This is a genomic window from Flavobacterium saccharophilum (assembly GCF_900142735.1).
GTDB lineage: Bacteria > Bacteroidota > Bacteroidia > Flavobacteriales > Flavobacteriaceae > Flavobacterium > Flavobacterium saccharophilum.
In genome coordinates this window covers 403,701-461,371 of the sequence record NZ_FRBY01000001.1, presented here as the reverse complement: position 1 = coordinate 461,371, position 57,671 = coordinate 403,701, and the positions used below count along the sequence as shown (strand labels likewise).

The 57,671-nt window shown below is 35.4% G+C and carries 54 protein-coding genes and 1 pseudogene (1 of these 55 only partly in view); 28 read left to right on the top strand and 27 right to left on the bottom strand.

Translation table 11 applies throughout. The features are described from left to right. Nucleotides 1–158 carry the end of a GNAT family N-acetyltransferase gene (locus BUA98_RS01995; RefSeq protein WP_072969983.1) on the top strand. Its footprint begins 292 nt before the window's first position, so 158 of the gene's 450 nt are visible here — the last part of the coding sequence; its start codon lies off the left edge, out of view; its stop codon occupies nt 156–158. 159 nt (nt 159–317) lie between these two features. On the opposite strand, the gene BUA98_RS01990 is transcribed toward BUA98_RS01995, so the two are convergent. From BUA98_RS01990 to rnpA, 4 genes are all read right to left on the bottom strand, one after another. Beyond that, on the bottom strand, nt 318–1,121 hold the full coding sequence (locus BUA98_RS01990; protein ID WP_072969982.1) for an OmpA family protein: 804 nt from the start codon (nt 1,119–1,121) through the stop codon (nt 318–320). A gap of 5 nt (nt 1,122–1,126) precedes the next feature. Then, nucleotides 1,127–2,764, bottom strand: coding sequence for a S41 family peptidase (locus BUA98_RS01985; RefSeq protein ID WP_072969981.1), 1,638 nt, complete (start codon nt 2,762–2,764; stop codon nt 1,127–1,129). A 3-nt stretch (nt 2,765–2,767) separates the two neighbouring features. Further along, a complete protein-coding gene (locus BUA98_RS01980) occupies nt 2,768–3,601 on the bottom strand; it encodes a DUF4349 domain-containing protein (protein WP_072969980.1) in 834 nt (277 codons plus the stop codon). Between the two features lie 80 nt (nt 3,602–3,681). Then, nucleotides 3,682–4,086 (bottom strand): ribonuclease P protein component, encoded by a 405-nt coding sequence (gene rnpA, locus BUA98_RS01975; RefSeq protein ID WP_072969979.1) that lies wholly within the window; start codon nt 4,084–4,086, stop codon nt 3,682–3,684. Between the two features lie 286 nt (nt 4,087–4,372). Here rnpA and BUA98_RS01970 point away from each other — a divergent pair, with 286 nt between their 5' ends. The 3 genes from BUA98_RS01970 (at nt 4,373) to BUA98_RS01960 (ending at nt 6,994) form a co-directional block, all read left to right on the top strand. After that, nucleotides 4,373–5,113: a lysophospholipid acyltransferase family protein gene (locus BUA98_RS01970; protein WP_072969978.1), complete on the top strand. Its 741-nt coding sequence runs from the start codon at nt 4,373–4,375 to the stop codon at nt 5,111–5,113. Between the two features lie 53 nt (nt 5,114–5,166). Then, entirely contained in the window at nt 5,167–6,159 is a 993-nt protein-coding gene (locus BUA98_RS01965) for an acyl-ACP desaturase (RefSeq protein WP_072969977.1), read from the top strand. A 181-nt stretch (nt 6,160–6,340) separates the two neighbouring features. Then, a complete protein-coding gene (locus tag BUA98_RS01960) occupies nt 6,341–6,994 on the top strand; it encodes an HD domain-containing protein (RefSeq protein ID WP_072969976.1) in 654 nt (217 codons plus the stop codon). Between the two features lie 155 nt (nt 6,995–7,149). Here the strand turns inward: BUA98_RS01960 and BUA98_RS01955 are convergent, their stop codons facing one another. The 5 genes from BUA98_RS01955 to BUA98_RS01935 form a co-directional block, all read right to left on the bottom strand. Continuing rightward, nucleotides 7,150–7,272, bottom strand: a complete 123-nt coding sequence (locus BUA98_RS01955; RefSeq protein WP_072969975.1) for a FeoB-associated Cys-rich membrane protein — start codon at nt 7,270–7,272, stop codon at nt 7,150–7,152. Between the two features lie 6 nt (nt 7,273–7,278). After that, nucleotides 7,279–9,378 carry a ferrous iron transport protein B gene (feoB, locus tag BUA98_RS01950; protein WP_072969974.1) on the bottom strand — a complete coding sequence of 700 codons (2,100 nt, stop codon included), beginning with the start codon at nt 9,376–9,378 and terminating at the stop codon, nt 7,279–7,281. Beyond that, nucleotides 9,378–9,617 carry a FeoA family protein gene (locus tag BUA98_RS01945; protein WP_026982352.1) on the bottom strand — a complete coding sequence of 80 codons (240 nt, stop codon included), beginning with the start codon at nt 9,615–9,617 and terminating at the stop codon, nt 9,378–9,380. The genes feoB and BUA98_RS01945 overlap by 1 nt, the downstream gene beginning before the upstream one ends. A 102-nt stretch (nt 9,618–9,719) precedes the next feature. After that, entirely contained in the window at nt 9,720–10,385 is a 666-nt protein-coding gene (locus tag BUA98_RS01940; protein WP_072969973.1) for an SCO family protein, read from the bottom strand. A 207-nt stretch (nt 10,386–10,592) separates the two neighbouring features. Then, nucleotides 10,593–11,516: a DMT family transporter gene (locus BUA98_RS01935; protein WP_072970568.1), complete on the bottom strand. Its 924-nt coding sequence runs from the start codon at nt 11,514–11,516 to the stop codon at nt 10,593–10,595. Nucleotides 11,517–11,716: 200 nt separating this feature from the next. On the opposite strand from BUA98_RS01935, the gene BUA98_RS01930 reads away from it, so the two are divergent. Further along, entirely contained in the window at nt 11,717–13,777 is a 2,061-nt protein-coding gene (locus tag BUA98_RS01930; protein WP_072969972.1) for a M13 family metallopeptidase, read from the top strand. A 62-nt stretch (nt 13,778–13,839) separates the two neighbouring features. Here the strand turns inward: BUA98_RS01930 and BUA98_RS01925 are convergent, their stop codons facing one another. The 12 genes from BUA98_RS01925 to hemA all read right to left on the bottom strand — a co-directional run bounded on the left by BUA98_RS01925 (nt 13,840) and on the right by hemA (nt 24,022). Further along, entirely contained in the window at nt 13,840–14,247 is a 408-nt protein-coding gene (locus BUA98_RS01925; RefSeq protein WP_072969971.1) for a c-type cytochrome, read from the bottom strand. A gap of 14 nt (nt 14,248–14,261) precedes the next feature. After that, nucleotides 14,262–15,179 carry a hypothetical protein gene (locus tag BUA98_RS01920; protein WP_072969970.1) on the bottom strand — a complete coding sequence of 306 codons (918 nt, stop codon included), beginning with the start codon at nt 15,177–15,179 and terminating at the stop codon, nt 14,262–14,264. 52 nt (nt 15,180–15,231) lie between these two features. Next, nucleotides 15,232–16,227 (bottom strand): porphobilinogen synthase, encoded by a 996-nt coding sequence (gene hemB, locus BUA98_RS01915; RefSeq protein ID WP_072969969.1) that lies wholly within the window; start codon nt 16,225–16,227, stop codon nt 15,232–15,234. 57 nt (nt 16,228–16,284) lie between these two features. After that, complete coding sequence (locus BUA98_RS01910) at nt 16,285–17,172, bottom strand: fructose bisphosphate aldolase (protein ID WP_072970567.1); 888 nt, start codon at nt 17,170–17,172, stop codon at nt 16,285–16,287. A gap of 388 nt (nt 17,173–17,560) precedes the next feature. Beyond that, nucleotides 17,561–18,463: an oxygen-dependent coproporphyrinogen oxidase gene (hemF, locus tag BUA98_RS01905; protein WP_072969968.1), complete on the bottom strand. Its 903-nt coding sequence runs from the start codon at nt 18,461–18,463 to the stop codon at nt 17,561–17,563. Beyond that, nucleotides 18,453–19,004, bottom strand: coding sequence for a GNAT family N-acetyltransferase (locus tag BUA98_RS01900; RefSeq protein WP_072969967.1), 552 nt, complete (start codon nt 19,002–19,004; stop codon nt 18,453–18,455). The genes hemF and BUA98_RS01900 overlap by 11 nt, the downstream gene beginning before the upstream one ends. A gap of 2 nt (nt 19,005–19,006) precedes the next feature. Continuing rightward, nucleotides 19,007–19,384 (bottom strand): hypothetical protein, encoded by a 378-nt coding sequence (locus tag BUA98_RS01895; RefSeq protein ID WP_072969966.1) that lies wholly within the window; start codon nt 19,382–19,384, stop codon nt 19,007–19,009. Nucleotides 19,385–19,460: 76 nt separating this feature from the next. After that, nucleotides 19,461–20,489 carry a uroporphyrinogen decarboxylase gene (hemE, locus tag BUA98_RS01890; protein ID WP_072969965.1) on the bottom strand — a complete coding sequence of 343 codons (1,029 nt, stop codon included), beginning with the start codon at nt 20,487–20,489 and terminating at the stop codon, nt 19,461–19,463. Between the two features lie 48 nt (nt 20,490–20,537). Continuing rightward, nucleotides 20,538–21,203: a uroporphyrinogen-III synthase gene (locus tag BUA98_RS01885; protein ID WP_072969964.1), complete on the bottom strand. Its 666-nt coding sequence runs from the start codon at nt 21,201–21,203 to the stop codon at nt 20,538–20,540. Continuing rightward, nucleotides 21,203–22,126 carry a hydroxymethylbilane synthase gene (hemC, locus tag BUA98_RS01880; RefSeq protein ID WP_072969963.1) on the bottom strand — a complete coding sequence of 308 codons (924 nt, stop codon included), beginning with the start codon at nt 22,124–22,126 and terminating at the stop codon, nt 21,203–21,205. Before hemC ends, BUA98_RS01885 begins: the two co-directional genes overlap by 1 nt. 99 nt (nt 22,127–22,225) lie before the next feature. After that, nucleotides 22,226–22,630, bottom strand: coding sequence for a GxxExxY protein (locus BUA98_RS01875; RefSeq protein ID WP_072969962.1), 405 nt, complete (start codon nt 22,628–22,630; stop codon nt 22,226–22,228). Between the two features lie 141 nt (nt 22,631–22,771). Beyond that, nucleotides 22,772–24,022 (bottom strand): glutamyl-tRNA reductase, encoded by a 1,251-nt coding sequence (gene hemA / locus BUA98_RS01870; protein ID WP_072969961.1) that lies wholly within the window; start codon nt 24,020–24,022, stop codon nt 22,772–22,774. A 227-nt stretch (nt 24,023–24,249) separates the two neighbouring features. Between hemA and BUA98_RS01865 the strand changes: the two genes are divergently transcribed. The 6 genes from BUA98_RS01865 (at nt 24,250) to BUA98_RS01840 (ending at nt 29,903) form a co-directional block, all read left to right on the top strand. Beyond that, nucleotides 24,250–25,122 carry a helix-turn-helix domain-containing protein gene (locus BUA98_RS01865; protein WP_072969960.1) on the top strand — a complete coding sequence of 291 codons (873 nt, stop codon included), beginning with the start codon at nt 24,250–24,252 and terminating at the stop codon, nt 25,120–25,122. Nucleotides 25,123–25,350: 228 nt separating this feature from the next. Continuing rightward, nucleotides 25,351–26,364, top strand: coding sequence for a ferrochelatase (gene hemH / locus BUA98_RS01860; protein WP_072969959.1), 1,014 nt, complete (start codon nt 25,351–25,353; stop codon nt 26,362–26,364). 76 nt (nt 26,365–26,440) lie between these two features. Then, the gene (locus tag BUA98_RS01855) at nt 26,441–26,989 is read left to right on the top strand and encodes a CopD family protein (protein WP_072969958.1); all 549 of its coding nucleotides are present in this window, start codon (nt 26,441–26,443) and stop codon (nt 26,987–26,989) included. A gap of 136 nt (nt 26,990–27,125) precedes the next feature. Further along, the gene (locus tag BUA98_RS01850) at nt 27,126–28,541 is read left to right on the top strand and encodes a sensor histidine kinase (RefSeq protein ID WP_086065111.1); all 1,416 of its coding nucleotides are present in this window, start codon (nt 27,126–27,128) and stop codon (nt 28,539–28,541) included. A gap of 10 nt (nt 28,542–28,551) precedes the next feature. Continuing rightward, nucleotides 28,552–29,334, top strand: a complete 783-nt coding sequence (locus BUA98_RS01845) for an enoyl-CoA hydratase/isomerase family protein (RefSeq protein WP_072969956.1) — start codon at nt 28,552–28,554, stop codon at nt 29,332–29,334. A gap of 170 nt (nt 29,335–29,504) precedes the next feature. Then, nucleotides 29,505–29,903, top strand: a complete 399-nt coding sequence (locus tag BUA98_RS01840) for a hypothetical protein (protein WP_072969955.1) — start codon at nt 29,505–29,507, stop codon at nt 29,901–29,903. A gap of 380 nt (nt 29,904–30,283) precedes the next feature. Here the strand turns inward: BUA98_RS01840 and BUA98_RS01835 are convergent, their stop codons facing one another. The 3 genes from BUA98_RS01835 to BUA98_RS01825 form a co-directional block, all read right to left on the bottom strand. Continuing rightward, the gene (locus BUA98_RS01835; protein ID WP_072969954.1) at nt 30,284–30,937 is read right to left on the bottom strand and encodes a metal-dependent transcriptional regulator; all 654 of its coding nucleotides are present in this window, start codon (nt 30,935–30,937) and stop codon (nt 30,284–30,286) included. Nucleotides 30,938–31,030: 93 nt separating this feature from the next. Next, nucleotides 31,031–32,899 (bottom strand): Nramp family divalent metal transporter, encoded by a 1,869-nt coding sequence (locus BUA98_RS01830; protein WP_072969953.1) that lies wholly within the window; start codon nt 32,897–32,899, stop codon nt 31,031–31,033. 74 nt (nt 32,900–32,973) lie between these two features. Continuing rightward, nucleotides 32,974–33,366 (bottom strand): Fur family transcriptional regulator, encoded by a 393-nt coding sequence (locus tag BUA98_RS01825; protein WP_072969952.1) that lies wholly within the window; start codon nt 33,364–33,366, stop codon nt 32,974–32,976. Between the two features lie 94 nt (nt 33,367–33,460). Here BUA98_RS01825 and BUA98_RS01820 point away from each other — a divergent pair, with 94 nt between their 5' ends. From BUA98_RS01820 to BUA98_RS01790, 7 genes are all read left to right on the top strand, one after another. Further along, nucleotides 33,461–33,814: a MerC domain-containing protein gene (locus tag BUA98_RS01820; RefSeq protein ID WP_072969951.1), complete on the top strand. Its 354-nt coding sequence runs from the start codon at nt 33,461–33,463 to the stop codon at nt 33,812–33,814. 12 nt (nt 33,815–33,826) lie between these two features. Next, the gene (locus BUA98_RS01815; RefSeq protein WP_072969950.1) at nt 33,827–34,738 is read left to right on the top strand and encodes an NAD(P)/FAD-dependent oxidoreductase; all 912 of its coding nucleotides are present in this window, start codon (nt 33,827–33,829) and stop codon (nt 34,736–34,738) included. Nucleotides 34,739–35,014: 276 nt separating this feature from the next. Further along, a complete protein-coding gene (locus tag BUA98_RS01810) occupies nt 35,015–37,276 on the top strand; it encodes a TonB-dependent receptor (protein WP_072969949.1) in 2,262 nt (753 codons plus the stop codon). Between the two features lie 169 nt (nt 37,277–37,445). Further along, nucleotides 37,446–37,910 (top strand): thioredoxin family protein, encoded by a 465-nt coding sequence (locus BUA98_RS01805; protein ID WP_072969948.1) that lies wholly within the window; start codon nt 37,446–37,448, stop codon nt 37,908–37,910. Between the two features lie 18 nt (nt 37,911–37,928). After that, complete coding sequence (locus tag BUA98_RS01800) at nt 37,929–39,119, top strand: lycopene cyclase family protein (protein ID WP_072969947.1); 1,191 nt, start codon at nt 37,929–37,931, stop codon at nt 39,117–39,119. A 21-nt stretch (nt 39,120–39,140) separates the two neighbouring features. Continuing rightward, nucleotides 39,141–39,941: a tetratricopeptide repeat protein gene (locus tag BUA98_RS01795; RefSeq protein WP_072969946.1), complete on the top strand. Its 801-nt coding sequence runs from the start codon at nt 39,141–39,143 to the stop codon at nt 39,939–39,941. Nucleotides 39,942–40,100: 159 nt separating this feature from the next. Continuing rightward, nucleotides 40,101–40,511, top strand: coding sequence for a BrxA/BrxB family bacilliredoxin (locus BUA98_RS01790; protein ID WP_026982321.1), 411 nt, complete (start codon nt 40,101–40,103; stop codon nt 40,509–40,511). A 138-nt stretch (nt 40,512–40,649) separates the two neighbouring features. On the opposite strand, the gene BUA98_RS01785 is transcribed toward BUA98_RS01790, so the two are convergent. Genes BUA98_RS01785 through BUA98_RS01775 form a run of 3 tightly spaced genes read right to left on the bottom strand, consistent with a single transcriptional unit; the run spans nt 40,650 to nt 46,349 of the window. Beyond that, a complete protein-coding gene (locus tag BUA98_RS01785) occupies nt 40,650–42,017 on the bottom strand; it encodes an efflux transporter outer membrane subunit (RefSeq protein ID WP_086065109.1) in 1,368 nt (455 codons plus the stop codon). After that, nucleotides 42,007–45,180 (bottom strand): efflux RND transporter permease subunit, encoded by a 3,174-nt coding sequence (locus BUA98_RS01780; protein ID WP_072969945.1) that lies wholly within the window; start codon nt 45,178–45,180, stop codon nt 42,007–42,009. The genes BUA98_RS01785 and BUA98_RS01780 overlap by 11 nt, the downstream gene beginning before the upstream one ends. A 35-nt stretch (nt 45,181–45,215) precedes the next feature. Beyond that, on the bottom strand, nt 45,216–46,349 hold the full coding sequence (locus BUA98_RS01775) for an efflux RND transporter periplasmic adaptor subunit (RefSeq protein WP_072969944.1): 1,134 nt from the start codon (nt 46,347–46,349) through the stop codon (nt 45,216–45,218). Nucleotides 46,350–46,598: 249 nt separating this feature from the next. Here BUA98_RS01775 and BUA98_RS01770 point away from each other — a divergent pair, with 249 nt between their 5' ends. From BUA98_RS01770 to BUA98_RS01720, 10 genes and pseudogenes are all read left to right on the top strand, one after another. Then, the gene (locus BUA98_RS01770; protein WP_086065107.1) at nt 46,599–47,561 is read left to right on the top strand and encodes a polyphosphate kinase 2 family protein; all 963 of its coding nucleotides are present in this window, start codon (nt 46,599–46,601) and stop codon (nt 47,559–47,561) included. A gap of 130 nt (nt 47,562–47,691) precedes the next feature. Beyond that, nucleotides 47,692–49,050, top strand: coding sequence for an oxygen-dependent tRNA uridine(34) hydroxylase TrhO (gene trhO / locus BUA98_RS01765; RefSeq protein WP_072969943.1), 1,359 nt, complete (start codon nt 47,692–47,694; stop codon nt 49,048–49,050). A 24-nt stretch (nt 49,051–49,074) separates the two neighbouring features. After that, a complete protein-coding gene (gene tnpA / locus BUA98_RS01760) occupies nt 49,075–49,509 on the top strand; it encodes an IS200/IS605 family transposase (protein WP_072969942.1) in 435 nt (144 codons plus the stop codon). 323 nt (nt 49,510–49,832) lie between these two features. Beyond that, complete coding sequence (locus BUA98_RS01750) at nt 49,833–51,074, top strand: peptidase U32 family protein (RefSeq protein ID WP_072969940.1); 1,242 nt, start codon at nt 49,833–49,835, stop codon at nt 51,072–51,074. Further along, entirely contained in the window at nt 51,074–51,304 is a 231-nt protein-coding gene (locus BUA98_RS01745; protein WP_072969939.1) for a ferredoxin, read from the top strand. Before BUA98_RS01750 ends, BUA98_RS01745 begins: the two co-directional genes overlap by 1 nt. 163 nt (nt 51,305–51,467) lie before the next feature. After that, nucleotides 51,468–52,454: pseudogene (gene rhuM, locus BUA98_RS01740) on the top strand (RhuM family protein). 191 nt (nt 52,455–52,645) lie between these two features. Beyond that, nucleotides 52,646–53,992, top strand: coding sequence for a PSP1 domain-containing protein (locus BUA98_RS01735; protein ID WP_072969938.1), 1,347 nt, complete (start codon nt 52,646–52,648; stop codon nt 53,990–53,992). After that, nucleotides 53,976–54,455: a gliding motility lipoprotein GldH gene (locus BUA98_RS01730; protein WP_072969937.1), complete on the top strand. Its 480-nt coding sequence runs from the start codon at nt 53,976–53,978 to the stop codon at nt 54,453–54,455. Before BUA98_RS01735 ends, BUA98_RS01730 begins: the two co-directional genes overlap by 17 nt. Nucleotides 54,456–54,465: 10 nt before the next feature. Then, nucleotides 54,466–56,772 carry a penicillin-binding protein 1A gene (locus BUA98_RS01725; RefSeq protein WP_072969936.1) on the top strand — a complete coding sequence of 769 codons (2,307 nt, stop codon included), beginning with the start codon at nt 54,466–54,468 and terminating at the stop codon, nt 56,770–56,772. A 170-nt stretch (nt 56,773–56,942) separates the two neighbouring features. Continuing rightward, on the top strand, nt 56,943–57,644 hold the full coding sequence (locus BUA98_RS01720; protein ID WP_072969935.1) for a CoA transferase subunit A: 702 nt from the start codon (nt 56,943–56,945) through the stop codon (nt 57,642–57,644). Nucleotides 57,645–57,671 lie beyond the last annotated feature (27 nt).

Sequence of the window (57,671 nt, the reverse complement as noted above, 5' to 3'; positions counted from 1 at the left end):
CTATCGCCGGAATAAAAGCAAATTTCGGAAAAGACAAAATCACTATTGGAGCACAATTGTACTTGAAGAAATTCTACGAAAGCCATGGATTTGTTCAATCAAGCGAAATGTATCTGGAAGATGATATCGAGCATATTGAAATGATTCGCGGAGAATAATTAGAAAGGGATTTTACTTTAAGGAAACAATGTTGCAATAAGAAAATAATTGTAATGTTGTTTCTTATAATTAGCTTTAAAAGAGATAATTATTAGTTTTGTTTAGAGTAAAACTTTAAATAAAAAAATTTGTGACTTTGCGTCTTCGTGGCAAAACCTTTATATTTTAGTAATCAAAAACTCAACACGTCTATCAAAATCATCACCTCTTCCTAAGGGATATTTATTGCCGCAGCCTTGATAGGTCATTCTGTTTTTAGAGACTTTTTTAGTAGACAGATAATTGAAAACGGTTTTGGCGCGGTTCCATGAAAGTCTTCTTTCTTTGGTGTCTTTGTCAATTCCGTCGCTATATATCTCAGGAGTGCAGCAAACGTGGCCTCTAATTTCAAATTGAATTTTTTTGTCCGTTTGAAGTTTTACGGCGATTTTATCCAGTTCTTTTTTTGAGGCAGGAGTAAGTTTTGAACTACCGATTTCAAATAATATGTTGTCTAAGTATATTTTGTCGCCAACCTTTAGATTGTCCTTAAAAGAAGTATAGATACCCTTCCCAAAACTATTCTTTTTTACGACAATCAAATCAACCCGCCGGTTTTTTGAACGCGTTTCATGAAGGTTTTCTACGGTGTCCGGTTTTAACACAACACGGCCTTTTCCTTCCAAAATAACAATTTTGCTTTCATTGAAGCCAGCAGAAATCAAGAGGTTCTGAATCGTATTGGCACGATTGTTTGATAATCTAAAATTATAGTCGTCGTTACCGCGATCATCGCAATAGCCATAAATTTGCACAGACTCCACTTTTGTAGTGTCTATACTTTTAATAAATTTAGTTACAACTTCGGTTTGTTTGGGAGTAAGATCATATTTATCAAACTCAAAATAAATGGTTTCAATAGGTTTTTGCTGTGCCGATAAATTGTAAATGAAAAAGAAAAACAAGAGTCTGCAAATTTTCATTTTTTTTAAATTTTTAAAATCGTCTTGTACTCGGTTTGATTATTTAAAACGTTTACCGCTTTTTTAATTTCTGAATTGTTTTTAATATAAAATTGATATAAACCTTCCTGATACTGGTATCTTTTGATAAGCTCTTCCTGAATCAAACCTTTAATTTCTTTTTGATTTTTATCCAATAGGGTGGTTTCGCTTTTTTCAAGTGCTGCTAATAATTGTTGATACTCAGGCGCAATTGTTTCGTCTATTTTTTCCGTTTTAGCTGCTGCCAAAGTGTTTTTCAAAGCCACTTCAGTCTCCGTATCAAAACTGATTTTATTCGCTTTTAAATATTGTTTAAAGCTAGCATAATCGGCATCTGTCAATACCGGAATCTTATCGCCTAAATTTGGATTTTTGTAATAATAGGTCGTAGCGTAATCAAAGATCCCGTCGTTCTTCAATAATGCCGTAGTAATCGGACTCATTTTAGTTTCATCCAATTCAATATCCGGCAAAACACCTCCGCCATCATAAACCGTTCTTCCTTTTCTGGTTTTAAACGCATTGAAATTTTTAGCATCGGTTTTTTGAGCAACACCGTTTTTGTCTTTATGGGCATAATCTAGTGCCTGAATGCAACGGCCGGATGGAGTATAATAACGTGATATAGTAACTTTCAATTGAGTTCCGTAAGTCAAGTCAACAGAACGCTGAACCAAACCTTTTCCAAAACTTCGGCTTCCTAAAATAACGGCACGGTCCAAATCCTGCAAAGCGCCCGAAACAATTTCTGATGCCGAGGCACTTCTTCCGTTTACTAAAATAGCTAGCGGGATTTGAGTATCAATTGGTTCTTTGGTCGTTTTATAAGTGTTGTTGTGTTTTTCAATTCGTGATTTTGTCGTTACAATAACTTCATTTTTCGGAACAAATAAATTGCAGATATCAATGGCTTCATTCAATAAACCGCCCGGATTTCCTCTTAAATCCAAAACAATTTGAGTGGCACCGTCGGCTTTCAGTTTTTCCAAAGCTTCTTTTACTTCAGCAGCAGCTTTTCTGCTAAAATGTGCCAAAACAATATAACCTGTTTTATCATCAATTTTTCCATAAAACGGAACTGATTTGATGTCAACTTCGTTCAAAATCAATTCTGTAGTAAAGGTTTTCCCCTGACGAAGGTACTTGATCTGGATTTTGGTATTTTTTGTTCCTTTTAATAATTGAGAAGCATCGTCTTTAAAATCGGCAATCAAAACGTCACCAATCTGTATAATTTCGTCACCTGCTTTTAATCCGGCTTTATCAGCAGGATAATTTTTATAAGGTTCGCGAACAATTAAACGGTCTTTTTTACGGGAAATCAAAGCACCAATTCCCGTATATTCTCCGGTATTGTTGATTTTAAAATTGACAACATCTTGTTCATTAAAGTAAACCGTATACGGATCCAAACTTCCCAACATGCTTTTAATGGCTTTGTCCATCAAATCGCCCGGATTGGTTTCGTCCACATAATTGGTGTTTACGGCTTTAAACAAAGTCGTAAAGATTTCGATTTGCTTGGCGATCTCAAAGAAATCATCTTTGAAACTGGTTCCAATAAATAAAAATCCTGCGGCAACGGCTGGTATAACGAACTTCTTTTTGAGATAAGGATACATGATTTATGCTTTTTTTCTTTTTAATCTTCTTCTAATAAAATAGGCTAATAAACAAAATAAGATGACAAACGGCCAAACGCTTAATAATGAAATCAATAAATCAGATAAACTAAAGAATCCTGATTTAATTGCGGTCCACAGTTTGGAGCCATACGATATTTTAACGCCTTCTTTTTCGGCAATTGTTTTGTAAAATTCGATAGTAATCGTGCTTTCAGAAACGCGGCTTTCCAAATATTTCAGTTGGCCTTCTTTGGCATCAATTTCCTCTCGAATAGTCGAAATTTGTTCTTCAATTTCTAAAATCTCACTTACTTTGTTTGCTTTTTTTAAGATTTCAAGATAACGTTCTTCTAGTTTTTTTTTGGTTTTTAATCTGGATGTCAGATCAATAAATTGTTCCGTAACATCTTCGGCAGATATACTTTTAACTTCAAAATAAGAAACCCCTTTAGAAATATCATTTATAAAACGATCAAAATTCTGACTTGGAACTTTTATCGTAAGATTTCTAAAAACAGTCGCAAAATCTTTTCCTTCAGAATCGTTTATTATTCTTGCTTTATTGGTGGTAACTGCTTTTTGAATTTGATTGAAAGCTGTTTCAAGATTATCAGTTTCAAATCTTAAAGTCGCTTCTTTTATGATTTTCTGTTCGATTTTTTCTTTTACCGCAGGAGGAGCTGCCGGATCTGGATTTTTGTCGTATGCAGCTGACTCATTTTTAGGAGTAAGTTTTACCGTTTGGATGGCCATAACATTCTCTTCGGGTTCGTACGATTTATTACAACCGGAAAGAATTAAAACAAAACAGAAAAAACAGAAAATATATCTCATAAAGTTCCAATTTAGAGCTAAAACTACAATTTTTTTATAATTTTTTCTCTAATTTGATAAACAAAGTTATATTTTGAGATTTAGATTTCTGTTTTGGTTTCAGAATCTGTCGTTTTGTTTATTTGTTGCAGAAATTTCTCAAACAACTGAATCGTCTTGGTATTGATTTCTTCGTAAGATAATTTGTCTTTCGTTTGATAGAAAAACATCAGAGAATAAGGCTGTTCGAGATTATCCCAAAGCAAATGTTTGTTTAATCGATAGGTTTCTCTAAGGACGCGTTTGAAATAATTACGGTCAACGGCTCTCTTAAAATATTTCTTAGAAACCGAAACCCCCATTTTAATTTTTTCTTCAGAATCAGCTTCCGCTTGACGGTAAACCAAACGCAACGGATATTTTGAAACCGATTTTCCTTCAGAAAACAGTAAACCAATTGTCGTTTTGCTCTTTAAGCGTTCATTTTTAGGGTAAGTGAAGTTCATTTAATTCAGAAAAAATTTGCAATTTCAGGTACAAAGGTAATTTTTTTATTTTCGGTTTAAAGTTGTTGATGGCTTTTATGAAATGAATTGGCACTTTTTTATAATGTATAATAGTCTTACAGCGCTTAAATTTGTAAAATCCAATTATTAATGTAAATATATTTCGTACAAATTGGGGTAATTTTTAAAGCATTTTTTCTTTTAAGTACCGTATATGTTGATACTTGTATAATTTTTATAGCGCTAAAAATTTATTTATTACTTTTGGCAATTAATTTTTTAAAGCATGCAAAAGATAATTTCGTATCCCATATCCGTAATTTACTATTTATTTTTTGGATTGTGTCTGGTTATTTTTCACCCGATACAATGGATCTGCCTAAATGTTTTTGGCTATCAGGCTCATAAAATTAGCGTTGATTATTTAAATTTTTTCCTTTTAAGATGTACAAATCTTGTGGGAACCAGATATACAATCGAGAATAGAGAGACAATTCCCACGGGAGTTCCTTTGATTTTTGTGTCGAATCACCAAAGTATGTACGATATCGTGGCAATGATTTGGTATTTTAGACGATTTCATTGTAAATTTGTAAGTAAGAAGGAGTTAGGTAGTGGAATCCCAAGTGTATCTTTCAATTTACGCCACGGAGGATCTGTACTAATTGACCGTAAAGACCCTAAACAAGCGATTCCTGTAATCAAGAGCTTGTCTGAATATATTGAAAAGAATACAAGATCTGCAGTAATTTTCCCCGAAGGCACAAGAAGTAAAACTGGTAAACCAAAAGAATTCGCCCAAAGCGGTTTGAAAATTCTTTGTAAATATGCGCCATCAGCGTATGTTGTACCCGTGAGCATCAACAATTCATGGAAAATGGTAAAATATGGCTTTTTCCCGGTTGGTTTAGGAAATCACCTTACCTTTACCGCACATAAAGCAATGGCTGTAAAAGATTATGATTTTGCCGAGTTAATGAAGTTGACAGAAAAGGCAGTTGTTGAAGGAGTAAACGAGTATAAATAGATTTTTGTTTTCAGAAATAAAACGGAAACACAAATCGCAATCTTAAATAAGTAATGTCTATAAAAAACATTAGATTAGAGGTTATGCAGTTTTTGGAAAAAAACGTAGATAGCTTCGTAGAACAGTATTTAATTCCAGTAGAAAAAATTTGGCAGCCGTCGGATTTTCTGCCTAATTCTGAAGGAGATAATTTCTTTGAGGAGGTTAGAGAATTACGCGAAATTGCCAAAGAATTACCATATGATTTCTGGGTAACTTTAGTAGGTGATACTATCACTGAAGAAGCTTTACCAACTTACGAATCATGGTTAATGGATGTTGAAGGAATAAATCAGATAGAGAACGGTGGAAACGGTTGGTCTAAATGGATTCGTCAATGGACGGGAGAAGAAAACCGCCACGGTGATTTGCTAAATAAATACTTGTATTTGTCTGGTCGTGTGAACATGCGTGAAATCGAAATGACAACACAACACTTAATCAACGACGGTTTTGATATCGGAACTGGATCTGACCCATACAAAAACTTTGTATACACTAGCTTCCAGGAATTAGCAACTTATGTTTCGCACAATAGAGTAGCTCAAATGGCTAAGAAATTTGGTGATAACAAGTTGTCTAAAATGTGTAAAATGATTGCAGGTGACGAAATGCGTCATCACCATGCATACAGTGAATTTGTTACCAGAATTTTCCAGGTTGATCCTAGCGAAATGATGTTGGCGTTTCAATACATGATGAAACAAAAAATCGTTATGCCGGCGCACTTCTTAAGAGAATCAGGTCAAAAGATCAGCTCTGCTTTCGAACAATTCTCTGATTCTGCACAACGTATCGGTGTTTACACTGCCAACGATTATGTGGATATCATGCAGAAATTAATTGACAAATGGGAAATTGATAAGGTTACTAATTTGACAGATGAAGCAGAAAAAGCACGTGATTACTTAATGAAATTACCAGCTCGTATGGCCAGAATTTCTGAAAGATTAGTAATTCCGCAGGAATCTCACATTTTTAAATGGGTTGAACCTGCTAGATTGTAGATTTTAGAATTTAGATTTCAGATTGATATTGCAATTGAATTTTGATATTGTAATTGACATTGAAAATATATTGTTGATTGTTGAAGTGTAAGCTTTGACAATCAACATTTTTATTTAAAATAGAAAAAAGCCAGTGTTAATCCGTTTCATCTGCGTGCCATTCTCAAAGCAAAATATAACTATGAATAATCCCAACTTAATAAATAAAACAATAGCGTTCGTAAAAGAAAAACTTAGTGATGCCGAAGGTGGACACGATTGGTTTCATATTGAACGTGTATATAAAAATGCCCTTTTAATTGCCAAAGAAACAGATTGCGATTTGGTTGTAGTGCAACTAGGAGCTTTGCTTCATGATATTGCCGACAGTAAATTTCATAACGGAGATGAAACCATCGGACCCAAAACTGCCAGATTATTTTTAGAATCTGAGAATGTTTCGGAGGAAATTATCCAGCATGTAGTAAACATCATCGAAAACATCTCATATAAAGGCGGAAATTTTGAAAAGAAGTTCACGTCTATAGAATTGGATATCGTTCAGGATGCGGATCGTTTAGATGCGATAGGGGCAATTGGAGTAGCAAGAGCGTTCAATTATGGTGGATTTAAAAATCGTGCCTTACACGACCCTGAAATTGCGCCTATAACAAATATGAGCAAGGAAGAATACAAAAAGAATAATGCACCAACGATAAATCACTTTTACGAGAAGCTTTTACTCTTAAAAGATAAAATGAATACGGAGACAGGAAAACAAATCGCTGCTGAAAGACATAAATTTATGGAAACGTTCCTATCGCAGTTTTATGCAGAATGGGAGGGAGTGAAGTAGTTTTTTTATTCCACAGAGATTCGCCAAGAAAACACAAAGCTTCACAAAGAAATTTAAATCTCTGTGAAGCTCTGTGTTTTTAAATCTGTGTATCTCTGTGCAATTCCTTTCCAAAACCTTTGTCCCTTTGAGTCTTTGCAACTTTGAACCTTCCTCTACGAACACCCACAATTCCCATCACCGCAATCCTTTTTCTTTTTAGATTTCCAAAAGAACTTCTTAATCAAAAAGGCAACAGCAATAAGTAATATTCCAAAGGCAATAATTTCTTGTATCATGGCCGTTTATTTTAAAAGTTGATAGGCTAAAAGTGCAACAAAATATGCTAAACCGCTCATTAAGAATAGTTGCATTGCAGGCCATTTCCACGAATTGGTTTCTTTTTTGGTAATCGCCAATGTACTGGCGCATTGCATCGCAAAAGCATAAAATAGCAATAGTGAAATTCCAGAAGCAAAATTAAAGATTTTCTCACCCGTTTGCGGATTTACTTCTTTCTGCATTTTGCTTTTAATGGTTGCTTCATTGTCGCTGTCTCCAACGCTGTAAATGGTGGCAAGAGTTCCAACAAAAACCTCACGTGCAGCAAACGAACTGATAATCGCAATTCCTATTTTCCAGTCGTAACCCAAAGGCGAAATGGCAGGTTCAATAGCTTTACCCATAATCCCGATATAAGAATTCTCTAATTTTTGAGAAGCGACTTCGTTTTCAAACTGAACTTTATTTAAAGTTGTATTGGCAAATCTTTCTTTTACGATAGTTTCGGCTTCATTAAAATCTCTTCCGGGTCCAAAAGAAGCTAAAAACCATAAAATAACAGATATAGCCAAGATAATTTTACCCGCACCAACGACAAACGCCTTGGTTTTCTCTACCACATTAATCCCAACATTCTTTAAAAGAGGCATTTTGTAGCTCGGCATTTCGACTACAAAATAGGTTTTAGAATTGAATTTCAGAATCTTATTTAAGATATAAGCAGATAAAATGGCAGTTCCAAATCCTAGTAAATAAAGCAACATCAGCGATAATCCCTGTAAATTTAGGATTCCTAAAACACGCTGATCCGGAATAACCAGGGAAATAATAATCGTATAAACCGGTAATCTTGCAGAACAAGTTGTAAACGGCGTTACCAAAATGGTGATTAAACGTTCTTTCCAGTTTTCGATATTTCGGGTTGCCATAATGGCCGGAATGGCGCAGGCAGTTCCTGAAATTAAAGGCACGACACTTTTTCCGGAAAGCCCAAATTTTCTCATGATTTTATCCATCAAAAATACTACACGGCTCATGTATCCGCTTTCTTCCAAAATGGAAATAAACAGAAACAAAAAGGCAATTTGAGGAATGAAAATCAAAATCCCTCCAATTCCCGGAATAATTCCCTGTGAAAGCAAATCGGTTAAAATACCGCTTGGTAATTCTGAGGCTGTCCAACTGCTTAAAGAAGCAAAAGTACTGTCAATGAAATCCATGGGGATCGTTGACCAACTGAAAATCGATTGGAAAATCAAAAATAAAATGGCTAGGAAAATTACATACCCCCAAACTTTGTGCGTTAATACACGATCAAGTTTGGCTCTTATGTCTTTTGCCATTGATTCATCAACCTGTAAACCTTCTTTCAGAACATCGTTGATAAATTGATATCTTTTGATGGTTTCTTTTTGCTGTAAACGCTTTAATTCTGAATGTGATTTGGTAAAAGTACTTCGGATTTCATTTCGCTCTAAATTCAAAAAATTTACATCCTGCGTAATAACCAACCATAATTTATACAATAATTGATTTGGAAACGCGTGTTGTAATTTTTCAAAATATTCAGCGTCAATAACCGATGCATTCAAACAAGGCTCATGCGGAATCGTTTTGTATGAAACGATTAGTTCTTTTAGTTCCTCAATTCCATGGCCTTTACGCGAACTTACTAAAGCAATTTTGGTTTTTAGTTTTTCTTCTAAGTAGGGAATATCAAGTGTAATTCCTTTACTTTCCATACGATCAGACATATTGATCACTAAAATCGTCGGAATTTCAAGGTCTTTTATTTGGGTGTAAATCAGTAAGTTTCGTTTCAGATTTTCAACATCTGTTACCACTACTGCAACATCCGGATATAATTTGTCGTTTTTGTTCAGCAAAAGTTCAATCACAACACTTTCGTCCATTGAACTGGCATTCAAACTATACGTTCCTGGTAAATCAAGAATATTAGCTTTAATGTTATGGGGAAGTTTACAGAAACCCATTTTTTTCTCAACCGTAATTCCGGGGTAATTTCCAACTTGCTGATTTAAACCGGTAAGCTGATTAAAAACCGAAGTCTTTCCGGTATTCGGATTCCCGATAAGGGCAACATTTATATTTTGAATGCTCATTACAAATTGGTTTTGATAAGTTCAACTTCAATTTCACGAGCAGTTTCTATACGAATGGCAACATGTGAGCCATTAATATCCAAATATAAAGGATCTCCAAAAGGAGCAATTTGAAGTAATTCGACCAAGCTGCCCGGCAAACAACCCATTTCTAATAACTTTAGAGGAATAAGATCGATATCAAAATCTTTGATAATGGCTTTTTCGCCTTTTTTCAGAGTGTGAATTGTATTTTGCAAGCTTATTTAGATTGAATTTAGATTGCAAAAATAGGTAATAATTCTTTATTTCAAGGCAATTAACAGTTTTGATTGTGCCAAAATTTACTTAAATAAGGCAATTTACTCTTGAGATAAGAAATCGATGTCTTCTATAAGTCTTTTGATTTCTTCTTTGTTTGTTCCGTCATAAAATCCGCGAACACGACGTTTTTGATCTACCAAAACAAAATTCTCTGTATGAACCATATCATACAATTGATCAGGGCGACCTAATTTCACTGCTAAGTATGATTTTCTGGCCATAGTGTAGATTTCTTTTTTATCTCCCGTAACCAAATTCCATTTGCTGTCTACAACTCCGTATTTTACAGCATACGCTTTTAAAACAGAAACACTATCTACTTCTGGAAAGACAGTATGAGAAAGCAATAATACTTTAGGATTGTTCAGAACGGCTTTTTGAACTTCTGATAAATTGGTAGACATCTTAGGACAAATTGATCCACAAGTCGTGAAGAAAAAGTCAGCTACATAAATTTTTCCTTCGTAGTTTTTCTGCGTAATGGTATCCCCATTCTGATTTACAAAAGAGAAATCAGCAATCGTATGGTATTTACTTTTGTATTGAATCGTACTGTCAACCAGTTCAGGATTTACGTCAGCCGGATTGTAAATGGGTAATGTTTTTTGTGGCTTTAAAGCCGAATAAAAAAGGGATATAGTAACTACCGAAAATACAATTAAAACAATAAAGAATTTGCGGTATTTGTATAGTAAAGATTTCATAAACAGAATTTGGCGCAAAAATACGAAAAGCAGTTTTCAAAAAACTAATTCTGTGTTGTTTTTAACAGGCTTTTGACTTTGATTAAAAGTAATGTTAGAATGTTTTAATCTCTCGCAAAGACGCTAAGTCGCAAATTATAACTTAAAAAATAAAACTTTGCGACTTAGCGTCTTTGCGAGAGATAAAAAGAAACTTAAATAATCCTTTTAATTCTTAGTCTTTCGAATAGACTTGTTAACCAGATACAATCCAATTAAAGTTACGACCGCTCCAATGGCAATGGCCTGCGTAAGTGTTTCCCCAAAAATGAAAGATCCTAAAACCATGGCGACTATCGGATTTATATACACATATATACTACTGATTTCCGTTGGAAGATGTTGTAATGTATAAATAAAAGCAATAAACGTTAAGACCGAACCTATAAGGATTAAGTAAACAATCGCCCACCAGGAATTTAGTGAAATTTCGCTTAAAGGAATATTGGCACCTGCAGCTTCAGTAATTCCAAATAAAAATACACTCGAAATCAACATCTGCAATCCTAGACTAAAATAGGGATTAAAACTGGCTGCTTTTTTCTTGGTTTCCAAAATCCCGAAAGCCCATGTAACAGTTGAAATAATGGTTAAAAGGATTCCGAATTGAAAATCAGGTCTTAAGAAATCAGATAAGTAATCCATGAAAATGATACAGATTCCACCAAAACTAATCAGGATTCCGAATAAAGCAACTCTGGCGATTTTTATGCCATTAAAAAAGTTGATGATAATAATCCAAATAGGGAATAGCGCACTAATAATGGCACCCAATCCGCTGCTGATATATTTTACTCCCCAAGTGCTTAAGCCATTACTTAAGGCAAAATTCAAAATAGATAAAATAATAATCGTTTTCCATTGCTTGCCTTTTGGCCAGGGTTCTTTCTTAATTAGAAAATAACCTACATAAAGCAGTCCTCCCAAAAATTGACGGATAGTGGCTACCTGCAGTCCCGGCATATGTCTAACTGCTTCTTTAGATGCTAACCAGGTTGTTCCCCAAAAGAAACTCACCCAGCATAAAGCTAAAATTGGAAATCCGATAGCTTCAATTTTTCCTGAAAAGGCATTCTGAATTTTTGCTCTCACTTTAATAAATTGTTTTAGCAAATATTCCAAAAACAATTTGAATTAAAGGCTTATAATCAAACATATATTCATGAAATGTTTTGTTGCTTATGATCGATTTTTTGCATTAAAAATCTCACTTGAAATTATTGCAGGAATTTTAACATAGAGTTCCGAATAATAACAATATGTTTGTATATATACTAAAACTATAAAGAAAAATGATTAAACAGCTTACTAAACCTATGTTTTGTGTAGTTTCTGCAATGTTTACATTCAGCGCAGTTGAGGCTCAAGATGCAAAACCAAAAGAACCGGGTATCAATGTTTCTTACATGAATACGAAGGTTAGTCCAAGTCAGGATTTTTTTCAATATGTAAACGGAACCTGGTTAGATAAAACTGAAATTCCAAGCGATCGTACAACTTGGGGAAGTTTTAATGAATTGATTAAAAAGACAGATAAAGATGCAATGGCAATTTTGAAGGAAGCTTCAAAAAATCCAAAGTATAAATCGGATACTGATCAGGGCAAGGCGGTAAATTTATTTAATACCGTTTTAGATACAGTAGGAAGAAATAAAAGAGGAATAGAACCTTTGAAACCGTACCTGAAAAAAATTGACGCTATTAAAAATGTAGCTGATCTTCAAAAGTATTTGGTAGAAATGGAACCTCAGGGTGGAAATGATTTCTTCGGAATTTATATTGGAGCTGATGAAAAAAACAGTTCAAAAAATTCAGTAAGCCTTGGCGTAAGCCGATTGGGTTTATCTGATAAAGATTATTACACTTCTGAAGATAAGGATTCAAAAGAAAAACGTGCGAAATATGAGCTTCATGTTGCCAGAATGATGCAGTTTATTGGAGAATCTCCTGAAAAAGCAAAACAGAGCGCAACAGAAATCCTTGCTTTGGAAACTTCTTTGTCAAGTCCGAGATTAAATCGTGTTGAGAGCAGAGACAGCCGTCTTCAATATAACCCAATGACTGTTGCTGAACTTCAAAAGTTAACTCCGGCGATTAAATGGGATGCTTATTTTACAGGACTTGGTTTGGCTAAACTGGACACAGTTGTAGTTATTGAACCACGATATATGAAAGCTTTGCAAACCGTTTTTACTGAAAACAAAGTACCACAATGGAAAGAATATTTAAAATGGACTTTATTGAATCGTTCAACTTCATATTTAACTACTGAAATTGAAACGGCAAATTTTGACTTTTACAGCAAAACTTTAAGAGGAGCAATTAAACAATTACCTCGTGAAGAAACGGCTTTGCAAGTGGTAAACAGAAGTATTGGAGAAGCACTTGGTAAGCTTTATGTAGAGAAAGTTTTTCCTGCTGAAGCAAAAACCAAAGCGATCGACATGATCCACAATGTGATTACGGCTTACCAAAACCGTATTAATAATTTAGCATGGATGTCTGATGCTACAAAAGTAAAAGCAATTGAGAAATTGAACAAAATCACTATAAAAGTGGGGTATCCGGACAAATGGAAAGATTATTCTGCTCTGGAAATTAAAAGTGTTGCCGAAGGTGGAAGTTATTTTGAGAATGCACACAATTTATCAAAATGGAATTTCAAGAAAGGTTTAGAAAAATTAAATAAGCCAGTGGATAAAACAGAGTGGGGAATGTCACCACAAACTGTTAATGCGTATTACAACCCATCTTACAATGAAATTGTTTTCCCTGCAGCAATTTTACAACCACCTTTTTACAATTATCAAGCTGATGAAGCTGTAAATTATGGTGGAATTGGAGCTGTAATTGGTCACGAAATTTCACATGGTTTTGATGATTCAGGAGCACGTTATAATGCAGATGGAAATCTTGTAGATTGGTGGACAGCTGACGATTTAAAACAATTTACAACATTAGGTAACGAACTTGCAGATCAATATAGCGCTTTAGAGCCATTGCCTGGAATTCACGTAGATGGTAAATTTACTTTGGGCGAAAATATTGGAGATTTAGGCGGAATTAATGCTGCTTACGATGGATTGCAATTGTACTTAAAAGCACATGGAAATCCAGGTTTAATTGACGGATTTACACCTGAACAACGTTTCTTTATTTCCTGGGCTACCGTTTGGAGAACAAAAACCAGAGATGAGGCAATTAAAAGTCAGGTGAAAACAGATCCACACTCTCCGGGAATGTATAGAGCTTATGTGCCAATTCAGAATGTTGATGCTTTTTATCAGGCATTCGGAATTAAAGCGGGAGATAAAATGTATATAGAACCAGCGAAAAGAGTAAAAATCTGGTAATCTTATAATCATAAAAAAACGGCGCTAATTTAGCGCCGTTTTTTGTTTAAGTACTTTGCAATTTATTTCAAATTGCTGTATATGTAAGCTTCTATTGCCTTTAATTCTTCATCAGACATTGCCTGCGTTACAGGAAAGTTAGTTTTCATAACTGAAAATTGACTCGGATCAACAATTGGATCTGCATTTCCTTTAAGGAAAGTAACAATATCGCCTTTTTTGTCTTTGTAAATTTTTCCGATTTCCTGAATACTCGGGCCAATAACTTTTTGATCAACCTGATGGCAGGAAATACAATTTCCTTTTCCTTCAAAAATTGATTTACCTAAAGCTTCGGGTGTTTTGACTTCCGCCGATTCTCCTTCAGAATAGGTTTCAGTTGTAGTTTCAGTTGATTTTCCAAAAGGTTCCTGCTCTTTTTTACAAGATGCTAAAGCTAAAACGGCACTTAAGAATAATACTTTTTTCATTATTAAATTAATTATTATTTCATTGCTTCAAATTTGTAACCATTATAAAGCAATTTTGCAACGATTTGTTTTGACAGTAAATCTTTATCTTCATTACCATAAAAATCCAGATTGAATTTTTCATGATCAGTAAGAGTTCCTCTCAAATTAAAATATTTGTTATCAGGAGTAATGATTTCGTCTTTAATATTTTTATCCGTATTAGGGTTTCTGTAACCTGTTTTTGTAGCATACCATGCAGCAACCACTCTTGTTCTCCTTTGTTCTCTGTTATTATTGTCTATTTCTGTAAAAGTAGAATTTACAGTATAAACTAAACTTGGTGGGAAGTTTGGCATAAACGTAACGTTACTTTTAGTCACATCACCAATTGCTACATATTCTAATACAGGAGCACCATTTTTATAAACCTCTTGTTTTTGGTAAATTGTACCACCAGCAACTTTTACATTCAGTGCAGTCATTGCGTCATATTCTGTTTTTAACTGCTCTTTTGTTTTTTGGTCTGCATCAGCAAATACTTTTTTAATATCTGTCGGAGTTCCATTAATAAACTCTAAAACACCTTTTTCGTCTATACCAGATGCACTAATAAATTTATATTTATCATTACAAACACTTGCCACGATTGTTCTTTGAAAACTTAATCCCTGATCTTTTCCGTAATCAATAATTTCATTGGTTTTATTGTTGCTTAGATCAGTAAGAAGTGACCAATAAACAGTTGAACCATCAAGTAAAGAATTGCTTTTACGCTCTATTGAAAAGATCGGGCGGTTGTCAAGAGATAAGATTTTGTAAACTACTTTTTCTTTATCTAAAATCGCAACCTCCGTTTCATCAATACTAATTTTATCTTTTTTAATTCTAATTTCTTGTGCCACAGCTGTTAAAGTAGTAGCCATCATAAAACTAAGTAATAAGTTTTTCATGTATTTTTAGGGTTTAAATTGAAACGCTAAAATATACTTTTTTTGTCACTAATTACTTGTTTAAAATAATTGCAGCTTCTTTCGCAAAATAAGTCGAAATTAAACTTGCTCCCGCTCTTTTAATACACATTAACTGCTCCATCATAATCTTATCATTATTCAGCCAGCCCCTTTCAGCAGCAGCCTTAATCATGGCATATTCTCCTGAAACGTGAAAAACAGTTACCGGAACATTTACCGCATTTTTTACTTCGCGTACAATATCCAGATAAGCAATTCCGGGTTTCACCATTACCATATCAGCACCTTCTTCGACATCCATTAGGGTTTCTCTGATGGCTTCGATACGATTGGCATAATCCATTTGATATGTTTTTTTGTCTTTCGGAACAACCACATCAGCTTCTCTTGGTGCACTGTCCAACGCATCACGAAACGGGCCATAAAATGCAGAAGCATATTTAGCTGAGTAACTCATAATACCCACATTATGAAAACCTACTGCATCCAATCCCTGGCGTAAACGCAAAATACGTCCGTCCATCATGTCGCTTGGTGCTACAAAATCGGCTCCGGCTTGTGCGTGTGAAACCGCCATTTTTACCAATGCGTCATTGGTAGCATCATTGGCAACATCTCCATTTTCGATTATTCCGTCATGACCATAAATTGAATAAGGATCAAGGGCAACATCCGGCATTACAACCATTTCAGGGCAAGCTGCTTTTATAGCTTTAATGGCGTTTTGCATTAATCCGTTTGGATTCCAGGCTTCTTTTCCGGTATTGTCTTTTAGTGATTCATCTACTTTTACATAAATGTTGACAGCGCGAATTCCTAAAGCAAAAATTTCTTTTACTTCTTCAACGGTTAAGTCGATCGAACGACGGAAAATTCCCGGCATGGATGGAATTTCAACTTTATAATTTTCGCCTTCTGCAATAAACATTGGGAACATAAAATCAGTTGGACTCAATGTTGTTTCGCGAACTAAACTACGGATAGATTCATTTACTCGTAGTCTTCTGCCTCTTTGTAATGGGAACATATTTTTTTGTTTAAAGTTTCATGTTTCAGGTTTTATCCTGAAGTTATTCTAATTTTTTTATGTAATTGAAGCGGTATAAATCGCTTTTATGGTTTTATCAAGTTTTTGGTTAAATTCTTCATCAGACTGTCCAGCAGAAAGACCTTCAGAAAGTGCTCTTGAGAAACTGGCAATCAAACCATGGTTTTGCGTTAGTTTAGCATTGGCTTCTTCTTCTGAATATCCTCCGGACAAGGCCACAACACGTACAACATGCGGATCAGACATCAAATCTTTGTAAAAGTCATTTACAGTCGGGATAGACAATTTCAACATTACTTTAACATCTTTATCCAACAAGTTAAGTTGCTTCTGGATTTCTTCCTTCAAAATTTCTTCTGATTTTTCTTTGTCAGCACTGTAAATATCAACTTCCGGTTCAATAATCGGCACTAGTCCTTTTTCGAATATTTGTAAACCAACTTTAAATTGCTGTTCTACAACTTCACGAATTCCTTCAGCATTTGCTTCTTTGATAACAGAACGCATTTTGGTTCCAAAAACGTTTTTATCTACAGCTCTATCTAATAATTCATCTAAATTAGAAATTGGTTTCATCAATTGTACGCCATTGGCAAGATCAGCAAGTCCTTTGTCTACTTTTAAAAACGGAACGATGTTTTTCTTTTCCCATAAATAATTGGCAGTCCATTGTCCGTCAATTTTGCGATCCATGGTGTTTTCAAACAAAATAGCACCAAGGATATAGTCGCTTTTAAATGCAGGGCTTTTAATAATACGGGTTCTCATTTCATGTACAAGCGTGTACATTTCTTCATCATTTGTGAAACTGCTTTCTTGTACTCCGTATTGCGCTAACGCTTTTGGTGTGCTTCCGCCACTTTGATCTAGTGCGGCAATAAATCCTTTTCCGGAATGCATGCGATCTAATTGTGCAATGTTCATTTCTCTCTTTTCCATAATAATGATTTTAAAGGGTTTTATTCATTATTCAAAAGCTCCAGAGGAGCATTATGTTTATAGATAAAATTTAACATCTAGGATTTAAGCTCCAGAGGAGCGAAATATATTATCCAATTCTAATTGATTGTAGATTTAAATAAATGCCACCCCGCTGGGGTTCAATAAAATAAATCTACAAAATTGCTATAAACATGTTGTCCCTATGGGACTTAATTGCATTAAAATTAGTCAATTAATTTTGGAGTTTTAATAAATGAAACCACATTTTAAATTGAAGCTCCAGAGGAGCATTATGTCTATAGATACTATTTAACGATTTGAATTTTAGCTCCGTAGGAGCGTAATGTTGTTATCTTAATTCAACTAATATTTAAATCCATTCCCTCGGATTTTCCAACACATTTACCAATTTTTCTTCTTCACTTCCTGCTTCTGCATGATGATCGTAAACCCATTGCACATGCGGAGGCAAACTCATTAAAATACTTTCAATTCTTCCGTTGGTTCTTAAGCCGAACAAAGTTCCTTTGTCATGAACCAAGTTGAACTCCACATAACGGCCACGGCGGATTTCCTGCCAATTTCTGTTTTCAGGAGTATAGGCTATATTCTTTCTTTTCTCCACAATTGGAACATAAGCTTCTAAGAAACTATTTCCAACTTCAGAAACGAAATTGAACCAATCTTCCATCGACATTGACTCATTTGCTTTGCAATAATCAAAGAACAAACCGCCAATTCCACGCGCTTCGTTTCGGTGCGCATTCCAAAAATAAGCGTCACATTGTTTTTTATATTTTGGATAAAACTCTGGATTATGCTTGTCACAAGCGGTTTTACAAGTTTGATGAAAGTGAGTTGCATCTTCTTCAAACAGATAATAAGGCGTTAAATCCTGACCACCGCCAAACCATTGTTCGATTACTTTTCCGTGTTCATCGTACATTTCAAAATAACGCCAGTTTGCGTGAACTGTTGGTGTCATTGGATTTTTTGGATGTAAAACCAAACTTAATCCACAAGCAAAGAAATCAGCTTCGCCAACGCCAAACATTTTCTGCATCGCTTCCGGTAATTTTCCATGAACGGCTGAAATGTTAACGCCGCCTTTCTCGAAAACTGCACCGTTTTCAATAACGCGAGTTCTTCCACCACCGCCTTCCGGGCGTTTCCAAAGATCTTCACGGAATTTTGCTGTTCCGTCAACAGCTTCTAATCCGGCACAGATTTGGTCTTGTAGATTTTGTATGTATGCGTAAAATTTATCTTTCATGAGTATTGTATTCTGATTTAAGCAATCCGAAATAAACAGTGTTCTGCAATTCGCCATCACCATTTCTAAATTCGTCTCGTAAAATTCCTTCTTGTTTGAAATTGTGTTTTAATGCAACGCGCTGACTTGCAAAGTTAATTTCTTGTGTGCAGATGAAAACTTTGTTCAGCTTCAATTCGTTGAAAGAGAATTCAAGTGCATTTGAAACCATTTTTGATGTGATTCCCTTTCCCTGATAATCTTCATCGGTAAAATAACCTAATTCACATTTTGAGATGCGATAATCTATAGTTTTTACGCATAAATAACCAATCAAAGCATTGGTTTTGATGTCTCTTGCGTAAAAATAAAACCATTCATTATTTTTTTCTTTATCCTGACTGACTGCCAGAAAATCTTTAGCTTTCTCTAAAGAATCAGAATTGGCAAGGGTTACAGGAAAAGTTTTGTGGATGTGATTTTTATTTTTATTGACTAGCGTGAAAAATTCTTCAGCAGTAACATTTTCAATTCGATCTATTTTCCAATCTGTAAAACTCATGTTTATTTGTTTTTAACGGATGTGATTTTGGCATTTATTCCAAAGGAGAAAACCTTGCTTTCTCGCTGGATGTATTGGTAAATAGCAAGTGCTTTACCTAAGAAATCAAATTGTTTTTCTTGAGATAAATGAATCAAAATATCAGCAAATTGCTCTTGTTGATTCCAATCTAAATGGCATCTCTGAAGCAGAATAATTAATTCTTCTTCCGGTATTTCAATTGTTCGTTCTAAACTTAAACCAAAACTCTTCAGTTGCTCATCTACCAGGCTAATATCTTCAGCGTTCCAAAACCTTGGCACAAAGATAAGTGCGTGTAAAGTTCGGAGCGTGTTTTCTATTCTGATACTTTCTTCGTCTCTAAGGCCTTTGTTGAGCATTTCTTATAAGTTGATGGTTGTAAGTTGATGGTTGATAGTTATGAGGTTCTAACAACTATCAACCATCAACTATGAACTATTTTACTCCGTATTCCTTAACCGCATCAATAAATGCTTTTGCGTGATCTACAGGGATATTTGGTAAAATTCCGTGACCTAAATTTACAACATATTTATCTTTTCCGAATTCGTCGATCATTTCGTGAACCATTTTTTTGATGGTTGGAATTGGGGAAAGTAGTCTTGACGGATCAAAATTTCCTTGTAAAGTAATGTTTCCACCAGATAAGTAACGCGCATTTCTAGCCGAACAAGTCCAATCTACTCCAAGTGCGGAAGCTCTACTTTTACCCATTTCACCAAGAGCAAACCAACATCCTTTTCCGAAAACAATAACCGGAGCATGATCAGCCAAAGCTTCAACGATTTGGTTGATGTATTTCCATGAAAATTCCTGATAATCAACAGGAGAAAGCATTCCTCCCCAAGAATCAAAAATCTGAACGGCATCAACTCCCGCTTTTACTTTTTCTTTTAAATATAAAATCGTTGTATCGGTGATTTTTTGTAATAATGTATGCGCTGCAGCAGGGTTTGAAAAACAGAAACCTTTTGCAGTATCAAAACTTTTAGAGCCTTTTCCTTCAACAGCATAACAGAAAATTGTCCAAGGCGAACCAGCGAAACCAATTAATGGCACTTCGTCGTTTAGCATTTCTTTAGTCAATTTAATGGCATCCATTACATAACCTAAACTTTCCTGAATGTCCGGAACATAAACTCTGTGAACATCAGCCAATGAACGAATAGGATTTGGCAAAAACGGACCGAAATTTTCTTTCATTAAAACTTCAATTCCCATTGCTTGAGGTACAACCAAAATGTCAGAGAATAAAATCGCTGCATCCGGAGCAATTCTGCGGATTGGCTGAACTGTAATTTCTGCTGCTAATTCCGGAGTCTGGCAACGGGTAAAGAAATCATATTTATCACGCAAAGCGATGAATTCCGGTAAATATCTTCCAGCTTGACGCATCATCCATACTGGTGGGCGTTGAACAGTTTCTCCTTTTAATGCTTTTAAAAATAGGTCGTTTTTTAACATGTTTTTTATTTTAGGTGCAAAGTCACAAAGGGACAAAGTTGCAAAGGTTTATTTATATTCTTCAATTACGTCTTCAATCACATCTTCAACCGTTGGCTGGTCTGCGATGATGATGTTTTTGGTAATTTTATGTAAAGCGTCTGCAGTGGTTTCTCCAATGCAAAAGCACGTTTCTTTTTTGATGGTATTGTCTTTCAAATAACTTTCAACGCCAGAAGGACTGAAAAATAAGATTGCGTCAACAGCTGTTTTTATTTTCTGAGGCGTTAATGAGGTATCATAAACCTGAATTTCATTAAACTTTACTTCGGCATCTTTTAAAGCTTTTGGCAACGTTTCTCTTCGAAGGTTTCCGCTGAAAAAAGTAAAGGTTTCAGAACGATAAATCAAAGTGATGATTTCGGCTAAATCTGATGCATAACCTGTGTAAGCCACAACATTGAAGCCATTTTCAGATAATAAGATCTTAGTTTTTAAACCAACGCAAAAAACGTTTTTAGTTTTCAGTTCTTCCGCTTTTGGATGAGATAAAATACTGTGAACGGCATTTTGACTGGTAAAAATCAAATTCTCGTTGAGGTCTTTTAGTTCGAAAGATTTATTTTGAGTCTGAATGAAATCGGTATCAATGACATCTAAATTAGCATCAGTTAATGCTTGTTTTTGTTCGCCCGATAGCTTTTTTGTGGATAATATCTGAATTGATTTTGCCATTATTTTTTTAAAGATTCTTTAATAGATTGCATCAATTCGGTTCCGCCATTGTTTAGAATTTCCTGTGCAGCGAAGAATCCTAGTTTTTTCCATTCTGAAATATCGACCGTTTTGTCGATTTCCAGTTTTTGTTTTCCATCGACAGAAAGCAAAACGCCCTGAAAATGTAAAGTATCTTCGTCTTCGTTATAAGTGACCAAAGCTCCAATTGGGGCAGTACAACCACCTTCAAGGGTTCTTAAAAACTGACGTTCGATATACGTGCAGATTTCCGTTTCAATATGATTTAACTGCGAAAGCGCATCTAAAGTATAATTGTCATTTTCCATTGCCACAACAAGCATTGCTCCTTGTGCCGGTGCCGGAATCATCCAATCTAAATTGATATAATTTTCTGGTTTTATGTTGATGCGCTCCAATCCTGCAGCAGCAAATACAGCTCCATCCCAGTTATTGTCTTGTAGTTTTTGCATACGTGTGTTTACGTTTCCACGTAAATCAACCACTGTATGGTTAGGATATTTATTGAACCATAATGCCTGACGACGCAAACTTCCGGTTGCAATTGTACTAGGCTGTTCAAAATCCGGATTTCCTTTGTGTACTAGAATGTCTAAAACATTGGCTCTTTCTAAAACCGCAGCCTGAACAATACCTTGTGGTAATGCCGTTGGAACATCTTTCATCGAGTGAACTGCAATATCGCAATCGCCGTTAATCATGGCGACATCCAGCGTTTTGGTAAAAATTCCGGTAATGCCAAGTTCGTAAAGCGGTTTGTCAAGGATAATATCTCCTGTAGATTTTACAGCAACAATCTCGGTTTTATAACCCAAATCGTTTAGTTTTTTCTCGACAGTATGTGCTTGCCAAAGTGCCAATTCGCTATCGCGAGTTCCTATTCTGATTGTTTTTTCAGCCATGTTTTAATTTTTTACCATTAAGATATTAAGGTAATTAAGATTTTCTTTGTCAAAGAACATTAAACTTAACTTTCTTAATATCTTAATGGTTCAAATACTCTAATCTATTAATCTTGCAAAATGATCATTTACAAGTGGTTTCATTGATTTTGTTATGTTTAGCGTATTAAAATTAATTAATAAACCTTGAGGTCTTTGTAGTAATTTCATATAAGTTAATAATTGTGCTTCGTGAATTGGTAGAAGATTTTCTATCGCTTTTAATTCAACCACTACGCAATCATTTACAAGTAAATCAATTCTTAAGTCAGACTCTAATTCAAGATCATAATAATCTATTTTTACAACTAATTGTTGTTTAACGTCATATCCATTTTGTTCTAATTCATATTTAAGGCATTGTTCATAAATGCTTTCTAAAAGTCCAGGTCCTAATGCTTTATGCACTTTTATAGCAAAACCTGTAATTTCATAAGCCAATTGTGTAACCTCTTTTTTTGTCATAGAACTTTTTATTTTTTTACCATTAAGATATTAAGCGTATTAAGGTGCATTTGCTAAAACACAAAGCTTAATTTTCTTTAATATCCTATTTCTAAGCGCAAAGACTTAATTAACTTAATATCTTAATGGTAAAGCCAAAATTTAAGATGCTTTTATTTTAAAGACTTTTTCGATCCATTCGATGCTTTCATCAACCATGGTGTCGTCGTCTTTTAAGTGGTTTGCGAAATGTGTAGTGATTTTTTGAATGATTCTGTTGCTGATGATTTCAGCCTGAGCTTCATTAAAATCAGTGATTTTTTTGCTTTGGAAGTTTAATTCTGAATCTTTAATCGCGTTCAGTTTTTCTTTTAAAGCATTGATAGTTGGGGCAAATTTTCTGCCTTTCATCCAAACCACAAATTCTTCTTTGATTTCTTCGATAATAGCTTCAGCAGCCGGAATATGTAATTTTCTGTTTTCCAAAGTTTCATCTGTCAACTGCGACAAATAATCCATGTGAATCAGGGTTACGCCTTCTAATTCCTCTACGTTTTCATGAACGTTTTTCGGAATCGATAAATCTAAAATCAATAAAGGTTTTTTAAGATTTAAGATGGCTTTGTCAACTGTTGGGTTTTGCGCGCCAGTAGCGACAACCACAACATCGGCTTTTTGAAGTTCTAAATGAAGTTCCGAATAATCTTTAACAATCAAATTTAGTTTTCCGGCCAATTTCTCAGCTTTGTCTTTCGTTCTGTTAATTAAAGTTATATGTTCGTTTTTAGTATGTTTTACAAGATTCTCGCAAGTATTTCTTCCGATTTTTCCTGTTCCGAAAAGTAAAATGTTTTTATTCCCGATGTCTTCTACATTTTTCATAATGTATTGAACCGATGCAAAAGAAACCGAAGTCGCCCCAGAACTAATTTCTGTTTCGTTCTTTATTTTTTTGCTCGCCTGAATCACAGCATTAACCAATCTTTCCATAAAAGTATTGGCCAAACCCATTGATTTAGAATGGGTGAAACTTGTTTTGATTTGAGAAATAATTTCGAAATCGCCCAAAATCTGACTGTCTAAACCAGTTCCTACACGAAATAAATGATTAATAGCTTCCTGATTTTTATAAACGAATCCCACTTTTTGGAAAGCATCTACAGATCCGTTACTATTATCGCAAATAAGTTTTATTAATTGAAATGGGTGTTCAGCAAAACCGTAGATTTCGGTTCTGTTGCAAGTCGAAGTGACAATTAAACTTTCTATTCCTTCTGTTTTAGCTTGCTCCAGTAAACGAGTCTTCGCAACTGCATCCAAACTAAATTGACCTCTTACCTCAGCATCAGCTTTTTTATAACTCAGACCAACTGAATAAAAATATAGGTGTTTCGGTACATTATTGTTTTCCATAAATTCACTTTCATAAAAGTGCAACAAAATTATTATTATAGTGGTTATAAAAGTAACGCTCAAAGTACTATTTGTATCGCTACATGTTTTTTTGTTTCTAATCCTCTGTTTTTGTGCAAAAAAGATTATTTTTGTAGCAAAATCAAGTCGTTTGAAATGATTTGTTTAGAGTGATTCTAAATAAGATATTCCAATTGCTATGATTTTCGTTTCAAAAAAATATCGCTATGAGTTCTCAGGAAATTATAAAAATTGAAGACGACTTTACGCTTATCCGTTTTCAAAACGACAGTTTAGAACCGTTTTTTGGACAGCATGAAGTGGGTAGTGGTCTGATACAGTTTCACTTCGGAATAAAAGGCAATGCCAAATTCTTGTTTAATCAGGGCTCTTATGCTCTGGATTTGAAGGAAGAAAAATCGTTGCTTTTGTACAATCCACAGAAAGAATTACCGCTGAATTTAGAACTCGCTCCAAATTCCTGGGTCATTTCTGTAATTGTATCAATCAAGAAATTTCACGCGTTGTTTTCTGCGGAAGCAGATTATATTACTTTTTTAAGTCCTGATAATAAGGACAAAAAATATTATAACGAAGCAAATATCAGTCCTTCTATGGCTATTGTGTTAAGTCAGTTGTTTCATTATAACCTTCATCCGTCGATAAAAAACCTTTATTATAAAGGAAAAGGATACGAATTGTTGAGTTTGTATTTTAATCGAACGGAAGATCCAAACGCAGAACAATGTCCGTTTTTGATTGATGAAGATAACGTTCTAAAAATTCGAAGAGCCAAAGAAATCATCATCGCCAATATGGCCGAACCGCCTGGATTACAGGAATTGGCAGATGAAATAGGGTTGAATTTGAAGAAACTTAAAATGGGCTTCAAACAAATTTATGGCGATACGGTCTACGGTTTTCTATTCGACTATAAAATGGATTTCGCCCGAAAACTTCTTGACAGCGGATCTTATAATGTAAACGAAGTGGGATTGAAAATTGGCTATAGTACTGGAAGTCACTTTATAGCAGCTTTTAAGAAAAAATTTGCCACAACTCCGAAGAAGTATTTGATGTCGATTAATACAAATGTTTAGATTTTTTGTTTGCCACCAATTTCACGAATTGGCACGAATTAAAAAATCTGCCGAATCTGCAAAATCTGCGTGCGAGAAAAACTTAGCAAATCAATTTTAGATATTCAACAATAAATAAAAAGTAATAATTATCATATTTCTAAAAAGTAGCAAGTTCTACTTTTGCCGAAAATTAAAACAAAAACAAAGCTTAAAGCCTAATGCTTAAAGCCTAAAGCAAAAAAATAAATGAAAGGCGTATTATTAGTAAACTTAGGATCTCCAGAAAGTCCAACTACAAAAGATGTAAAACCGTACTTAGACGAATTTTTAATGGATAAATACGTGATCGATGTTCCGTATTTGTTGAGAGCATTTTTAGTTCGTGGTATTATTCTAAGAAAAAGACCGGAAGAATCTGCACACGCATATGCTAAAATCTGGTGGGAAGAAGGTTCTCCTTTAGTGGTGCTGTCTGAAAGAATGCAGAAAAAAGTACAGCCTTTGGTAAACGTTCCTGTTTCGTTGGCAATGCGTTATGGAACGATGACAATCGAAAAAGGACTACAGGAATTGCATGAAAAAGGAGTTACTGAAGTGATGCTTTTTCCGTTATATCCCCAATATGCAATGGCTTCGACTTTGACGATTTTGGTTAAAGCTGAAGAAATCCGCAAGAAGAAATTCCCACACATGACTTTTACAGATGTTCCTGCGTTTTACAACAAACCAGATTACATCAAGAATTTAGCCGATTCGATTCAGAAACATTTAGTTGGTTTTGATTATGATCATTTGTTATTCTCGTATCACGGAATTCCAGAGCGTCATATCCGCAAGACGGATGTAACCAAATCACATTGTAAAATTGATGGATCTTGCTGTAATACACCTTCACCGGCACACGATTTCTGTTACCGTCATCAATGTTATGAAACAACCAGACAAGTGATAAAATTATTAGGAATTCCTGCAGATAAATACAGTCTTACTTTTCAATCGCGTTTAGCGGGAGACAAATGGCTTGAACCTTATACGGATGTTGAAATTGATAACATGCCAGCAAAAGGAATCAAGAAATTAGCCGTTGTAACGCCAGCTTTTGTATCTGATTGTTTAGAAACGCTGGAAGAAATCGCCATGCGCGCCAAAGAAGATTTTGAAGCAAAAGGTGGAGAAGAATTCTTAGCGATTCCGTGTTTGAATGATGATGATGAGTGGTGTCAGACTGTGAGTAACTGGATTAACGACTGGAGTAAATAATATTTGTTTCAAGTTTCAGGTTTCAAGTTAATCAACTTTGAGAAAAACCTGAAACTTGAAACCTGAAACAAGAATTATGGAATATTATAATTATCTAAAATCCCTTCATCTTATTTTTGTAATAACCTGGTTTGCGGGATTGTTTTATATTGTGCGTTTATTCGTTTACCAAATTGAAGCGAACGAAAAACCATCTCCTGAAAAGGAAATTTTACAAGCACAGTATAAAATTATGGCCTACCGTTTGTGGTACATTATCACTTGGCCATCAGCAATTTTGGCCAGTATTTTTGCTTTTTGGATGTTGTTTTTTACAGATTTAGGAAACGCCTGGCTGAAAATGCCGTGGATGCATGTAAAATTATGTTTCGTTTTCTTGCTGTATTTATATCATTTAAAATGCCATCAAATTTTCAAACAATTGCAAAATGATGAGGTAAAATATTCGAACAACTTCATGCGTTTATGGAATGAAGGCGCTACCATCATACTATTTGCCGTAGTGTTTTTAGTAGTTTTAAAAAGTGCCATCAACTGGATTTTCGGTGTAATCGGAATTGTTTTATTCTCGGTTTTAATCATGCTGGGATTCCGTTTTTATAAAAGAATTCGCGAGAAAAAATAATTGTAAATTGTGAATTGTTAATGGTAAATTATTATAGGAACCGAAATAATTCATAATTAACAATTTATAATTAAAAAATATGTTTAACAACTTCAAAATGTCGATGCTTTCTCTTCGTGTAAGGATATTCCTTTCGATGATTGTATTGATTGTTGTGGCATCTTTTTTATTGGCTTCGATTTCCATTATTCAGTTTAAGAATGAAGCCAAAGAATATCATCAGGAACGTTTAGAACGTAAAGAAAATGCGGTAAAAGAGCATATCAATTACGTACTTTCGACTACAACTTATCCGCTTAAAACCGCCAATTTAGATTTGATTTTTAAGGATAAAATCCACGAATTGGCTCAAATTCACAAAATCGAAATTAATATTTACAGCCTTGACGGAAAACTGCTAAAATCATCCAAAGAATCTTTTGCTGTTGATAAAGTAGCGCCGCCAGTTCCGGATTATATTCTGAAATTGGTAAAATCTTCCATCGAAAAGCGTTTTGTAGACATTAAAACCATCGATGGAGTCAAAAACAGATCTTCTTATAGTTTAATTAAAGATGAAAAATTCAAACCGCTCGGAATATTAAATCTTCCATATTTAGAAGATGACGGTTATTACGACAATGAGTTGAATACTTTCCTGATTCGTTTAAGTCAGGTGTATTCTTTCATGCTGATTGTGGCTTTTGCGTTAGCGTATTTTCTTTCAACCTATATTACCAAATCGCTTAAAACCATTTCAGATAAATTGGAAGAAACCAATCTGGATCAAAAAAATGAGAAGATTGTTTTAGAAGCCAATAGTAAAGAAGTTAACTTCCTGATCAAGGCTTACAACGGAATGGTGGATAAATTGGAAACCAGCGCCATAAAACTGGCCCAAAGCGAGCGTGAAGAAGCCTGGCGCGAAATGGCAAAACAAGTCGCGCACGAAATTAAAAATCCGCTTACGCCGATGCGTTTGACCGTACAGAGTTATCAGCGAAAGTTTGATCCGACAGATCCAGATGCCAAGCAGAAATTAAACGATTATTCTGAAACTTTAATCCAGCAAATCGATACGATGACCGCAGTGGCTTCGGCTTTTTCGAATTTTGCTTCGATGCCGGCCCAGCAAAACGAAACCTTAAATGTGGTTGAGGTTGTAGAATTGGCGTTAGATATTTTCAACGAAGATTATATTGTTTTTGAAAGTGAAGAACAGGAAATCATCTCAAAAATGGACAGAACGCAATTGATTCGTGTCATTACGAATCTGGTTAAGAATGCAACGCAGGCAATTCCCGAAAGTCAGTTTCATAAGTCTATTTTGGTCACCGTTAAACGTATAGATAATACGGTGGAAATTGCGGTAAAAGACAACGGAATCGGAATTCAGAAACAAGATACTAGCCGAATTTTCGAACCAAAATTCACCACCAAAACCAGCGGAATGGGTCTTGGCCTCGGAATTATAAAAAACATCATCGAAAATTACAAAGGAACAATTACCTTTGAATCAACTTACGGAAAAGGAACCACATTCATCGTTTCTTTGCCTATCACAAACTCATAAAACCACGACCATGAACTACGAAAATCTTTTAATTTCTATTGAAGAAAAAATTGCTACCGTAACCATAAATAGACCTACAAAACTGAATGCTTTAAACAAAGCAACCATCAGTGACCTGAATAAAGCCATCAAATTATTAGGCAAAAATGATGAGGTGCGCGTTATCGTTTTAACCGGAAGTGGAGAAAAAGCTTTTGTGGCTGGAGCCGATATTTCCGAATTTGCCAATTATACAGTAATTGAAGGCGCACAATTAGCTGCCGAAGGACAAGAATCCCTTTTTGATTATATCGAAAATTTAAAGAAACCAGTAATTGCAGCCGTTAATGGTTTTGCACTTGGCGGCGGATTAGAATTAGCAATGGCGTGTCATTTTAGAGTAGCATCAGACAATGCAAAAATGGGATTGCCGGAAGTAACTTTAGGATTAATTCCAGGTTATGGAGGAACGCAGCGTTTACCACAGTTAGTAGGGAAAGGCCGTGCGATGGAAATGATTATGACTGCTGCGATGGTTTCTGCCGAAGAAGCAAAACAATACGGTTTAGTAAATCATGTAGTGCCTCAAGCCGAACTTCTTGAATTTACAAACGGAATCGCTCAAAAAATCATTAAAAATGCACCATTTGCTATCGGAAAAGCGATAAAAGCGATCAATGCCAATTTTAAAGATGGAAAAGATGGTTTTGAAACTGAAATAAAATCATTCGGAAAATGTTTCGGAACGCAGGATTTTAAAGAAGGAACCACAGCATTTTTAGAAAAGAGAAAAGCAGAATTTACAGGGAAATAGAATTATACCACAGAGTAGCACAAAGATTTACACATAGACACACAAAGTTTTTCCTTGTGCCCTTTGCGTAAATCTTTGCGGACTTTGCGGTTAAATAACACAATACAGAGATTCAAAAGGTTTTAAAAACTTAGAACCTTAGCATCTCAGAACCTTAGAACCTTAAAAAAATGTACGAACCAATATTTGCTCTTTTTTGCGAGCGCGTCAAACAAAGCATTCAAAGCGGCACTTTTGCCAAACTTACACTAGCCAAAACGATTGGCGATACCGAGATCAAAAACATTTATTTCCGATTGGTTTTAAATGAAGATAATACCTATTCTATTTCATTGACTTCCCGTTACAAAACCGAAGAAATCGAAAGCATTCATACTTTAGATGAAGCTTTAATGGTTTTAGGAACTTATATCAAAAATCCGTTTTTGACGGCACTTTTGTTCACGACTGATAACGATGTAACATTCAAAGTAAATAAGAAAAACGCCGGAAGTATTATTGAACAAGAACCGACATTTAAAAATGCTTCGCCGGTAATGTTAGAAATGATTGAAAAAGGGATTGTTTAGTTTTTAGGAGCTAATCCCGCTATCCGTTGCAAACGAAGTTCACTGAACTCCAAATTAAAATAAAAATAAAGTGAAGTAATCTTTTGCTTTTTAAAGAAAAAAGCAAAAGGATTTCCACTACTATCGGGGCTAGTAATCCCGTTTTCAAAAAAAGTTTAGCGGCTAGTTGTCATTTCGACGTAAGGAGAAATCCTCGCAAGTAACTCCGCAACGATGATCCAATCTTTGTCGAGCTTCTCGCGAGGATTTCTCCTTACGTCGAAATGACAGTATTGTGTGTTTTTCGGACGGATTAATCTTTCCAGATAAAAAAACTAATAAAATCTTCGTGTATCTCTGTGTAAAAACTTTGTGCATCTCTGTGGTATAATCAATCCTTCCTAAATAAGCTTCACAAACAAATTAGAGGCAATTTTATTAGAAATAGATAATTCCCTTCCATCAACCTTAATTTTAACCGATAAATCGAATGATTCCTTAGAAAGAAATTCGATTTTCGAACCCAAAGCAATTTCCTGTTTGTCCAGATATTTCAAAAACTCCGAAGAAGTATCTTTTACACCTACACAAACCCCAACTTGATGTACTGATAATTCAGCAAGAAGTTGTTTTTCGATCTTAACGATTCGGCCATTTGCATCCGGAATCGGGTCACCGTGCGGATCTTCCGTCGGATTTCCAAGAAAATCATCTAAACGGTTAATCAATTGTTCCGATTTAATGTGCTCTAATTGTTCCGCAATATCATGAACCTCATCCCAGCTAAAATTTAATTTCTCCACTAAAAAAACTTCCCACAAACGATGCTTTCGAACAATCATTTTAGCAGCTAATTTTCCGTTTTCGGTTAAGGAAACACCCTGGTATTTTTTATAATTTACTAAATCTTTATCTGCCAGCTTTTTAAGCATATCCGTAACTGAGGAAGCTTTGGTTTCCATCATTTCCGCAATAGCATTTGTGCTCACTTCGGTTTCCAATGAAGCAGTAAGATGGTAGATAGATTTTAGATAGTTTTCTTCTGAAAAAGTCATTTTTTCTCTTTTTGAGGGACAAAGGTTCAAAGGGACAGAGGTTCAAAGTAAAAAACCTTTGTTCCTTTGCAACTCTGGACCTTTGTACCTAATTTATTTAACAATCAACAAAGGTATCGAAATTTTATGTCTCAATTTGTCTACGGTGGTACCAAATAAAATGTCTTTCAATCCGGTGTGGCCGTGGGTTCCCATAACTAAAATGTCATAATTTCCTTCGTTGATGATTTTCGGAATGACGCTGTTAGGTTTTCCAAAACCAAGTTCGGTCTTGATGTTGAAGCCTTTCTGCGAAAGCATTTCTTTATATTCCAACAATAATTTTTCATCGATAGTGGTTTCATGATCATCAACATGACCTCCGTACATTAAGGCGCCAACGGTTTCAACAATGTGAATCAAAGTGTATTGTGTGTCGAGTCCACCTAATTCAAAAGCTCTGTTTAGTGCAGATTCATCAGCTTTTGAGAAATCTACTGAAATCGCGATGTTCTTGTAGCTATGGCTTTCTTTTGGAGAAAAGTGAAGCTTTAAATTGTGCGGAGAATGATTGACAAATTTGGCCTGTGCTCTTACGATAAAAGGTTTTGCAATGATATAAAGCAGTAAAGCCAGAAATGCTAAAGCAAGAGGAATAACTGTAAACCACAATACTATCGGATTGCTGGAGCTTTCCAGCCAAGAAGTTATTTCATCATAAACCAATTTGGCATTTAATGAAACAATGATGGAGGCAATAATCCAGGAAACAACTTGAGTGGTTTTTGAAATATGAAAACCATTCATTTTCGATTTGTCACTCACAAAATGAATCAGCGGAATAATCGCAAAACCCAATTGCAAACTCAAAATAACCTGACTCAGAATCAGTAGTTTTCCAGTGACGCTTTCGCCATAAATATAGATTACAATTAAGGCGGGAACAATGGCAATCAAACGCGTAATGATACGTCGAACCCAAGGCTGGATGCGTAAATGAAGATAACCTTCCATTACAATTTGTCCAGCTAAAGTTCCGGTTATTGTCGAGCTTTGTCCCGCGGCAATTAGCGCAACAGCAAAAAGAATGGGTGCCCATTTGGTTCCTAATAAAGGTTCCAGAAATTTATGTGCATCCTGAATTTCGGCCACTTCAAACATTCCGTTTTTATGAAAGGTTGCGGCGGCAAGGATTAAAATAGCAGCATTTACGAAAAAGGCGAGATTCAACGCTATAGTCGAGTCAATCAAATTGTATTTTAAAGCTTGTTTGATTCCGGCTGGACTTCGGTCAAATTTTCTGGTTTGCACCAAAGAAGAGTGTAAGTAGAGGTTGTGCGGCATTACAGTTGCACCGATAATTCCGATCGCAATATATAAGGCTGCCGAATTTGGTATTGAAGGAACTAGTCCGGCAATTATTTTAGAAACTTCAGGTTCGGCAAAAATCATTTCGAAAATAAAAGAAAACCCAATAATAGCGACTAGTGCAATTATAAAGGCTTCCATTTTTCGAATTCCTTTGTTGATCAGGAATAATAAAAGAAAAGTGTCTAAAACGGTAATTAAAACCCCTTCCATTAACGGAATGTCAAATAAAAGATTGATTCCGATCGCCATTCCCAGAACTTCGGCTAAATCGCAGGCAGCGATGGCAATTTCTGCAAGGAAATATAAAATGTAATTGATAAATTTAGAATAGGTTTCTCTAGAAGCCTGCGCCAGATCGCGCTGTGTCACAATTCCAAGACGGGCACTTAAACTTTGCAGCAGCAAAGCCATTAAGTTACTCATTAACAAAACCCACACTAAAGTGTAGCCAAACTGACTTCCGCCGGCAATATCTGTGGCCCAGTTTCCTGGGTCCATGTAACCGACACTTACTAAATATGCAGGACCTAAAAAGGCTAATATTTTACGAAAACCGGTCTTTTTATGCTCTGTTGCAACCGATTGGTTAACTTCTTCTAAAGATTTGGTCATTTTAAAATTGTTGTTTTAACAAATGTATATAAAAATTACATTCGCTCAACAATATTTTTAGACGAGTCTAAATCTTAAATGTTAGAATTGGAACAATTTGGGCATAATCCTGACAATGTAAAGTTTATATCGTTCACTTTATAATTGTGCGGAATGATATAACTCGGCTTTACATTTTCAAGGCAGGTTATTTCAAGACACTTTTCACAGCTGAAGTGAGCATGGTTGTGAATGTGAACTCGCTGTGCATGATGATGGCATTTTGCATATTTGACGGTGCCATCGAGGTCAACAATTTTATGGACAATATCATCATTAACAAGACGGTCTAAAATTCTATAAACGGTAACCCGATCGCAGATTTCTTCGATTTGTTTGTAAATTTCTGTATGTGACAGTGCAGTCTTGGATTTTACAAAAATCTCTAAAACGGCCGTCTTTGCTGTGGTTTTTCTTGTTGTTTTCATTTTTTGAAATAAAAAAAATATTATTGCAACAAAGTTGCGATTGATTTTTATGTATATATTTGCAACAAAATTGCATTAAGCAAAAGTACACGAAATGAAGAAAACTACAACACCTTTTTACGATATTTTAGGAATTTCAAGCGCGACAATTTGTTTGGTGCATTGTCTTATTTTTCCGCTTCTGACTGTGTTGCCTTTAGGCTTAAGTCACAATCCGTTTATTGATTTGCTTTTTGCGACGATCGGACTTTTTGCAATCTTTAAAATTATAAAAAAATCGGGACTATTAATAGCAACCATTTTGATTCTTTCGATGGTGCTGATTTGGATCAGTGTTTTAAGCGAAATCATTTTAGATATTCACCTTGATCTGATTTTTATTGGCGGAATCGGAATGATCCTTGGGCATTTACTGAATTATAAAACACACAAAAGTAAAAATCATTAACACAATAGAGTTATGGAACAAAAACATTTTGAAGTGATTATTGTAGGCGGAAGCTATAGCGGACTTTCGGCAGCAATGAGTTTAGGGCGTTCTTTACGTCAGGTTTTGGTTATTGACAGCGGTTTGCCCTGCAACAGACAAACACCACATTCGCATAATTTCATTACACAAGATGGTGAAGTGCCAGCTGTCATTTCGGCGAAAGCCAAATTACAAGTTGATTTTTATAAAACAGTTCAGTTTTTTAACGGAATTGCTATCGAAGCTAATAAAACCAAAGAGGGTTTCGAAATCAAAACAGATTCTGAGGAAGTTTTTACTGCTAAAAAAGTATTATTCGCAACAGGAGTAAAAGATCTACTTCCCGAAATTAAAGGTTTGGCTGAATGCTGGGGTATTTCGGTTTTACATTGTCCTTATTGTCATGGTTACGAAGTGAAAACCGAGAAAACCGCCATTATCGCTAATGGAGAAATGGCTTTTGAATATGCAAAACTGATTTCGAACTGGACAAAAGACTTACGATTGTTGACCAATGGAAAATCAACCATAACATGGGAACAAAAAGAAATTCTTCAAAAGCATCAGATCGAAATTATTGAAGAGGAAATTGAATCTTTAGAGCATGAAAACGGAAATATTAAGCAGGTAATCTTTAAAAATAAATCAAATGCAGCGGTAAAAGCAATTTATTTCAGACCGCCTTTTGAACAGCATTGTCCTTTGCCTTCAGCTCTAGGTTGTGAATTGACAGAACAAGGTTTAATTAAAGTTGACATGATGCAGAAAACAACTATTCCTGGAGTTTATGCAAGTGGCGACTGTGTTATTCAGGCAAGATCTGTGGCGATGGCAGTTTCTTCAGGATCTTTTGCCGGTGCTTCTGTGAATAAAGAACTTATCGATGAGGTTTTTAATATTTGAACTTGTCAGGTTTAGTAAACTTTTGTGCATAGCCCCTAGCTTCACCTAGGGGAGAGTTAGGTGTGAGTTAGAAAAGGGCTTTAGCCAAATCTGTCAAATGTGGCTAAAGCCCTTTTTGTTTCCGATTATATATTCATCCAACTAAAGCTGGATGCTATTCAACTTTAGAAAACAAAAATCTAACATATTGATTTAAATTGATTTAAAAATTTTAGTTTCAGAATCATTATTTGTCAAATTTAATTTTTAGTTTTGTCTAAATTTAATTTTATAACAATGAAAAACTCAATAGTAATATTGATTCTGTTTACTTTACAATTCTCTTTTGCGCAGGAAACTACTACCATTTCTGGTTTTGTAACTGGCGAAGGAAATAAAATACAAGGCGCGAATGTGCATTTACTGGGCACCAAACAAAAAACAGTTACCGATAGTTTAGGATATTATTCTTTGGGAAATGTTATGCGAGGAAAATATAATATTCGAGTGACCTCGACTGGATTCAAACCGATGACCGTTGAAATTTCAGTTGTTGAAGCACAAAATACGAATCAAAATTTTGAGTTAGAAGACAATGAAAATCAACTTAATGAAGTTGTGGTTTCGGGAACTTTAAAAGCAGTCAAAAGATTAGAAAGTGCGGTTCCGGTTGAGGTTTATTCTCCTGTTTTCTTCAAGAAAAATCCAACTCCAAGTATTTATGAAGCACTTCAGAACATTAATGGCGTTCGGCCACAGCTTAATTGCGGTGTTTGTAATACGGGCGATATTCATATCAATGGTTTGGAAGGGCCTTATACTTTGGTTTTAATTGACGGAATGCCGATCGTGAGCAGTCTTTCGACGGTTTATGGATTATCCGGAATTCCGAATTCTTTGGTCGAACGAATTGAAATCGTAAAAGGCCCGGCTTCGTCTTTGTACGGAAGTGAGGCAGTCGGCGGTCTGATTAATATTATCACTAAAAACCCAACGAACGCGCCGGTTTTTGCAGCCGATGTTTTTACCACAACTTATTTAGAAACCAATGTCGATTTAGGAATGAAATTCAGTCCCACCAAAAAATCAATGACACTTTTGGGAATCAATTACTTTAATTACAATGAAGTGGTTGATAAAGACAAAGACAATTTTACGGATGTGACTTTGTCTGAACGGATTTCGGTTTTCAATAAATGGAGTTTTTTGAGAAATGAAAATCGACTTTTTACAATCGCGGCTCGCGGAATGTATGAAGATCGTTGGGGCGGAGATGTGCGCTGGGACAAAAAATACCGAGGCGGCGATGAAATTTACGGCGAAAGTATTTATACCAAAAGAGGTGAATTAATAGGAAGTTATCAATTGCCATTTGAAGAAAAACTGATGCTTTCGTTCTCCGGAAATGTGCATTATCAGGACAGTCGTTACGGAACAACATCGTATATCGCGAATCAGAAAATTGGTTTTTTGCAATTAACCTGGGATAAAAAGTTGGGAAGAAACGATTTGCTTGCCGGAATTGCGAATCGCTATTCGTATTACGACGACAATACTACTGCCACAAAAGAAGCTGAAAAGACCTGGTTACCGGGAATTTTTGTTCAGGATGAGATTACGCTTTCGCCGAAAAGTCAGGTTTTGTTGGGAATGCGATACGACTATAATTCGATTCACGGTTCTATTTTCACGCCAAGAGTGGCATATCGCTGGAAGAAAAATGAAAACACGATTTTCAGATTGAATGCAGGAACGGGTTTTCGTGTCGTGAATTTATTTACCGAAGATCACGCAGCGCTTACAGGTTCGCGCGATGTTGTGATTAAGAATGATTTGAAACCGGAACAATCTGTGAATGCGAATCTGAATTATATTCAAAAAATAAACTTTGGTAACGGCACTTTTATCGGAATTGAAACGACCGCTTTTTATACCCGTTTCAGTAATAAAATCATATCCGATTACGAAACAGATCCGAATAAAATCATCTACGACAATATCAACGGGTATGCTATCAGTCAGGGAATCAGCACGAATGTAGATGTCAATTTTCCTTCAGGATTAAAAATGATTTTGGGTGCTACAGTTTTAGATAACAAAAATGTGGAAAATGGGGTTTCAGAACGTCCTTTTTTAACCGAGAATTTTACAGCAACCTGGAGCGTATCATATAAAATAGAATCCTTAAATTTATTGTTGGATTATACCGGAAATGTTTACAGTCCGATGAAGTTGCCTTTACTGAGCGATTTAGATCCTAGAGATCCAAATTCGCCTTGGTATAGTATTCAGAATATTCAGTTTACGTATTCTGGATGGAAGAATTTTGAGCTTTATGGCGGAATAAAGAACCTTTTGAATTTCACACCAATGCAGAAAAATCCGTTTTTGATTTCAAGAGCAAACGATCCTTTTGATAAAAACGTGCAATATGATTCGGCCGGGAAAGTTTTGGTAACACCGGATAATCCATACGGTTTGACTTTTGATACGACTTATGTTTATGGGCAAAACCAGTCGATTCGTGGGTTTTTTGGGTTGCGATATACTTTGAGATAAATTTATTTTTAAACACATAGAGACATAGTTTTGCAGTGGTCAAAAGGCGTTTCACTAATCTTAAAACACATAGATATGTGTAGAAACGTGTTTCTTTTCGCATCCTTTTTCAAGGTATAAAAATCTATGTTCCTATGTGTTTAATAACCTTTGAGCAATTAGAATTTATATGAAAAAGCTAGCGATAATAATCATCTTCTTAGGAATAACTTCAACGGGATTCTGTCAACTTCAAATCAGATCTTTTGAGGCGATTGATAGTCTGCAGCAAATTCAAAAGCGAAAAATTATCGTTTTTATTCATACCGATTGGTGTCAGTATTGTCAAAAAATGAAAAGCACGACTTTCAAAAATCAGGAAATTATTCAAAGTTTGAATTCGGATTTTTATTTTATTGATTTTAATGCTGAGGAGAAACAGGATATTTTATTTAATAATCAAATATTTAAATACCAGCCAACAGGTAATAATGTTGGCGTGCATGAATTGGCTTTGCAACTCGGAACGATGAACAATCAAATTGTTTATCCGGTTTTGTGTGTTTTGAATGAGAAAAACGAAATTATACTGCAATACAACAATTACCTCAACCCAAAAGATTTTAAACTGCTTTTAGAAAAATTGAAAGAATAAAATTCCTTATTTTTGAGAATGCATTCTTCACAAATAAAACATTTCAACTACATATTTACAGGGACAGGTTTATCGACTTTGATGACCGTTTATAAAATGGTTTTGTCTGGAAAATTCGCTGACAAGTCGATTTTGTTATTAGATGAAAGTCAAAAGAAAATCAATGACAGAACATGGTGTTTCTGGACAAAAGATGAAACAATGTGGAATTCGATTATCTCAAAAAAATGGGATTCGGCTTTGTTTGCCAATGAAGATTTTAAAAGAGATTTGGAGTTGAAACCGTATCAATACAATCAAATTCGGGGAATTGATTTTTACAATTTTGTTTTTGAAACCATTTCTAAAGAATCAAATATTACTTTTTTAAAGGAGAAAGTAACCGATATCAATGAACTCGAAACCCATGTTTTTGTGGGAACCGAAGAAAACAGATATACCTGTGATTACTTATTCAATAGTATTTATACGAAAGCTTTTGTTCAAACTCAAACCAAATATCCGGTTTTGCAACAGCATTTTGTGGGTTGGTTTGTGAAAACTGAAGCTAAAGTTTTCAATCCGGAACAGGCTACTTTCATGGATTTTTCGGTTGAACAAAAAGGAAATACACGATTTATGTATGTTTTGCCAACTTCTAAAACCGAAGCTTTGGTGGAGTATACGTTGTTTTCAGAAAATTTGCTTGAAAAAGAAGAATATGAAAACGAGATTAGACTTTACCTGCAGAAACTCGGAGCGGATAAATTTGAAATTATTGAAAAGGAGCAGGGAAGTATTCCGATGACGTGCTATCCTTTCTGGAAAAAAAACACCAAAAGAGTTTTAAATATAGGAACTGCCGGCGGATGGACCAAAGCGAGCACCGGTTTTACTTTTAGAAACTCAGATAAAAAATCATCTGAATTGGTTGAGTTTCTTCATTCTTCGACTCCGCTCAGAATGACAACAGAATCACTCAAAATGTCATCCTTCCATAAAAAAAGCCGATTCTGGTTTTATGATTTACTGCTTTTGGATATTCTGTACCGTCATAACGAATTAGGAAGCCCTATTTTCTCCTCTTTATTTCAAAAAGGTAATCCAGCATTAGTATTCAGATTTTTGGATGAGGAGACGAGTTTAATGCAGGATGTTAAAGTTATTTTAAAGTGTCCCAAAATTCCGTTTATAAAAGCGTTATTTAGAGTGATTTTTCTTTCAAAATAAATTTAACCAAAAACAAAACCTTTGAAAAATATTACTTTAGTACTTTGTCTCTTTTTTACTGCTCTATCTTTTGCTCAGGTATCAACAAATAAAGCACACGACGCAATTGTTGAAGAATTTTTAACCAACTGCGCGGAAAAACACAATTATGTTTTTGAAATGTCTGAGTGGCAGAGTTGTCTGGATCAGGGTTTGAAAAAAGACAGTACCGTTGCCTACTTGTGGCAACAAAAAGCAATGCCTTATTTTAAATGCAAAAAGTATGAAGTTGGAATGCAGTATTTAGACAAAGCTGTATTTTATAACAAAGAACGTTGGTTGTCGTACAGGGCTTTTATAAAATGCATTTTTGCACATACTTATAAAGATGCCATTAAAGATTTTGAAGAATGTATTAAACTTTATGGGAATAGCTATGTAATGGATCATACCTATAGTTTTTATATGGGAATTTGCTATTTACAATTGAATGAATACGAAAAAGCAGAAAAACTTTTTGACGATTATGTCGCTGATATCTATAAAAACAGACAGAATTTAGAACATCCAACAGCCTATTTTTATCAGGGCATCGCAAAGTATGAATTGAAAAAATGGGATGAAGCAATTGCGATTTTTGATAAGGCGATTAAAATCTATCCTGAATTTTCGGATGCAAAATATTACAAGGCAATTTGTTGGCTTAAACAAGGTAAACCAAGAGAAGAAGTTGTGGCTTTGGTTGGTGTTGCCAGAGAGGATTACGCAAAAGGATTTTCGATTAATGAAGACAATACAATTTATGAAACGTATCCTTATCAAAAGAAGTTTACCAAACAATAATGGGTTGTTAAACTGCTGATTTTGACCTTCGACTTTAAGACTTTTCAACTTTCGACTTTTCCAATCGAACTATAACAAAACTTTATACTTCAAATTAAGTAGTTGCGCTTAAACTTTGTAACTTTGCAAAATCAAAAGTAAAATTTAAAAATAAACAATATGTATCCAGAAGAAATGGTAAAACCAATGCAAGCTGAATTGACTGCTGCAGGTTTTCAAGATTTACATAGTGCTGACGCTGTAGATAATGCTATCAAAGCAGAAGGTACCACTTTAGTTGTTGTGAACTCTGTTTGTGGTTGTGCTGCAAGAAATGCACGTCCGGGAGCAAAAATGAGTTTAGAAGGCGCTAAAAAACCAGATCACTTAATTACGGTTTTTGCTGGTGTTGACAAAGAAGCAGTTGATGCTGCAAGACAACATATGTTTCCTTTTCCTCCATCATCGCCTTCTATGGCTTTGTTCAAAAACGGAGAATTGGTTCACATGTTAGAGCGTCACCACATCGAAGGACGTCCAGCTGAATTAATCGCTGAGAATTTGCAAGATGCGTTTAACGAGTTTTGCTAATTAGGTTCAAAGAAACAAAGGTACAGAGGTACAAAGGTTAAAAACAAAAAGCACTATAGAAATATAGTGCTTTTTGTTTTTTATATAAAGAGTATAAAACCTCTGAACCTTTGTAACTCTGAACCTTTGTACCTTCACTTAATTCCATCCCCCGCCTAAAGCTCTATAAAGCTGAATCATAGAAGCTAGCTGACTTTGGGTTAAATCGGATAGGCTTAATTCGGCGTCAAAAAGAGAGCGTTGTACTTCAAGAACTTCCAGATAAGATACATAACCGTTATAATATCTGGCCTGAGATAATTCTAGATTTTTTCTTGCTGCAATTACCTGTCTGTCTCTTGCAGCCCATTCTTCTTTATATGTTTTTACATTTTGCAACGATTGTTCCACTTCTGAAAGGGCAATGATACAGGTCTTTTGGTAAGAAAGTCTCGATTCTTCAGCAATTTGCCTGTAAATTTCTACTCTTCTCTTATTTTTTCCAAAGTTGAAAATAGGTCCGGCAATTGAACCACTTGCATTTTGAATATAGGAAGAACCGTCGAATAAAGTGCTTACTTTACTGCTTGCAAATCCTGCAATAGCAGCAATGTTAAAAGACGGGAAGCGCATTGCCTGCGCAACACCAATTCTTTCATTAGAAGCCATATAATACATTTCAGCCTGTCTAACATCTGGTCGGTTTCTTAAAAGAATAGAAGGGATAGAAACCGGTATGTTATTAACTACCTGAAGTTCTGTAACAGTCTTTCCGCGTTCAATTGGGCCAGGAGCCTGACCGGTTAATATCGAGATTGTATTTTCCCGCATAGTAATTTGTCTTTGAATAGAAGGTATCACCGCTTCGGCAATCGCGACTTGTTGTTCGATTTGAACTTTGTCTACTTCAGAAACATATCCGGCCAAGAACCTTGCATTGATGATATCAAATGCTTTTCGTCTGGTTTCCAGCGTTTGATTGGTAATAATAAGTTGATTGTCAAAATTGCGAAGTTCAAAATAAGCAGTAGCAATATCACTTACCAGATTCGACAGAATTACTTTTCGTCCCTCTTCACTGGCTATTAATTCATCCTGAACAGCTCTGTTTTCATGACGAATCTTACCCCAAAAATCGAGTTCCCAAGATAAGGAAGCAGATGCGCTTGACGGAATAAAAGCTTTGTCATTACTATTTATTGTACCATTATAGCCAATGGCGGGTAATAAATCAGCTTTTGAATAGCCTAATTCTGCTCTGGTTTGTTCGATACGTGCCATTGCAATTCGCAGATCATAATTGTTTTCTAACCCTTTATTGATGAGTCCTTTCAAAACATCATCATTAAAAAGATCAAACCATTTCACGTTGACTACAGAAGCAAGAGTATCAGCATATCCAGGGCCATAACGGAAATTAGCCGTTTGAGGATCTTCTGGCTTTTGATATTTTGGTCCCACAAGACAAGCTGTAGGCAATACTGCCAGAGTAAGAATAACGATTAGTATTTTTACTTTATTCATCATGATCTGTAGTTTTTGAATCCGTACTAATTTCAGTTGCTACAACTTCATCTTTCTTTTTTCCGATATTCTCAATCATTACAAACAAACCAGGAACAATTAGTACCCCAAGAACTGTTGCAATTAACATTCCGCTAAATACGGCCATTCCCATAACAATACGCGCCTGTGAACCTGCACCTGTTGCGGTAAGCAGCGGAACAACACCAAGAATAAAAGCAAAGGCCGTCATCAAAATTGGCCTAAAACGGAGTTTAGCTGCAATCATTGCGGATTCATACAGTGGTCTCCCTTTTTCATATTCTTCTTTGGCAAATTCCACAATCAAAATTGCGTTTTTGGCGACTAATCCGATTAAGAGCACTAATCCAATTTGCGCAAATACATTGTTTACGTAAGCATCACTTCCTAATCTTGCAAGAAACAATCCTAAAAAGGCTCCGAAAACTGCAAATGGTGCACCAAGTAATACACTGAAAGGTAGTTTCCAGCTTTCGTATTGTGCGGCCAGAATTAAGAATACAAAAACCAGTGCCATTAAGAATACAGTGCCTCCTCCAGGAGAATGTTTTTCCTGATAAGAAAGGTTGATATAATCGTAACTCATATCAGCAGGTAAGGTTTCCTTGGCTACTTCTTCTAAAGCATCCAGTGCTTGTGCGCTACTAAAACCATCGTTAGGACTTCCTCCAATCTCGGCCGACCTAAATAAATTAAGACGGTTGGTAAAATCAGGCCCTGCCACTTTTGTTGCGGTTACCAGAGTAGATACAGGCAACATATCGCCATTATTATTTCTTACGTAAATCTTATTTAAATTTTCAGGTCTTAATCTGTCAACAGCTTCACCTTGGAGGTACACTTTATATTGGCGTCCAAAACGGTTGAAATCATTAACATAAGTTCCTCCTAAGAAGGCACCTAGTACTTCGGTAACTTTAGAAACCGGTACTCCCAATTTCATGGCTTTTTCGTTGTCGATGTCCAGTTTTATCTGCGGTGTTCCTGCATTAAAAGTGGTATAAATTCTTTTTATTTCAGGTCGTTTTTGTGCCGCGGCAATAAAAGCTTGTGTTTGCTGAGCCAGATATTGTGGCGAATTTCCACCTCTGTCTTGTAACATTAAGCTAAAACCTGCAGATGCTCCTAAACCTTGAATGGCGGGTGGTCCAAATGCAAAAGCGGTTGCGGTTGTAATTTGTGTCGATAGTTTCATATTCAATCGATCTACCAATTGTTTAGCTGTTTCAGCTCTTTCCTCCCATGGTTTTAACGAAATGAAAATAAAAGCATTATTTGGCTGATAAGAGTTGGTAAGCATACTAAATCCATTGATTGTTGTATAAGACAAAATCGATTCTTCTTCTTTTAAAAAGCTATCTACTTTTCTTGAAATTTCATCGGTACGCTGAAGCGAAGATGCTGGTGGTAATGCAATATTTACGAGTACATATCCCTGATCTTCTTCCGGAATAAATCCTGGAGGGATTTTTTTACCTAGTAAAACAACAGCAAGGAGAATTACCCCTAACAAAGCGACAATTCGCAATGATTTTTTGGCGAAAAAAGTAGCACCTTTTATATAACCGCCTGTAACTTTTTCGAAGATTCGGTTGAATCCTGCAAAAAATTTAGCCAGCCATCCTGTTTGTTCTTCAACTGGTTTTGTGGGCTTCAGTAACATGGCACAGAGCGCGGGGCTCAGCGATAACGCACTAAATGCCGAGAAGGCGACCGAGACCGCAATCGTTATGGCAAATTGCTGATAAAAACGACCTGTAATTCCAGGTGTCATTGCCACGGGTACAAATACCGCAATCAAGATCAGTGCAATTGCAATTACTGGTCCGGAAACCTCTCGCATCGCTTGTATGGTGGCATCTTTTGGAGATTTTCCATGTTCAATATGGTGCATTACGGCTTCAACAACGACGATGGCATCATCGACCACAATTCCAATTGCCAATACTAATCCCAATAATGATAAGGTGTTTATTGAAAATCCCAATAATGGAAAAACGGCTATCGTACCAATTAAAGATACGGGAACTGTAATCAACGGAATCAGAGTCGCACGCCAGTTTTGAAGAAAGATAAATACAACCAGAATAACCAGGATAACAGCTTCAAAAAGTGTGTGAACAATATCTTCAACACCCGCTGTAATCGCAAGTGTGGTATCTAGTGATTCCTGATAAACAACATCCTTTGGAAATTTTTCGGACATTTTTTTCATTGCTTCTTTGGCAAGGGTTGCAACTTCAAGTGCGTTACTTCCAGGCATTTGGAATACGGTAATGGCTGCTGAAGCACTACCATTTCTACGGGCATTCGAGCTATAGTTTTCAGTTCCTAATTCGATTCTGGAAATATCGCTTAATAATACCTGAGCACCATCTGATTTACTTTTTACGACTATTTGACCAAATTGTTTTTCAGTAACCAAACGATCCTGTAGTGTAACACCATAAGTAAAATCTGTTCCTGGCGGGGTTGGCTCTGCACCAAATTTTCCTCCGGGACTAATCATGTTTTGAGCATTCAGGGCGTTCTTCACATCATCAACCGTTACTCCAAGTTTGCTCATGACATCGGCTTTAAGCCAAATTCTCATGGAATAGTCACTACCTCCAAATAGCGAAACTTCACCAACTCCTTTTATACGAGCCAACTGATCGACAATGTTGATGTTAGCGTAGTTATTCAGGAATTTTGAATCGTATTTTGGATTTGTAGAAGTAAGAGTGAACAACATCATCGGGAATGATAATGATTTTTTTACCACAACTCCCTGTTGTTTTACACTCGGAGGCATAAAAGGAGCCGATTGTGCCTGACGGTTTTGCGTAAGCATGTTGGCATTATCCAAATTGGTTCCTACGTCAAATGTTACTTCAATAGTACAAGCTCCATCAGAGGTATTTGTAGATTTTATATAAAGCATTTGTTCAACTCCATTTACTTTTTGTTCGATTGGAGTTGCAACAGCCTGCTCGACATTTAAGGCATTTGCTCCTGTAAAAGAAGTTGTAATTTTTACAACAGGAGGATTGATGTCTGGATACTGTGATATTGGCGTTTTTTGTAATGCGAGTAATCCGAGTATCACAATAATGATACTGATTACCATGGCTACGATTGGTCTTCTAACAAAAAATTCTCCCATAATGATGTTTCTAAATTATTTAGCTAGCGCGAAATTTAATTAACTGCTTGTCCCGGAGTCCATTCTTTTATTTGGGGAGTGATAACACTTCCACTTTTTAAGAGGGACGTTCCTCCAAGAGCAACTTTGTCATTGGCTGTTAATCCATCAAGTACGATATAGGAATCTTTGAATGCGGGGCCTATTTGTACTGCTTTCATTTCTACTTTATTGTTTTTGCCTAAAACATAAACCTGTGAAATTCCCTGCATCTCAATAACAGAACGTTGAGGTATAATCAATACGTTTTTACGAACATCAGTAACAACTTGTACTTTTACATATTGCCCGGGACGAATCAATTGGTCAGGATTGGCAAACGCAGCTTCAAAAGTTACGGCGCCGGTAGAGGGGTCAATTTGCCTGTCGGCAAAACTGATTTGACCTTTTTGAGGATAAAGAGAACCATCTGATAATAAGATAGAAACTGATTTTCCGGCACCTTTCAGGTTGGAATCTTTTTTCGCTAATTCTTTGAAGATTCTAAGATATTCCTGTTCACTCATAGTGAAACGAACTCTCACATCACCTAAGTCAGAAATAGTATTTAAAACGGATATTGCCCCCGGACGTACATAATCGCCAACTCTCACTTTTGATATTCCGATTAATCCTGAAATAGGAGCAACAATTTTGGAATAGCTTAATTCTATTTTTGAATTTTTCAGATTTGCCGATGCTGCTTTGATTCCGGCAACAGAAGCATTATATGCTGATCTGGCTCCAATCAATTCTCGCTGACTAATGGCATTCATTTTAGCTAATGGCTCCATCATTTCGTAGTCCGATTTGGTTTTGGCTAATCTGGCTTGTGATTCAGCCAATTGTCCTTCGGCTTCACTTACTTTCGTTTGAAATGGTAAAGGATCAATAGTGTATAGCAGTTGTCCTTTGTGTACTAAACTACCCTCTTTGAAATTAAGGCTTTCAATAACACCATCAACTCTGGGGTTAATTTGAATGTCTGATTGTCCAAAAGTTTCACCGGTAAATTCCGATTCCAGATTTACATCTTGTTGCAGCACTTTTACGATTTGAATTTCGAGAGGCTTGGGCGCTGGTGGAGTTTCTTTTTTACAGGATAACAATAAAAAAAGTAAGAAAATTGTTGGAGAGTAAATTCTGTTCATTTTTAATTTTATATTAAATTCTATTAAAACTCAACTAACTAAAAACCAAATAATTCATTAGCTAAGTTAACATTTTTTTATTAAGATTTGAAATATTATTTTTCATTCCTATTTTTTCTTAAATTTATATTTAATTGATATTCAATTGTTAATAAAATCGACTAAAAGCTGTAAAATACCGTCAAACTGCACTTTTTGTAAGGATTTATTTTTAATGTCTCCTAATTATAATTTTAAAAATTCCTAATTATGTCAAAAAAAAGTAAATTAAAATCAAAGAATTTAAATAGTGCTTCAAGCAATCTAAAGGTGTTAAGTAAAAAAGAATTACTGCATAAGGCAAAAAAGTTTTCAGAACAATATTGTGTAGGTGATGATAAAAATTTTACGTTAAAGGACAGACCAACTTCTTATTTTGGCAATGAATCAAAATCAGCGATTAAAGAAACTTTGCAAATAGGAGTAAGAGCATTGGCCGCCATGCAGGACATTCTATATGCACAGGATAAATGGTCAGTGTTACTTATTTTTCAGGCTATGGATGCCGCTGGAAAAGATGGTGCGATCAAACATGTAATGTCTGGTATAAATCCGCAGGGCTGTCAGGTTTCTTCTTTCAAGGGTCCAAGTTCGGAAGAATTAGATCATGATTATTTGTGGCGTTGTCAAAAACATTTACCGGAAAGAGGACGTATTGGTATTTTTAATCGTTCGTATTATGAAGAAGTTTTGGTAGTTCGCGTTCATGAGCAAATTCTGAAAAGTCAAAAAATACCAGAAAAATTGATCACTGAAAATATTTGGGAAAATCGTTTTGAAGACATAAGAAATTTTGAAAGATACCTTAACAGGAACGGAACTGTTGTAATAAAGTTTTTTCTTAATGTTTCAAAAGAAGAACAAAAAAGAAGATTTATAGAAAGAGTAGATAACCCGGATAAAAACTGGAAATTTAGTCCCACAGATGCGAAAGAACGTGGCTATTGGAATGACTATATGCATGCGTATGAAGAATTAATAAAGAACACATCGACTAAAAAATCTCCCTGGTATGTTATTCCCGCAGATAACAAATCGTATGCGAGAATTGCAATTGCGTCTGCAATAATTCATGCCTTAGACGAAATGGATTTAGAATATCCGAAAGTAAGCGAAGCTAAAATTGCTGAATTAAATGCGGTCAAACAGGCATTGCTCGATGAGGAAGATTAATGTAGTAAAAAATCGCAACTTTAGTTTTTCGATTTAAAAAAACCTTAGTACCTCAGAACCTTTGTGACTTAGAACCTTTTTCCCTACCTTTGCACCTCAAAAAAATTCTCAACTTAAATTAGTTTATAGCATGCAACTGTACAACACTTTAAGCGCAGAAGAAAGAGCCATCATGATCGATGATGCAGGTAAACAACGACTTACGTTGTCTTTCTATGCGTACGCCAAAATTCAAGATCCCAAAAAATTTCGCGATGATTTATTTTTAGCCTGGAATAAGCTCGATGCATTAGGCCGAATTTATGTTGCCAATGAAGGAATAAATGCTCAAATGAGTATTCCGGAAGAAAATTTGGAATCTTTTAGAGCAACTCTTGAAGTTTATGATTTCATGAAAGGCATACGATTGAATGAAGCTGTAGAACATGATGATCATTCCTTTTTAAAATTGACAATTAAAGTTCGTGATAAAATCGTTGCTGACGGTTTGAATGATGAAACTTTTGATGTTACCAATATAGGCATTCACTTGAAAGCCAAAGAATTCAATGAAATTCTGGACGACCCAAATACAATTGTTGTTGATTTTAGAAATCACTACGAAAGTGAAGTAGGACATTTTAAAGGTGCTATCACTCCGGATGTTGAAACTTTTAGAGAGAGTTTACCCATAATCAATGAACAACTTCAAAATCACAAGGAAGATAAAAAATTGGTAATGTATTGCACCGGTGGAATTCGTTGTGAAAAAGCAAGTGCTTATTTTAAACACCAGGGTTTTAAAAATGTGTATCAATTAGAAGGCGGAATCATTAATTACGCTAAACAAATTGAAGCGGAAGGTTTAGAAAGCAAATTCATTGGAAAAAACTTTGTGTTTGATAATCGTCTTGGTGAAAGAATTACAGATGACATTATCTCACAATGTCATCAATGTGGAAAACCTTGTGACAATCATACCAATTGCGAAAATGACGGATGTCATTTGCTATTCATTCAATGTGATGAATGTAAGTCAGCAATGGAAAACTGTTGTTCTACAGAATGTCTTGAAATTATTCACATGCCTTTAGTTGATCAGGTTCGTTTGAGAACTGGTAAACAAGTGGGGAATAAAGTTTTTAGAAAAGGAAAATCTGAGAATTTAAAATTCAAACATTCAGGAGAATTACCTGACACTGCTTTGGCTGCAGCCGAAAAGCCAGTTGATATTCGACAAAAAATAAAAGTAAAAAAAGTACTTCTTGGAAAAGCGGAGCATTATTATGTAAAAGCACAAGTAGGACAATTTACTATTGAAAACCAAGAATTGCACCTTGGAGATAAAATCTTAATTTCGGGACCAACTACGGGTGAACAGCAATTGATTTTAGAGAAAATGATTGTTGGCGGAGCAGCAACTACAACTGCTAAAATTGGGGATATCGTTACTTTTGAAGTACCATTTCGTATTCGTTTGTCAGATAAATTGTATAAAATTGTAAATTAGCCAAAAATTTGAGCTAATTTATTTATGTCACAATCCTTTACCAAATTATGGATTCATGCAATTTGGGCAACCAAAAATCGTCAGGAATTAATTGATTTCTCAATTGAGAAAAAACTGTACGATTTCATTTGGCAAGAGTTAACTGAACTAGGTTGTCCCGTTAGAATTATAAATGGCATGCCAGATCATGTTCATGTTTTATTTTTACAAAATCCACAAAAAACTATTACAGACATTGTAAAGCAAATAAAAGGAAGTTCTTCTCATTTTATAAATAGAGAAGAACTTATCCTTGAAAAATTTGCGTGGCAAACCGGCTATGCGGCTTTTTCTGTCAGCGAATCCCAGTTAAATGCCGCTTACAATTATATTAAAAATCAAAAGGAACATCATCTAAAGAAAAACGGTCAAGATGAATTTGATGATTTTGTAAAACTGCATGGATTAGAGAAAAAATGATTGCTCATCGATATGTTCCCCGTGGTTGAAACCACGGGCTATATTGAAATACCACAAACAAAAGCAAAACATAGCCTGCGGTTTCAACCGCAGGGACCCGATGGATATCCGCAACAATAATACGTCCCCGTGGTTGAAACCACTGGCTATATTGAAATACCACACACAGAAGTAAAACATAGCCTGCGGTTTCAACCGCAGGGACGCAATGAATATCCGCAATAATAATATGTTTCCCGTGGTTGAAACCACGGGCTATATTAAAAAAAAACACAAAAAACATTGCCAATGATTTTTAATCATTGGGGATAATACCAACAAAAATGAAATCACATACTAAAATTGAACTCATGGCTCCCGCAGGGAGCTTTGATTCACTTCAGGCTGCGCTTGATAATGGCGCAGATTCTATCTACTTTGGTGTAGAACAACTTAACATGCGTGCAAGAGCTACAGTAAATTTCACAATGGATGATCTGCAGGAAATTTCGAATCGCTGTGAAGCCAAAAATGTTAGAAGTTATTTGACGCTGAACACGATAATTTACGATCATGATTTATCTGTGGTAAAAACGCTTTTGAACAAAGCCAAGGAAGCCAATATTACTGCAGTAATTGCTTCTGATCAAGCTGTAATTGCCATGGCAAAAAGTATTTCGATGGAAGTTCATATTTCGACACAGTTGAATGTGACGAACATCGAAACCATAAAATTCTACAGTTTATTTGCTGATACCATGGTTTTAAGCAGAGAATTAAGCTTGCGCCAAATAAAGAAAATTACCGATCAAATTGAGAAAGAACAAATAAAAGGGCCGAACGGGAATTTAGTTGAAATCGAAATTTTTGGTCATGGAGCTTTGTGCATGGCGGTTTCGGGAAAATGCTATTTGAGTCTGCATTCGCATAATTCATCTGCCAATCGTGGTGCCTGCAAACAAAATTGCAGAAAAAAATATACCGTTATTGATCAGGAAACGGGTTTTGAAATCGAGCTGGATAACGAATATATGATGTCACCAAAAGACTTATGTACACTAGATTTCTTAGATCAGGTTATCGATTCTGGAATTCAGGTTTTAAAAATCGAAGGTCGTGGCCGTGCTCCTGAATATGTAGCGACTGTTATCAAAACGTATCGAGAAGCAATTGATGCCTATTACGATAAAACGTTCTCTAAAGAAAAGGTGGAAATTTGGATGGAAGTCTTGAATACCGTTTACAATCGTGGTTTTTGGTCAGGCTATTATCTGGGTCAGGAATTGGGAGAATGGAGTGATATTCCGGGATCTGCTGCAACTCAAAAGAAAGTTTATGTGGGAAAAGGCACCCATTATTTTCCAAAAGCAGAAGTAGGAGAATTCAAAATTGAGGCTTACGATATTAAAATCGGAGATAGAATTTTGGTAACAGGTCCAAGTACCGGAGCTCAGGAAATGATTATTGATGAAATGTTTGTAGGTGATATTGCTGCTGAAAAAGCGACAAAAGGTGATGATTGTACATTTAAATTGCCTTTCAGAATCAGAATGTCTGATAAATTATACAAAATAGTTGAGGCATAATGGTGATTATAACCTTACAAAGAGACAAATGCATCGGCTGTAATTACTGCGTCGAAATGGATCCGGTTCATTTTCAAATGTCAAAAAAAGACGGGAAATCGGTTTTGCTTCATTCTCAGAATTCAAAAGGGTTTTTTACTTTGAAATCCCCTAATCATACTATTGTTGAAAGTTGCGAATTAGCAGCGAAAGTTTGTCCTGTTAAAATTATTACGGTGAAGGAAATTTAAGTGTTTGTTCTAATAAATGGATATCCAAAATGTCTCAAAAACAGTTTAGGAAAAGAAGCTTTTTAGTAGACAATAGTTATATTTGTTTAAAACTTTCATTTAAGATTTCATGCTTTGATGATTCCTTATTGAAGAAGATAGAGAAAATAGAAATAGAGTATTTATGGAGAACGATTTAAAGAAGTTTATACTTTATACTGCACCAAGCGGAGAAATACGTGTTGATGTTTTACTTCAAAATGAATCAGTGTGGTTAACTCAAAAAACAATCGCAGAATTGTTTGGTGTTCAAAGACCTGCAATAACGAAACATTTAGGTAATATTTTTGATTCTGGCGAATTAGTAGAAAATTCAGTTAGTTCCATTTTGGAACATACTGCCAAAGATGGCAAAATTTATTCAACCAAAATTTATAATCTTGATGCCATCATTTCTGTTGGATACAGAGTTAATTCTACTAAAGCAACCCAATTCAGAATCTGGGCAACCCAAACCTTAAAAGAATATATTATAAAAGGTTTTGTTTTAGATGACAATCGTTTAAAACAAGGTCAGGCAATTTTTGGTAAGGATTATTTCAAAGAACTATTGCAAAGAGTTCGTTCTATTCGGGCTAGTGAAAGGAGAATTTACCAACAAGTAACGGATATTTTTGCCGAATGCAGTATTGATTATGATAACAATGCGGAAATAACTAAAAATTTCTATGCAATCGTTCAAAATAAATTTCACTTTGCTATAAGAGGAAAAACAGCAGCTGAATAATATTTGGAACTGCAGACGCTAAAAAAGAAAATATGGGTTTGACAACCTCGAAGAATAGTCCAAACGGACGTGTTTTAACAACAGATGTTGTCATTGCCAAAACACTATTTAGAGGAAAAAGAAATTAAGCAATTGGAGCGAACCGTAACGGGATATTTTGATTACATTGAAGGATTAATTGAACGTGAGAATACTTTTACGATGAAACAATTGGCAACAAGCGTAAATAAATTCTTATCGTTTAATGATTATAAAATAATGGAAGGAAAAGGCAAAATGAGCAAATTACAGGCTGATAAAAAGGCAATTGCAGCTTATGAAGTCTTTAATAAAACTCAAAGAATAATTTCTGATTTTGATAAAGAAATAAAAAAACTCAAATAATAAAATGAGTTTTAGCATAAATTCACTTCTAAAAAGAGTAAAAAAGCCTATTTTGCAGAATGTGAAATAGGTTTTTTTATTTAACAAGCATTTAGTTTTAATGCATAAAAAGCAAACTAAAAAAAATACTATCTTTACCGATTAAACGTTTATGAACTTAAGTTGCTTTTTGCAACACTACATATATAATTATGGCATGTACAAGTTGTTCAACCTCAGATGGTGGCGCACCAAAAGGTTGTAAAAATAATGGGACTTGCGGCACCGATAGCTGCAATAAATTGACGGTTTTTGATTGGCTTTCTAACATGAGCCCGTCTAATGGAGAGGCGATTTTTGATTGTGTTGAGGTTCGTTTTAAAAACGGCCGCAAGGAATTTTTTAGAAATTCAGAGAAATTAACTTTAAGTATTGGTGATATTGTAGCAACTGTTGCATCGCCAGGACATGATATCGGAATTGTGACTTTGACAGGAGAATTGGTAAAAATTCAAATGAAGAAGAAAGGTGTAAACCACGAAAGCAACGAAGTTCCAAAAATTTACAGAAAAGCATCTCAAAAAGACATTGATATTTGGTCTGTAGCGCGTGATCGTGAGGAACCAATGAAAGTTCGTGCGCGTGAATTGGCAATTCAGCATAAATTAGAAATGAAAATTTCTGATATTGAATTTCAGGGAGACGGATCGAAAGCGACTTTTTATTATACCGCAAATGACAGAGTCGATTTTAGACTTTTGATTAAAGATTTTGCTAAAGAATTTAGTACAAGAGTAGAAATGAAGCAAGTGGGTTTCCGTCAGGAAGCAGCTCGTTTAGGTGGAATTGGTTCTTGTGGACGTGAACTTTGCTGTTCGACCTGGTTGACAGATTTTAGAAGTGTCAATACATCTGCAGCGCGTTACCAACAGCTTTCGCTGAATCCTCAAAAATTAGCCGGACAATGCGGAAAATTAAAGTGTTGCTTAAATTATGAGCTTGATACTTACATGGATGCGCTGAAAGATTTTCCTGATTATGATACTAAATTAGTAACAGAAAAAGGAGATGCAATCTGTCAAAAACAAGATATTTTTAAAGGTTTAATGTGGTTTGCATACACCAATAATTTTGCAAACTGGCATGTTTTGAAAATTGATCAGGTAAAAGAGATTATTGCAGAAAATAAGCAGAAAAACAAAGTTTCTTCTTTAGAAGATTTCGCAATAGAAGTTGTTTCAGAACCTGAAAAAGACTTTAATAACGCCATGGGTCAGGAAAGTTTAACGCGTTTTGATCAGCCGAAGAAAAAGAAAAAACCAAATCGCAAACGCAAACCAAATGCGGAAGGCGCTGTTGTAGCTGCTCCGGCACCAAATAAACCTCAACAAGGAAATAATAATAACAACAATAATAAACCAGCTGGTGGTAATCCGAATAAATCGAATAAACCGCACAACAAGCAAAATCAGTCGAATAAGCCAAATAATTCGAATGACAATAAGCCAGCTGAGCCAAGAAAACCTATAATTATTACTAAAAATGAGAATAAAAAATAGCGGAATTCTTCTTTTGGCAGCAATACTTCTTTTTTCTTGTGATAAGAAAAGAGTTTTTGATGAGTACAAATCTGTTGGAAGTGCGTGGCATAAAGACAGTGTTGTAACTTTTGATTTGCCCGTTTTAGATTCCACCAAAAAATACAATTTATTTGTAAATTTGAGAGACAATAACAATTATCCATTCAATAATTTGTTTTTAATTGTGTCTCTTGAAATGCCAAATGGTTTCACGAAAGTAGATACGTTAGAATATCAAATGGCAAATCCGGACGGAACGCTGTTAGGAAACGGTTTTACAGACATTAAAGAAAGTAAACTGTTTTATAAAGAAGATGTTAAGTTTAGAGGAAAATACAAAGTACATATCAAACAAGCTGTTAGACAATCTGGTAAAATACCAGGTGTTGAGGAGTTAGAAGGTGTTACAGACGTAGGTTTTAGAATAGAACAAAAAGATTAGAAATATAGTTATGGCTGCTAAAAAAAACAATCAATCAAATAGCGTTAAAGATATTAATTACTATAAAAAGAAGTTTTGGCGGGTTTTTGCTTATACTTTGCTTGGTATTTTAGCTTTCTTTTTATTTGCCTCCTGGGGATTATTCGGTTCAATGCCGTCTTTTGAAGATTTGGAAAACCCGGATTCTAATTTGGCTACCGAGATTATTTCTTCTGATGGAGTAGTGCTTGGTAAATACTTTAAAACCAATAGATCACAGCTTAAATATTCAGATTTGCCAAAAAACCTTGTAGACGCTTTGGTCGCAACAGAAGATGCGCGTTTTTATGAGCATTCAGGAATTGACGGGCGTGGAACTTTACGTGCAGCTTTTTCGTTGGGAACGAATGGAGGAGCTAGTACCCTGACACAGCAGTTAGCAAAACAGTTATTTCATCGTGGAGGATCTAGTTTTTTGCCTTTTAGAATAGTACAAAAGATAAAAGAATGGATTATTGCGATTCGTTTGGAAAGGCAATATACCAAAAATGAGATCTTAGCCATGTATTGCAACGTTTATGATTTCGGAAATTACGCCGTTGGGGTAAGTTCTGCATCTCAAACTTATTTTTCCAAAGAACCTAAAGATCTAACTATTGACGAATCGGCAATATTGGTTGGAATGTTTAATAATTCATCTCTTTATAATCCGTTGCGAAACCCTGTTGGTGTTAAAAACCGTCGTGATGTGGTATTGGGTCAAATGGTAAAAGCCAAGATGATTACGGAGTCTGAAAAAGAGAAATACAAAGCATTACCAATAGCATTAAAATTCAAATTAGAAAGTCACCGTGAAGGAACGGCAACTTATTTCAGAGAATACCTTCGTGATTACATGAAAAAATGGGTTGCTGAAAACAAAAAGCCAGATGGTTCTGATTACGATATCTACAAAGATGGATTGAAAATTTACACAACCATCGATTCAAGAATGCAGGCTTATGCGGAAGAAGCGGTTACTGAACACATGAAAAATTTACAACAACAATTTTTCATCGACCAGAAAAACAATAAAAATGCACCTTTCGTAAATATCACCCAGGCAGAAACTGAGAAGCTTATGATGCAGGCGATGAAAAATTCTACGCGTTGGGCTATCATGAAAGATATGGATAAAAGTGAAGATGATATCATTGCTTCATTCAAAGTAAAAACGCAAATGCGTATTTTTACATGGAAAGGGGAACGCGATACCATTATGACTCCGTTGGATTCTATTCGTTATTACAAGCACTTTTTGCAATCTGGTTTAATGTCTATGGAACCACAAACGGGTAATATTAAGGCCTGGGTTGGTGGTATCAATTACAAATATTTCCAATACGATCACGTTGGACAGGGAGCAAGACAAGTTGGTTCTACTTTTAAACCATTTGTTTATGCAACTGCGATCGAACAATTAAATATGTCTCCTTGTGATTCAATTTTAGACGGACCATTTGTGATTCGCAAAGGGCGTCATCACGTAACAGAAGATTGGGAACCAAGAAACTCAAACCATACCTACCGCGGGATGGTGACTTTAAAACAAGCTTTAGCTGGTTCTATCAATACAGTTTCAGCAAAATTAATTGACAGAACTGGTCCTGAAGCTGTTGTAGAATTGACACAAAAATTAGGAGTAAAAACAGAAATTCCGGTACAGCCTTCAATCGCGTTAGGTGCTGTTGATATTACTGTTGAAGATATGGTTGCGGCTTATAGTACATTTGCTAATCAGGGTGTTTATGTAAAACCTCAGTTTTTAAGCCGAATTGAAAATAAAAGTGGTGAGGTTATTTACGAGCCAATTCCGGAATCTCATGATGTTTTAAATAAAGATATTGCTTTTGCAGTAATCAAATTATTAGAAGGAGTTACTGAAACCGGTTCGGGAGCGCGTTTGCGTACAGAAGGCGGAGGTAGTGGAGATAACCGTTGGACAGGATATCCATATATGTTTAGAAATCCAATTGCGGGTAAAACGGGAACAACACAAAACCAGTCAGACGGTTGGTTTATGGGTATGGTTCCGAATTTAGTAACTGGAGTTTGGGTTGGTTGTGAAGATCGTTCAGCACGTTTCAAAAGTTTAACTTATGGTCAGGGAGCTACAGCAGCATTGCCGGTTTGGGCTTATTTTATGAAACTTTGTTATAAGGATGAAGCGCTTCAAATTTCTAAATCAGAATTTGAAAGACCAGCAAATCTCTCTATAAAAGTAGATTGTTATCAAAGACCTGCTGTGGTAAAAGACACTACGCAAACAGAACAAAATACAGACGAATTCGAATTGTAAATTCAGTTCTCTTTAAATAAAAAATATCCTTTTGTGGCTTCTGAAATTCAGAAGAATGCAAAAGGATGTTTTTTTTGGATTGTGTTGACTTTATTTTTTACGAAATCGTTATAAATTAATCTAAAAATCTTATTTTTATCAAAATTATACGGTAATAAAGACAGTTTGTTATGATAACAAAAAAAGTAAATAATGTTCAGGAAGCAGTTGCAGGAATCGAAAGCAGTATGACCATCATGTTTGGAGGTTTTGGATTGTGTGGAATTCCTGAGAATACAATTGCAGCCTTAGTAAATACCACAATTTCAGATTTGACTTGTATCTCTAATAATGCAGGAGTTGATGATTTTGGTTTAGGATTGCTTTTGCAGAAGAAACAAATCAAAAAAATGATTTCATCTTATGTAGGTGAAAATGCAGAGTTCGAACGCCAGATGCTTTCTGGAGAATTGGAAGTGGAATTAACTCCACAAGGAACTTTAGCAGAACGTTGTCGTGCAGCACAAGCCGGAATTCCAGCTTTCTTTACACCTGCGGGCTACGGAACCGAAGTGGCTGAAGGAAAAGAAGTCCGCGAATTCAATGGAAAAATGCATATCATGGAAGAAGCTTTCAAAGCCGACTTTGCAATTGTAAAAGCATGGAAAGGTGATGAAGCTGGAAATCTTATTTTTAAAGGAACCGCAAGAAACTTCAACGCTTGTATGGCGGGAGCAGGAAAAATTACGATTGCAGAGGTCGAAGAATTAGTTCCGGTTGGGACTTTAGATCCAAATCAAATCCATATTCCGGGAATCATGGTACAACGTATTTTTCAGGGAGAAAAGTTTGAAAAGAGAATTGAACAACGCACGGTTCGAGTTAAGAATTAGATAATGGAGATAATTAGTCAATTAGAT

Coding starts and splice junctions, on each gene's coding strand:
- BUA98_RS01990 (WP_072969982.1), bottom strand. CDS start 1,121: ATGAAAATTTGCAGACTCTTGTTTTTCTTTTTCATTTACAATTTATCG.
- BUA98_RS01985 (WP_072969981.1), bottom strand. CDS start 2,764: ATGTATCCTTATCTCAAAAAGAAGTTCGTTATACCAGCCGTTGCCGCA.
- BUA98_RS01980 (WP_072969980.1), bottom strand. CDS start 3,601: ATGAGATATATTTTCTGTTTTTTCTGTTTTGTTTTAATTCTTTCCGGT.
- rnpA (WP_072969979.1), bottom strand. CDS start 4,086: ATGAACTTCACTTACCCTAAAAATGAACGCTTAAAGAGCAAAACGACA.
- BUA98_RS01970 (WP_072969978.1), top strand. CDS start 4,373: ATGCAAAAGATAATTTCGTATCCCATATCCGTAATTTACTATTTATTT.
- BUA98_RS01965 (WP_072969977.1), top strand. CDS start 5,167: ATGTCTATAAAAAACATTAGATTAGAGGTTATGCAGTTTTTGGAAAAA.
- BUA98_RS01960 (WP_072969976.1), top strand. CDS start 6,341: ATGAATAATCCCAACTTAATAAATAAAACAATAGCGTTCGTAAAAGAA.
- BUA98_RS01955 (WP_072969975.1), bottom strand. CDS start 7,272: ATGATACAAGAAATTATTGCCTTTGGAATATTACTTATTGCTGTTGCC.
- feoB (WP_072969974.1), bottom strand. CDS start 9,378: ATGAGCATTCAAAATATAAATGTTGCCCTTATCGGGAATCCGAATACC.
- BUA98_RS01940 (WP_072969973.1), bottom strand. CDS start 10,385: ATGAAATCTTTACTATACAAATACCGCAAATTCTTTATTGTTTTAATT.
- BUA98_RS01930 (WP_072969972.1), top strand. CDS start 11,717: ATGATTAAACAGCTTACTAAACCTATGTTTTGTGTAGTTTCTGCAATG.
- BUA98_RS01925 (WP_072969971.1), bottom strand. CDS start 14,247: ATGAAAAAAGTATTATTCTTAAGTGCCGTTTTAGCTTTAGCATCTTGT.
- BUA98_RS01920 (WP_072969970.1), bottom strand. CDS start 15,179: ATGAAAAACTTATTACTTAGTTTTATGATGGCTACTACTTTAACAGCT.
- hemB (WP_072969969.1), bottom strand. CDS start 16,227: ATGTTCCCATTACAAAGAGGCAGAAGACTACGAGTAAATGAATCTATC.
- BUA98_RS01910 (WP_072970567.1), bottom strand. CDS start 17,172: ATGAACATTGCACAATTAGATCGCATGCATTCCGGAAAAGGATTTATT.
- hemF (WP_072969968.1), bottom strand. CDS start 18,463: ATGAAAGATAAATTTTACGCATACATACAAAATCTACAAGACCAAATC.
- BUA98_RS01900 (WP_072969967.1), bottom strand. CDS start 19,004: ATGAGTTTTACAGATTGGAAAATAGATCGAATTGAAAATGTTACTGCT.
- BUA98_RS01895 (WP_072969966.1), bottom strand. CDS start 19,384: ATGCTCAACAAAGGCCTTAGAGACGAAGAAAGTATCAGAATAGAAAAC.
- hemE (WP_072969965.1), bottom strand. CDS start 20,489: ATGTTAAAAAACGACCTATTTTTAAAAGCATTAAAAGGAGAAACTGTT.
- BUA98_RS01885 (WP_072969964.1), bottom strand. CDS start 21,203: ATGGCAAAATCAATTCAGATATTATCCACAAAAAAGCTATCGGGCGAA.
- hemC (WP_072969963.1), bottom strand. CDS start 22,126: ATGGCTGAAAAAACAATCAGAATAGGAACTCGCGATAGCGAATTGGCA.
- BUA98_RS01875 (WP_072969962.1), bottom strand. CDS start 22,630: ATGACAAAAAAAGAGGTTACACAATTGGCTTATGAAATTACAGGTTTT.
- hemA (WP_072969961.1), bottom strand. CDS start 24,022: ATGGAAAACAATAATGTACCGAAACACCTATATTTTTATTCAGTTGGT.
- BUA98_RS01865 (WP_072969960.1), top strand. CDS start 24,250: ATGAGTTCTCAGGAAATTATAAAAATTGAAGACGACTTTACGCTTATC.
- hemH (WP_072969959.1), top strand. CDS start 25,351: ATGAAAGGCGTATTATTAGTAAACTTAGGATCTCCAGAAAGTCCAACT.
- BUA98_RS01855 (WP_072969958.1), top strand. CDS start 26,441: ATGGAATATTATAATTATCTAAAATCCCTTCATCTTATTTTTGTAATA.
- BUA98_RS01850 (WP_086065111.1), top strand. CDS start 27,126: ATGATTGTATTGATTGTTGTGGCATCTTTTTTATTGGCTTCGATTTCC.
- BUA98_RS01845 (WP_072969956.1), top strand. CDS start 28,552: ATGAACTACGAAAATCTTTTAATTTCTATTGAAGAAAAAATTGCTACC.
- BUA98_RS01840 (WP_072969955.1), top strand. CDS start 29,505: ATGTACGAACCAATATTTGCTCTTTTTTGCGAGCGCGTCAAACAAAGC.
- BUA98_RS01835 (WP_072969954.1), bottom strand. CDS start 30,937: ATGACTTTTTCAGAAGAAAACTATCTAAAATCTATCTACCATCTTACT.
- BUA98_RS01830 (WP_072969953.1), bottom strand. CDS start 32,899: ATGACCAAATCTTTAGAAGAAGTTAACCAATCGGTTGCAACAGAGCAT.
- BUA98_RS01825 (WP_072969952.1), bottom strand. CDS start 33,366: ATGAAAACAACAAGAAAAACCACAGCAAAGACGGCCGTTTTAGAGATT.
- BUA98_RS01820 (WP_072969951.1), top strand. CDS start 33,461: ATGAAGAAAACTACAACACCTTTTTACGATATTTTAGGAATTTCAAGC.
- BUA98_RS01815 (WP_072969950.1), top strand. CDS start 33,827: ATGGAACAAAAACATTTTGAAGTGATTATTGTAGGCGGAAGCTATAGC.
- BUA98_RS01810 (WP_072969949.1), top strand. CDS start 35,015: ATGAAAAACTCAATAGTAATATTGATTCTGTTTACTTTACAATTCTCT.
- BUA98_RS01805 (WP_072969948.1), top strand. CDS start 37,446: ATGAAAAAGCTAGCGATAATAATCATCTTCTTAGGAATAACTTCAACG.
- BUA98_RS01800 (WP_072969947.1), top strand. CDS start 37,929: ATGCATTCTTCACAAATAAAACATTTCAACTACATATTTACAGGGACA.
- BUA98_RS01790 (WP_026982321.1), top strand. CDS start 40,101: ATGTATCCAGAAGAAATGGTAAAACCAATGCAAGCTGAATTGACTGCT.
- BUA98_RS01785 (WP_086065109.1), bottom strand. CDS start 42,017: ATGATGAATAAAGTAAAAATACTAATCGTTATTCTTACTCTGGCAGTA.
- BUA98_RS01780 (WP_072969945.1), bottom strand. CDS start 45,180: ATGGGAGAATTTTTTGTTAGAAGACCAATCGTAGCCATGGTAATCAGT.
- BUA98_RS01775 (WP_072969944.1), bottom strand. CDS start 46,349: ATGAACAGAATTTACTCTCCAACAATTTTCTTACTTTTTTTATTGTTA.
- BUA98_RS01770 (WP_086065107.1), top strand. CDS start 46,599: ATGTCAAAAAAAAGTAAATTAAAATCAAAGAATTTAAATAGTGCTTCA.
- trhO (WP_072969943.1), top strand. CDS start 47,692: ATGCAACTGTACAACACTTTAAGCGCAGAAGAAAGAGCCATCATGATC.
- tnpA (WP_072969942.1), top strand. CDS start 49,075: ATGTCACAATCCTTTACCAAATTATGGATTCATGCAATTTGGGCAACC.
- BUA98_RS01750 (WP_072969940.1), top strand. CDS start 49,833: ATGAAATCACATACTAAAATTGAACTCATGGCTCCCGCAGGGAGCTTT.
- BUA98_RS01745 (WP_072969939.1), top strand. CDS start 51,074: ATGGTGATTATAACCTTACAAAGAGACAAATGCATCGGCTGTAATTAC.
- BUA98_RS01735 (WP_072969938.1), top strand. CDS start 52,646: ATGGCATGTACAAGTTGTTCAACCTCAGATGGTGGCGCACCAAAAGGT.
- BUA98_RS01730 (WP_072969937.1), top strand. CDS start 53,976: ATGAGAATAAAAAATAGCGGAATTCTTCTTTTGGCAGCAATACTTCTT.
- BUA98_RS01725 (WP_072969936.1), top strand. CDS start 54,466: ATGGCTGCTAAAAAAAACAATCAATCAAATAGCGTTAAAGATATTAAT.
- BUA98_RS01720 (WP_072969935.1), top strand. CDS start 56,943: ATGATAACAAAAAAAGTAAATAATGTTCAGGAAGCAGTTGCAGGAATC.